Annotated in this window: 50 protein-coding genes, 3 pseudogenes and 1 other annotated feature; of the genes and pseudogenes, 39 read left to right on the top strand and 14 right to left on the bottom strand. The window is 67.6% G+C overall.

The annotated features are described in order from the left end of the window. The first annotated feature begins 171 nt into the window (after positions 1–171). Positions 172–591, top strand: a complete 420-nt coding sequence (locus tag FGL98_RS07810; protein ID WP_146316200.1) for a DUF3040 domain-containing protein — start codon at positions 172–174, stop codon at positions 589–591. An 89-nt stretch (positions 592–680) separates the two neighbouring features. Here FGL98_RS07810 and FGL98_RS07805 read toward each other — a convergent pair whose 3' ends face one another. Next, on the bottom strand, positions 681–887 hold the full coding sequence (locus FGL98_RS07805; protein WP_146316199.1) for a DUF7455 domain-containing protein: 207 nt from the start codon (positions 885–887) through the stop codon (positions 681–683). 431 nt (positions 888–1318) lie between these two features. On the opposite strand from FGL98_RS07805, the gene FGL98_RS07800 reads away from it, so the two are divergent. The 4 genes from FGL98_RS07800 to FGL98_RS07785 all read left to right on the top strand — a co-directional run bounded on the left by FGL98_RS07800 (position 1319) and on the right by FGL98_RS07785 (position 4997). Continuing rightward, positions 1319–3382 carry a DNA gyrase/topoisomerase IV subunit B gene (locus FGL98_RS07800; RefSeq protein ID WP_425460990.1) on the top strand — a complete coding sequence of 688 codons (2064 nt, stop codon included), beginning with the start codon at positions 1319–1321 and terminating at the stop codon, positions 3380–3382. A 24-nt stretch (positions 3383–3406) separates the two neighbouring features. Beyond that, entirely contained in the window at positions 3407–3916 is a 510-nt protein-coding gene (locus tag FGL98_RS07795) for a mycothiol transferase (RefSeq protein WP_146316197.1), read from the top strand. Between the two features lie 43 nt (positions 3917–3959). After that, positions 3960–4538: an HhH-GPD-type base excision DNA repair protein gene (locus FGL98_RS07790; protein WP_146316196.1), complete on the top strand. Its 579-nt coding sequence runs from the start codon at positions 3960–3962 to the stop codon at positions 4536–4538. 75 nt (positions 4539–4613) lie between these two features. Further along, positions 4614–4997 carry a DUF427 domain-containing protein gene (locus tag FGL98_RS07785; protein WP_146316195.1) on the top strand — a complete coding sequence of 128 codons (384 nt, stop codon included), beginning with the start codon at positions 4614–4616 and terminating at the stop codon, positions 4995–4997. Between the two features lie 7 nt (positions 4998–5004). On the opposite strand, the gene FGL98_RS07780 is transcribed toward FGL98_RS07785, so the two are convergent. Next, complete coding sequence (locus FGL98_RS07780; protein WP_146316194.1) at positions 5005–5976, bottom strand: ferredoxin family protein; 972 nt, start codon at positions 5974–5976, stop codon at positions 5005–5007. Continuing rightward, positions 5973–8432, bottom strand: a complete 2460-nt coding sequence (locus tag FGL98_RS07775) for a DNA gyrase/topoisomerase IV subunit A (protein ID WP_146316193.1) — start codon at positions 8430–8432, stop codon at positions 5973–5975. The genes FGL98_RS07780 and FGL98_RS07775 overlap by 4 nt, the downstream gene beginning before the upstream one ends. 209 nt (positions 8433–8641) lie before the next feature. On the opposite strand from FGL98_RS07775, the gene FGL98_RS25330 reads away from it, so the two are divergent. After that, entirely contained in the window at positions 8642–8815 is a 174-nt protein-coding gene (locus FGL98_RS25330) for a hypothetical protein (RefSeq protein WP_186526043.1), read from the top strand. Beyond that, positions 8812–9081 carry an HAD family hydrolase gene (locus FGL98_RS07770; RefSeq protein WP_146316192.1) on the top strand — a complete coding sequence of 90 codons (270 nt, stop codon included), beginning with the start codon at positions 8812–8814 and terminating at the stop codon, positions 9079–9081. The genes FGL98_RS25330 and FGL98_RS07770 overlap by 4 nt, the downstream gene beginning before the upstream one ends. A 30-nt stretch (positions 9082–9111) precedes the next feature. Here the strand turns inward: FGL98_RS07770 and FGL98_RS07765 are convergent, their stop codons facing one another. Beyond that, positions 9112–9735, bottom strand: a complete 624-nt coding sequence (locus FGL98_RS07765; RefSeq protein ID WP_342779955.1) for a nitroreductase family protein — start codon at positions 9733–9735, stop codon at positions 9112–9114. Positions 9736–9902: 167 nt separating this feature from the next. Between FGL98_RS07765 and FGL98_RS07760 the strand changes: the two genes are divergently transcribed. From FGL98_RS07760 to FGL98_RS07730, 7 genes are all read left to right on the top strand, one after another. Beyond that, positions 9903–10409: an RNA polymerase sigma factor gene (locus tag FGL98_RS07760; protein WP_186526042.1), complete on the top strand. Its 507-nt coding sequence runs from the start codon at positions 9903–9905 to the stop codon at positions 10407–10409. Beyond that, a complete protein-coding gene (locus tag FGL98_RS07755) occupies positions 10406–11857 on the top strand; it encodes a beta propeller repeat protein (RefSeq protein WP_146316190.1) in 1452 nt (483 codons plus the stop codon). The genes FGL98_RS07760 and FGL98_RS07755 overlap by 4 nt, the downstream gene beginning before the upstream one ends. A gap of 29 nt (positions 11858–11886) precedes the next feature. Continuing rightward, complete coding sequence (locus FGL98_RS07750) at positions 11887–14559, top strand: bifunctional acetate--CoA ligase family protein/GNAT family N-acetyltransferase (RefSeq protein ID WP_246136429.1); 2673 nt, start codon at positions 11887–11889, stop codon at positions 14557–14559. Between the two features lie 64 nt (positions 14560–14623). After that, positions 14624–15229, top strand: coding sequence for a DUF5998 family protein (locus FGL98_RS07745; RefSeq protein ID WP_146316189.1), 606 nt, complete (start codon positions 14624–14626; stop codon positions 15227–15229). A gap of 6 nt (positions 15230–15235) precedes the next feature. Next, positions 15236–16399 (top strand): alkaline phosphatase family protein, encoded by a 1164-nt coding sequence (locus tag FGL98_RS07740; RefSeq protein WP_146316188.1) that lies wholly within the window; start codon positions 15236–15238, stop codon positions 16397–16399. 11 nt (positions 16400–16410) lie between these two features. Beyond that, complete coding sequence (locus FGL98_RS07735; protein ID WP_146316187.1) at positions 16411–17106, top strand: thymidine kinase; 696 nt, start codon at positions 16411–16413, stop codon at positions 17104–17106. A 46-nt stretch (positions 17107–17152) separates the two neighbouring features. Further along, complete coding sequence (locus FGL98_RS07730) at positions 17153–18820, top strand: MFS transporter (protein WP_246136428.1); 1668 nt, start codon at positions 17153–17155, stop codon at positions 18818–18820. A 212-nt stretch (positions 18821–19032) separates the two neighbouring features. On the opposite strand, the gene FGL98_RS07725 is transcribed toward FGL98_RS07730, so the two are convergent. Beyond that, positions 19033–19374 (bottom strand): hypothetical protein, encoded by a 342-nt coding sequence (locus tag FGL98_RS07725; protein WP_186526041.1) that lies wholly within the window; start codon positions 19372–19374, stop codon positions 19033–19035. 896 nt (positions 19375–20270) lie between these two features. Continuing rightward, complete coding sequence (gene sepH / locus FGL98_RS07715; RefSeq protein WP_146316185.1) at positions 20271–21761, bottom strand: septation protein SepH; 1491 nt, start codon at positions 21759–21761, stop codon at positions 20271–20273. Positions 21762–21860: 99 nt separating this feature from the next. On the opposite strand from sepH, the gene FGL98_RS07710 reads away from it, so the two are divergent. The 7 genes from FGL98_RS07710 (at position 21861) to FGL98_RS07680 (ending at position 26757) form a co-directional block, all read left to right on the top strand. Beyond that, the gene (locus FGL98_RS07710; RefSeq protein WP_146316184.1) at positions 21861–22496 is read left to right on the top strand and encodes a trimeric intracellular cation channel family protein; all 636 of its coding nucleotides are present in this window, start codon (positions 21861–21863) and stop codon (positions 22494–22496) included. After that, positions 22493–23611 carry a ferrochelatase gene (locus FGL98_RS07705; RefSeq protein WP_146316183.1) on the top strand — a complete coding sequence of 373 codons (1119 nt, stop codon included), beginning with the start codon at positions 22493–22495 and terminating at the stop codon, positions 23609–23611. The genes FGL98_RS07710 and FGL98_RS07705 overlap by 4 nt, the downstream gene beginning before the upstream one ends. Before the next feature lie 29 nt (positions 23612–23640). Continuing rightward, on the top strand, positions 23641–24462 hold the full coding sequence (locus FGL98_RS07700; RefSeq protein ID WP_146316182.1) for an inositol monophosphatase family protein: 822 nt from the start codon (positions 23641–23643) through the stop codon (positions 24460–24462). Positions 24463–24646: 184 nt separating this feature from the next. Beyond that, the gene (locus FGL98_RS26250) at positions 24647–24946 is read left to right on the top strand and encodes a DUF4193 domain-containing protein (protein WP_146316181.1); all 300 of its coding nucleotides are present in this window, start codon (positions 24647–24649) and stop codon (positions 24944–24946) included. Between the two features lie 7 nt (positions 24947–24953). Next, on the top strand, positions 24954–25445 hold the full coding sequence (dut, locus tag FGL98_RS07690; protein WP_146316180.1) for a dUTP diphosphatase: 492 nt from the start codon (positions 24954–24956) through the stop codon (positions 25443–25445). 23 nt (positions 25446–25468) lie between these two features. After that, positions 25469–26368, top strand: coding sequence for a DUF3710 domain-containing protein (locus tag FGL98_RS07685; RefSeq protein ID WP_146316179.1), 900 nt, complete (start codon positions 25469–25471; stop codon positions 26366–26368). A gap of 5 nt (positions 26369–26373) precedes the next feature. Further along, a complete protein-coding gene (locus tag FGL98_RS07680) occupies positions 26374–26757 on the top strand; it encodes a single stranded DNA-binding domain-containing protein (RefSeq protein WP_146316178.1) in 384 nt (127 codons plus the stop codon). Positions 26758–26763: 6 nt separating this feature from the next. Here the strand turns inward: FGL98_RS07680 and FGL98_RS07675 are convergent, their stop codons facing one another. Then, positions 26764–27459 carry a potassium channel family protein gene (locus FGL98_RS07675; protein WP_146316177.1) on the bottom strand — a complete coding sequence of 232 codons (696 nt, stop codon included), beginning with the start codon at positions 27457–27459 and terminating at the stop codon, positions 26764–26766. A 23-nt stretch (positions 27460–27482) separates the two neighbouring features. After that, positions 27483–28145: a potassium channel family protein gene (locus FGL98_RS07670; RefSeq protein ID WP_146316176.1), complete on the bottom strand. Its 663-nt coding sequence runs from the start codon at positions 28143–28145 to the stop codon at positions 27483–27485. Positions 28146–28304: 159 nt separating this feature from the next. On the opposite strand from FGL98_RS07670, the gene FGL98_RS07665 reads away from it, so the two are divergent. From FGL98_RS07665 to FGL98_RS07655, 3 genes are all read left to right on the top strand, one after another. Next, positions 28305–30266: an APC family permease gene (locus FGL98_RS07665; RefSeq protein ID WP_146316297.1), complete on the top strand. Its 1962-nt coding sequence runs from the start codon at positions 28305–28307 to the stop codon at positions 30264–30266. Beyond that, positions 30263–31642: a class I SAM-dependent RNA methyltransferase gene (locus FGL98_RS07660; RefSeq protein ID WP_146316175.1), complete on the top strand. Its 1380-nt coding sequence runs from the start codon at positions 30263–30265 to the stop codon at positions 31640–31642. The genes FGL98_RS07665 and FGL98_RS07660 overlap by 4 nt, the downstream gene beginning before the upstream one ends. A 141-nt stretch (positions 31643–31783) precedes the next feature. Next, positions 31784–32185, top strand: coding sequence for a VOC family protein (locus FGL98_RS07655; RefSeq protein ID WP_146316174.1), 402 nt, complete (start codon positions 31784–31786; stop codon positions 32183–32185). Positions 32186–32205: 20 nt separating this feature from the next. Here the strand turns inward: FGL98_RS07655 and FGL98_RS07650 are convergent. Together FGL98_RS07650 and FGL98_RS07645 are read right to left on the bottom strand one after the other, a co-directional pair. Beyond that, positions 32206–32816: pseudogene (locus tag FGL98_RS07650) on the bottom strand (transposase); the annotation flags it as partial. Positions 32817–33171: 355 nt separating this feature from the next. Next, on the bottom strand, positions 33172–33759 hold the full coding sequence (locus FGL98_RS07645; protein WP_146316173.1) for a hypothetical protein: 588 nt from the start codon (positions 33757–33759) through the stop codon (positions 33172–33174). Positions 33760–34551: 792 nt separating this feature from the next. On the opposite strand from FGL98_RS07645, the pseudogene FGL98_RS07640 reads away from it, so the two are divergent. From FGL98_RS07640 to FGL98_RS07630, 4 genes and pseudogenes are all read left to right on the top strand, one after another. Beyond that, positions 34552–34860: pseudogene (locus FGL98_RS07640) on the top strand (IS110 family transposase); the annotation flags it as partial. Positions 34861–34933: 73 nt separating this feature from the next. Then, positions 34934–35485 carry a hypothetical protein gene (locus FGL98_RS07635; RefSeq protein ID WP_186526039.1) on the top strand — a complete coding sequence of 184 codons (552 nt, stop codon included), beginning with the start codon at positions 34934–34936 and terminating at the stop codon, positions 35483–35485. Between the two features lie 112 nt (positions 35486–35597). Then, positions 35598–35723, top strand: a complete 126-nt coding sequence (locus FGL98_RS26700; protein ID WP_281289157.1) for a hypothetical protein — start codon at positions 35598–35600, stop codon at positions 35721–35723. Between the two features lie 170 nt (positions 35724–35893). Beyond that, positions 35894–37119, top strand: a pseudogene (locus FGL98_RS07630) (IS3 family transposase). Next, positions 36163–36294 (top strand) — a sequence feature (AL1L pseudoknot). (Overlaps the previous pseudogene by 132 nt.) A gap of 233 nt (positions 37120–37352) precedes the next feature. Here the strand turns inward: FGL98_RS07630 and FGL98_RS07625 are convergent. Next, entirely contained in the window at positions 37353–37541 is a 189-nt protein-coding gene (locus FGL98_RS07625) for a hypothetical protein (RefSeq protein WP_146316171.1), read from the bottom strand. Between the two features lie 24 nt (positions 37542–37565). After that, entirely contained in the window at positions 37566–37718 is a 153-nt protein-coding gene (locus tag FGL98_RS25325) for a hypothetical protein (protein ID WP_186526038.1), read from the bottom strand. Between the two features lie 894 nt (positions 37719–38612). Between FGL98_RS25325 and FGL98_RS07615 the strand changes: the two genes are divergently transcribed. From FGL98_RS07615 to FGL98_RS07600, 4 genes are read left to right on the top strand one after another with little or no spacing between them, the layout of a single operon-like run. Continuing rightward, positions 38613–39482, top strand: coding sequence for an ABC transporter ATP-binding protein (locus tag FGL98_RS07615; RefSeq protein ID WP_246136426.1), 870 nt, complete (start codon positions 38613–38615; stop codon positions 39480–39482). Next, entirely contained in the window at positions 39482–40312 is an 831-nt protein-coding gene (locus FGL98_RS07610) for an ABC transporter permease (RefSeq protein WP_146316169.1), read from the top strand. Before FGL98_RS07615 ends, FGL98_RS07610 begins: the two co-directional genes overlap by 1 nt. Further along, positions 40309–41475, top strand: a complete 1167-nt coding sequence (locus FGL98_RS07605; RefSeq protein WP_146316168.1) for a sensor histidine kinase — start codon at positions 40309–40311, stop codon at positions 41473–41475. Before FGL98_RS07610 ends, FGL98_RS07605 begins: the two co-directional genes overlap by 4 nt. Then, entirely contained in the window at positions 41472–42134 is a 663-nt protein-coding gene (locus FGL98_RS07600; protein WP_146316167.1) for a response regulator transcription factor, read from the top strand. Before FGL98_RS07605 ends, FGL98_RS07600 begins: the two co-directional genes overlap by 4 nt. A gap of 725 nt (positions 42135–42859) precedes the next feature. Here the strand turns inward: FGL98_RS07600 and FGL98_RS27075 are convergent. Further along, complete coding sequence (locus FGL98_RS27075; protein ID WP_146316166.1) at positions 42860–43855, bottom strand: helix-turn-helix domain-containing protein; 996 nt, start codon at positions 43853–43855, stop codon at positions 42860–42862. A gap of 265 nt (positions 43856–44120) precedes the next feature. On the opposite strand from FGL98_RS27075, the gene FGL98_RS07590 reads away from it, so the two are divergent. The 7 genes from FGL98_RS07590 (at position 44121) to dxs (ending at position 57364) form a co-directional block, all read left to right on the top strand. Beyond that, positions 44121–45806 (top strand): MFS transporter, encoded by a 1686-nt coding sequence (locus FGL98_RS07590; RefSeq protein WP_146316165.1) that lies wholly within the window; start codon positions 44121–44123, stop codon positions 45804–45806. 30 nt (positions 45807–45836) lie between these two features. Then, positions 45837–49343 carry an adenylate/guanylate cyclase domain-containing protein gene (locus FGL98_RS07585; RefSeq protein ID WP_146316164.1) on the top strand — a complete coding sequence of 1169 codons (3507 nt, stop codon included), beginning with the start codon at positions 45837–45839 and terminating at the stop codon, positions 49341–49343. An 85-nt stretch (positions 49344–49428) separates the two neighbouring features. Continuing rightward, the gene (acnA, locus tag FGL98_RS07580; RefSeq protein WP_246136425.1) at positions 49429–52104 is read left to right on the top strand and encodes an aconitate hydratase AcnA; all 2676 of its coding nucleotides are present in this window, start codon (positions 49429–49431) and stop codon (positions 52102–52104) included. A 355-nt stretch (positions 52105–52459) separates the two neighbouring features. Beyond that, positions 52460–53803, top strand: coding sequence for a C39 family peptidase (locus FGL98_RS07575; protein ID WP_146316163.1), 1344 nt, complete (start codon positions 52460–52462; stop codon positions 53801–53803). Between the two features lie 109 nt (positions 53804–53912). Next, positions 53913–54320: a GntR family transcriptional regulator gene (locus tag FGL98_RS07570; RefSeq protein ID WP_146316162.1), complete on the top strand. Its 408-nt coding sequence runs from the start codon at positions 53913–53915 to the stop codon at positions 54318–54320. Continuing rightward, positions 54317–55402, top strand: a complete 1086-nt coding sequence (locus FGL98_RS07565; RefSeq protein ID WP_146316161.1) for a DUF1648 domain-containing protein — start codon at positions 54317–54319, stop codon at positions 55400–55402. Before FGL98_RS07570 ends, FGL98_RS07565 begins: the two co-directional genes overlap by 4 nt. 93 nt (positions 55403–55495) lie before the next feature. Then, entirely contained in the window at positions 55496–57364 is a 1869-nt protein-coding gene (dxs, locus tag FGL98_RS07560; protein ID WP_146316160.1) for a 1-deoxy-D-xylulose-5-phosphate synthase, read from the top strand. Between the two features lie 33 nt (positions 57365–57397). Here dxs and FGL98_RS25320 read toward each other — a convergent pair. Beyond that, positions 57398–57671 (bottom strand): hypothetical protein (locus FGL98_RS25320; protein WP_222432054.1); only part of this gene is annotated, 274 nt, incomplete at its 5' end.

Raw genomic sequence — 57671 nt, 5'->3', positions numbered from 1 at the left:
CACCATAGGGAGTCCGGATGTTCGGCATTGTGCGGAGATGTCCACGGGATAACTACCGCTGCGTACTCATGGGATCTATCCTCGAAGTAGCAGAAGGTCGCGGTGGCACCAGTGGTGCTGTAACCTCACGTCACCGCGCCGAGGACACGCGAGTAGTAGTGGGAGGTTGAAGTGCCGCTCTCCGAACACGAGCAACGCCTGCTCGAACAGATGGAGCAGGCTCTGTATGCCGAGGACCCGAAGTTTGCCTCCCATATGGTTGCCGACCCCGCGCGATCGCGCGCGCGGCGTCGAATTGTCGTCGGTGCCCTCGGTGTCGTCGTCGGGTTGGGTCTGGTGCTGGTCGGCGCGATGAGCCAGCAGGTCTGGCTGGCAGTCGTCGGCTTTGTCGCCATGGTCTCCGGCTGTGCCTACGCACTCATGCCGGCGCGGCACCATCTCGGCACCGTCGAGGACGACGGCAGCGTTCGTCCCGCCCGGACCCCCACGCAACGACCTCATCACGGGGGCGGCCCGTCGCGGTCGCGGTCCAGTGGCGGTTTCATGGAGCGACTCGAGGAGCGCTGGGACCGCCGTCGACATGGCGGCTGATCGAGTCGCAGCACCTGCCGACAGGTCATAGAAGGGTGCCCGTGCCACCGGTCCGGTAGCGCGGGCACCCTTCTATGAGTTGCTGGCTGTCAGCCTTCGGTCGGCACGTCAAGCCGGTCTGTCTCGTCAATCACTTCTTCTGCAATGGTGCGGAGCTTGTCCAGGTGCTCGCGTCCGTGGTGCGCGCAGAAGAGCAGATCTTGGCCGCCTGTCAGGCGGGCCCGGATAAAGGCCTGGGCGCCGCAGCGGTCACAGCGGTCGGCTGTGGTCAAAGTAGGGGCAAGTGCAGTAGTCATGGTCAGCCAACCTTTCGTCGGGACACCCTGGTGGGTGCCATCGGCGGGGCCCCTTTGCTCGGGGGTTCCATCTTAGGACGCTTCTTGAAGGTTATTCGTTGCACCCGTGGGATGGGCTTGGCGCTGGATCCTTCGCGATCCTTCACTGATAACAACAGTGAAGCACGACGGGCGATTCCCGTGTCGGACATTCTCACGGTGTGGCTCACCTCACAGGTTCCTGCCGATGGCGCTCCTCGGTCGTGCCTTCGCGGTGTAGTCGGTGCCGGCGGTTATCCTTCGGTCAGCGCACATTGATCCAAGGAGCTTCCTTCGTGGCCCTCAGCACCACAGCACGCACACCGACCCCGTCCCAGTCGACCTCCAACGGCGGCCCCGCACCCCGTACGAACGGGAAGAAGCCGAACGAGTCGGGCTACACCGCACGACATCTGCAGGTGCTCGAGGGCCTGGAAGCCGTGCGCAAACGGCCCGGCATGTATATCGGGACCACCGACTCGCGCGGGCTCATGCACTGCCTGTGGGAGATCATCGACAACGCGGTCGACGAGGCGCTGGCCGAAGTCTGCGACCACATCGATGTCGTTCTCCTGGCCGACGGATCGGTAGAGGTGCGTGACAACGGCCGCGGTATCCCGGTCGATGCCGAACCTCGCACCGGGTTGAGCGGAGTCGAGGTCGTCTTCACCAAGCTGCACGCCGGCGGAAAGTTCGGTGGCGGCTCCTACACCGCGTCCGGCGGTCTGCACGGCGTCGGCGCGTCCGTGGTCAATGCCCTGTCCAGCAGGCTGGACGTCCAGGTCGACCGCGGCGGCAAGACGTATGCCATGAGCTTCCGGCGGGGCGAACCGGGCACCTTCGCGGACGGCCTCGGCCCGGAGGCCGACTTCACCCCCTTCACCTCGGGCAGTGAGCTGCAGGTGATCGGTAAGGCCAAGCGCGGCGTCACCGGTTCCCGCATCCGCTACTGGGCCGACCCCAGCATCTTCATCAAGACCGCCACGTTCGACTATGACGGGCTGATCGCGCGAGCCCGGCAGACGTCCTTCCTGATCCCCGGTCTGACGATCGTGATCCGGGACGAGCGGGGCGTGCCGGGCACGCCGGGGGAGTCCGGTCCGCACGAGCAGGTCTTCCAGCACGACGGCGGCATCAGCGAGTTTGCCGAGTTCCTCGCACCGGATCCGGGCGTCACCGACACCTGGCGGCTGCAGGGCGAAGGCACGTTCACCGAGACCGTGCCGGTGCTGGACGCCAAGGGGCACATGACCTCCACCGCCGTGGAGCGTGACTGCGCCGTCGATATCGCCCTGCGCTGGGGCACCAGCTACGACACGACGACGGCATCCTTCGTCAACGTCATCTCCACTCCGAAGGGTGGCACGCACACCACGGGTTTCGAGCAGGCCCTGATGAAGGTCTTCAAGAAGCAGCTCGAGGCCAACGCCCGGCGGTTGAAGGTCGGGGGCGACAAGGTCGAGAAGGACGATGTGCTGGCCGGTCTGACTGCCGTTGTCACGGTGCGGCTGGCAGAACCACAGTTCGAGGGCCAGACCAAGGAGGTCCTAGGGACCTCCGCCGTGCGGCAGATCGTCTCCCAGGTCGTCGAGTCCCAGTTGAACGCTCAGCTCTCCTCGACCAAGCGGGACGACAAGACCCAGGCGACCAGACTGCTGGAGAAGGTCGTCGCCGAGATGAAGACGCGCATCAGTGCGCGCCTGCACAAGGAGACGCAGCGTCGCAAGACCGCCCTGGAGTCGTCGTCGCTGCCGGGCAAGCTGAAGGACTGCCGCTCCACCGACAACGAGCGCAGCGAGCTGTTCATCGTCGAGGGTGACAGCGCGCTCGGCACCGGTATGGCCGCCCGGAACTCCGAGTACCAAGCACTACTGCCGATCCGGGGCAAGATCCTCAACGTGCAGAAGGCATCGATCGGCGACATGCTGAAGAACGCCGAGTGCGCCGCCATCATCCAGGTGGTCGGTGCCGGCTCCGGTCGTACCTTCGACCTGGACCTGGCGCGGTACGGCAAAGTCATCCTGATGACCGACGCCGATGTCGACGGCGCGCACATCCGCACCCTGTTGCTCACGCTGTTCTTCCGCTACATGCGGCCACTGGTGGACGCCGGTCGGGTCTTCGCGGCGGTCCCGCCGCTGCATCGCATCGAGACCTCGGCAAGCGGCCGTGCCAAGGGCGAGGTCACCTTCACCTACTCGGAGCAGCAGATGCGGGCGCGGCTGTCGGAGCTGGACAAGAAGGGGCGAAAGGTCAAGTCACTGCAGCGGTACAAGGGCCTCGGAGAGATGGATGCCGACCAGCTCGCGGAGACGACGATGGAGCCGCGGCACCGCACCCTGCGGCGGGTCACGCTGGACGACGCGGAGCACGCCGAGACGGTCTTCGATCTGCTCATGGGCAGTGACGTCGCACCGCGCAAGGACTTCCTCGTCGAGTCTGCGCACCGGCTGGATCAGGACCGCATCGACGCCTAAGAGGTCGGGGCGTAGCGTGGCGGAATGAACACCGCGCAGTTGTTGGAGGACGGTTTCGCACGAGTCCAGGACCTGGTGCACAGCGCAGTCGAGGGGCTGACCGCAGAGCAGCTGACCTACCGAGTCGATCCCGGTGCGAACACCATCGCGTGGCTGGTCTGGCACCTGACGCGCGTCCAGGACGACCACATCGCGGAGGCCGCCGGTCTGGACCAGATCTGGACGGCGCAGGGCTGGGCCAAGCGATTCGATCTCGCCCTGGATGACAAAGCGACCGGTTACGGGCACAGCCGCGAGGATGTTGCCGCCGTGCGGGTGGAGACACCGGCCCTGCTCACCGGATACTACGACGCGGTCTGGGACCAGACGCGTGCCTACCTGGGCACGCTCGATGAGCAGGCGTTGGATCGGGTGGTGGACGACCGCTGGGACCCGCCGGTCACGCTCGGAGTGCGGCTGACCAGCGTCATCGGCGACGACCTGCAGCACGCGGGACAGGCCGCGTTCCTGCGTGGCATCGTCGAGCGTCGCTGACAGTCCCTCGCGCCGCTCGACGATGCCAACTACGCTCGACGGCATGACCACGACGTTGTGCATTGCCCAGGATCCGAGTGCGGACCGGCTGCTCAGCACCGACCCATTCGCATTGCTGACCGGCATGCTGCTGGACCAGCAGTATCCGATGGAGCATGCGTTCCGTGGGCCGGCCAAGATTGTGGAGCGATTCGGCAGCATCGACCCGGTGAAGATCGCCGCGGCCGAACCCGAGGAGTTTGCGGAGCAGTGTGCAACGCCGCCGGCCATCCACCGGTACGGTCGATCGATGGGTGGACGAGTGCATCAGCTCGCCACCGTCATTCGCGACGAGTATGACGGTGATGCGGCCGCGATCTGGACCACGGCGCCCGACACACGCGAGCTGCTCCGGCGGCTGAAGGCCCTGCCCGGCTTCGGCGACCAGAAGGCGCGCATCTTTGCCGCGCTGTTGGGTAAGCAGCTTGCGGTGCAGTCGCCGCAGTGGCGCCAGGTGATCGGTCCCTATGCGGATCCCGGCAGCTTCCGGTCGGTCGCGGACGTGGTCGACGACGTGTCGCTGCAGAAGGTGCGCGACTTCAAGAAGGCCGCGAAGGCCAAGGCGAAGGCCGCGGCAAAGTAGCCCGCGCGCCCTTCCCCTCGCAGGCCTCCGGACGCACGGCGGAATCGGATGGCCGACGCGGTCGTTGAACACCCCATGAGCGACACGCAGCGGCTGCAACCAGGCAAGGACCACCCGATCACCGTGACCCCGGGCGATACGCGGGTCATCGTCACCCGTGCCGGCACGACGATCGCGGACAGCATCGAGGCACTGGTGCTGCGCGAAGCGGCCTACCCGGACGTGATGTACCTGCCGCGCGCGGACGTGCGGATGGACCTGCTCGAGCGCACCGACCACACGACCCACTGCCCCTACAAGGGGGACGCGTCGTACTACTCGATCTCCGGTGCCGGCGACGAGTCCGCGAACGCGGTCTGGACCTACGAGGCGCCGTATGACGCCGTGGCCCCGATTCGGGACCATCTCGCGTTCTACCCGGACGAGGTCGACATCGAGCTGCGGACGGCCGGCGCGTAGCAGCGACCTACTGCACGGTGGTGGCCCAGGTGCTGGTCGGCTTCGGCGCCTTGGCGCAGGAGCTCTTGACCGCCGGCCCCTCGACTCGGGTCATCTGCGCGTGCCACGTGCGCCCGTCACGGTGGGACACGACCCGTCGTGCCGTGCGAGGGTCAGACGCTCGCGGGAGATCCTCGTCGGGCGCCACGAGCAAGGCCGTCAGGTCGAGCTCGCCGATCGACTCGCGAACCGTGACCTCCGCAGCCTGGCCGGCGTCGTCCCAGACGCTGCGGCCCCGGTTGTGCATCATGTTGTTCAACGCCGGTGGCATCTGACCCTGCCGCCCCGAGGTCAGCACCTGCTCGGCGAGCTCCGCCGTCAGCCGGGCATACACCTGCCCGTAGGGCAGCAGGATGCCGGTGGGCGCGAACCGATGCCCGCCGGTGTGTGAGCACTCCCAGACCTGCCCCGGAAACTGGATCGCGGCACTGTGAGCCACCGGGCGGCCACGCACGGCACAGCACACGTCCCGTTTGCCATTGGTGCAGACCAGCAGGTGCACGGTGCGGGTCTCCTCCAGCTCGGGCAGATGCTCGGTCACCGCGTCCGGGTCGTCCTCGCCGAGGCTCTGCCACGGCAGACGCAGCAGGATGGCCGGGTCGTCGATCTCGCCCTCCAGCAGCCAGGGGCGGTCCGGCGGACCACCGGAGACGAGCACCGTGACCGAGGCGTCCGGGTCGTGGTGGTCGGCGTGCTCACCGGGTCGGCGCACCAGCAGCAGTCTGCCGCCGGCACCCTGCGCGGCGCGCTCCAGCGCGCCCCCGATCTCGACCGGCAGGTGGGACTCGGCGATCGCGTCATGACCCCACGGGCCGTTCTGCTCGAGGGCGACCCAGAAGCGGGCGACCGGAGCGGAGCCCGTCGCGGGCAGTCCGCGCTCCTCCCACTGCACCGAACAGGAACCCGGCAGTGGGACCGGCTCGACCTGTGCTGTGGTCACTGCGGGCGCCCGGGGGCGATCGCCGTGATGGGTGAGGAGGCAGGCGTGCCGCTGCCGTCCCGCTTGCCGGTCGCCTCAGGCAGCTCCACCGGCGCACCGGCCGACGTCGCGGCGCGAGCCGGCGAGCGCCCGACCCACCCGAACATCAGCTCGTCCTCGCCCCGCAGGAAACGATGGCATCGCACGCCGCCGGTGGCGCGACCCTTGGCGGGGTACTCGTCATACGGGGTGACCTTGAGCGACCCGGCCTCGGTGCCCGGTAGCGCGCCGGAGGAACCGGACGCCGTGACCACGACGTTGGGGGCGCCGGCGTCGACCACGCCGAACCAGACGGCCCGCTGCCCGGCGCTGACGTTGATGCCGGCCACCCCGCCACCCGATCGACCCTGCGGTCGCACGAGCGATGCGCTGTAGCGCAGCAGGTGGGCGTCGCTGGTGATGAAGACCAGGTCCTCGTCACCGGTGGTCAGCGGGGCGGCGCCGACAAGACGGTCGCCGTCCTTCAGTGAGATCAGCTCGAACGAGTCCTTGCTCGGATAGTCCGGGTTGACCCGTTTGACCACGCCACCGGCGGTGCCGAGGGCAAGGCCGGGGGAGTCGGGCGAGAGCGTCGCGAGGGTGAGCACCTGCTCACCCGCCGGCAGGTCGACGTAGGCCGCGAGGGGCGCGCCGCCCGACACGTTCGGCGCGTCATTCGTCGGGGGCAGGGTCGGCAGGTCGAGCGCGCTGATCCGGACCATCCGGCCGGCGGAGGTGACCGCCGCGAAGTCGCCCCGCGCAGTGGTCTGCACCACCGACGTCACGGCGTCATGCTTGCGGCGGGAACCGTCGTTCGCCAGCGGATCAGTGCCGGTCGTTCGCGCCAGCAGTCCCGTCGACGACAACAGGACGAGGCAGGGGTCGTCGGGAACCTCCAGCGGGGTCGTTGCCGCCGGGGTGCCGGCCGACTCGAGCAGGACGGTGCGGCGGGGTGTCCCGTGGTCCTTTGCGACCTTTGCCAGCTCGTCCGAGACCGTCTTGTGCAGCAGCTTCTCGTCATCCAGGATCGCCCGCAGCTCCTCGATGGCGCGGCGCAGCTCCTCCTGCTCCTTCTCCAGTTCGATGCGCGAGAACTTCGTCAAGCGGCGCAGCTGGAGGTCCAGGATGTAGGTCGCCTGCGGCTCGCTCAGGTCGAAGACGTCCATCAGCCGGGTGCGGGCGGTGCCCGCATCGTCCGAGGTGCGGATGATCTGGATGACCTCGTCGATGTCGACGATGGCGATCAGCAGGCCGTCGACCAGGTGCAGTCGCTCCTGCTTTTTGGCCAGTCGGTGCTCGGTGCGTCGTCGGACGACGTCGATGCGGAAGTCGACGTAGACGCGCAGCAGGTCCTTGAGCCCGAGCGTGCGTGGCTGACCGTCGACCAGCGTCACATTGTTGATGCTGAAGGACTCCTCCATCGGCGTCAACCGGTAGAGGTTCTCGAGCACGGCCTCGGGCTGGAAACCGTTCTTGACCTCGATGACCAGCCGCAGCCCATTGGTGCGGTCGGACAGGTCCTTGACGTCGGAGATGCCTTGCAGCTTCTTGCGCTGCACGAGCTCCTTCATTTTCTCGATGACCTTCTCCGGGCCGACCAGGTAGGGCAGCTCGGTGACGATGATGCCCTTCTTGCGATGGGTGACGTTCTCGATCCGTGCGGTGGCACGAGTGCGGAACGCGCCACGACCGGTGAGATAGGCGTCCCGTATCCCGTCCAGGCCGACGATCTGCCCACCGAGCGGCAGGTCCGGCCCGGGGACGAACTTCATCAGGTCGTCGAGGGACGCGTCGGGGTGCCCGATCAGGTGCCGCGCGGCGCCGATGACCTCCACCAGGTTGTGCGGAGCCATGTTGGTCGCCATACCGACGGCGATGCCGCTGGCGCCATTGACCAGCAGGTTCGGGAACGCGGCGGGCAGCACCGACGGCTGCATGAACTGGTCGTCGTAGTTCGGCACGAAGTCGACGGTGTCCTCGTCAAGACTGGCCGTCATCAGCATCGCCGCCGGTGCCAACCGCGCCTCGGTGTACCGCGCGGCGGCCGGGCCGTCGTCCAGCGAACCGAAGTTGCCGTGACCGTCGATCAGGGGCAGGCGCATGGTGAAGCGCTGCGCCATGCGCACGATCGTGTCGTAGATCGCCTTGTCGCCGTGCGGGTGGTACTTGCCCATCACCTCGCCGACGACTCGGGAGGACTTCACATGCGGCCGTTCCGGGCGCAGTCCGAGCTCGTCCATCGCGTAGAGAATGCGTCGTTGCACCGGCTTGAGACCATCACGCGCGTCGGGCAGGGCTCGCGCGTAGATGACCGAGTAGGCGTACTCGAGGTAGGCGTCCTGCATCTCCTCCTCGACGTCGATGTCGATGACGTTGCCCGCCACGATGTCGAAGTCCTCGCCGCCCTTGCCCTTGTCGCTCTTGCTGCGACGCGCCATATGCCGATCTCCTTGAGCTAATCCAACGTGCGCTGTTCATCCTCTCCTACCGGCCCGGCGACACTCGCGTCGACACGCGCCAACGGATCGCGCGCAGCACCCCACAGGCGGGCCCAGGGTATATGTCGTGCGTGGGTGCGCTCCGTACCTACTGCAACGCGGACTCGAACGGCCTCGCGAACACGACGAGCTCGCCCTACATCACCTAGATGGACCGCATCACCCGATCGGTGACGCCCCTGCTTCGGATGGCGTGTGCCTCCGGTGGGCTCTTCGGCATGAACCCCGCGATTGTGCTCGACGCAGACGACACCACGCTGATGAGCTACGACATGACGGGCGGGGCGATGAAGTTCAACTACAACCCACCCTGCAGGACGTGAGGGTGCACGGTGAGAAGTTCCCGGCGAAGAACTACTACCCGAAGTGGACCGCGGCGGGCGACAGTCAGCAGCCCTTCTACATCCACTGCGCCACCACCAAGTGCACGACGATCGAGTTCAGGTCCCGGACCCGCAAGGATGTGGAGTCCAAGGCCGGCGGCGGCTACACCGTTCTCGCCGGCTTCGGCGCCCAGTTCAGCGACCTGATCGGCGGTCACGCGCTCGCGGGGGTGAAGCTGCCCAACCCGACGTACTACCTGCCCTGACCCGGGCGCCGAACAGCATCCGTCGGTCGCTCAGTCCTGCAGCGGCGTGCCGAACCGGCCGGAGTGAAAGACCTCCCGCACCGGGCGTCGCCGGCGGCTGCGGGTGCTGCCGCTGGGCTGCTGCTGATCGGGATAACCGAGCGCGATCACACCAATGATGGTGCGGTCGGGCGGGATCGCCAGGGCGCCGTGCACGGCGCCCTGGCGATCGGTCTCCACGCCGAAGAACAGGCCGCCGAGCCCTTCGTCGACGGCGACCAGCAGCATCAGCACGGCGGCCATCCCGGTGTCGATGTCCCAGTAGGGCACCGGCCAGTGTGCCTCGTCCTGGTCCTGCCACGGCTTGTCCGGTGCGGCATACCGGCGCAGGTAGGAACCCTTGTCCGAGCAGCAGACGATCAGAGTGGGGGCCGTGCGGACGCCACGCAACCAGGCGTCGGGCGGTCCGTCACCGGTCGTGGCACCCCAGAACGCCTCCCGCTCGGCCGGGTCCCGCAGCACCACGAAGTCCCAGCCCTGGCTGAAACCGGCACTGGGGGCACGCAGCGCCAGCTCGGCGATGCGCGCCACGACCTCGTGCGGGACCTGAGCGTCGGGTTGAAAGCGCCGGATCATCCGCCGCCGACGAATTGCCTGCTCGAGCTCCATCGTCATCCGCCTGTAGGCTCGCACCGGGTCACCAGACCACGGTAGCCGGAGTGAGATCCCACATGGTTCCGGCGGCCAACCGAACGGGCAGGTGCGTCGTCCTCATGGACGTGACTGCTCTCATACGCTGTGCGTCGCCGCCTGCGGCGCTCCCTCGAGAAGGGTGGGCTGGAGTGGCTTCGGGGGAAGCGACGACGCAGCAATCCGTCCGCGAGGTCTATGACGCCCACTTCGGCCGTCTGGCCGGCTGGGCGACGTCGTTGGTGGGAGACCGCGACCTCGCACACGACTTTGCGACGGAGGCGTTCGTCAAGCTGATGCGGCACTGGGGGAAGGTCGACGATCCCCGCGCGTGGCTCTACACCACGGTCGCCAATCAGGTCCGCGACCACTGGCGTCGCCGGGGCCGTGAGTCTGCCGCATACGACCGCTATATCGCCGGCCGGCCGACTGGGACCGATGTCGCCGCACCGGAGCCGGACGTGGCCGACCGACTGTCGGTGCGGGACGCGATCGAGACGTTGCCCGGGCGGCTGCGAATGACGGTCCTGCTGCACTATTACGCGGACCTGTCGGTGGCACAGGTCGCGGCCCAGCTCGGGAAGTCCGACGGTGCCGTCAAACGAGACCTGTTCGATGCACGCAAGTTGTTGGCAACCCGTCTGGAGGGGGTGCGATGAGTCCGGTGGATGGCATCCATGAGCCGGGGAACGCGCATGAACCCGCGCACGAGAACGACCCGGTCGCACGGTTCTTCGCGCAGGCTCGAGAGCAGGTCGAGCCGGCCGCCACCAGCGACCTGGGCTGGCAGGAGGTGCTCCGCGGCAAGCGCACGGCGCGGCGTCCCACCAGCTGGTACACCGCTGTGGCGACGGCCGCGGCGGCGGTCGTGGCGCTGTTTGCGGTGTGGACCTGGCAGCAGCCCATGCAGCAGCACGGCGTCACGACCGGAAGCGTGGTGACGACCGGAGCCGCCAACGGTCTGCGGACCGCGCAGGTGAAGACACCGCCACAGGTTTCCGGTGCGCAGCAGCCGAGCGCGGTGCCGCGCTCGTTCGAGACGTGGTCGCTGACCAACGCAGGCAGCGGCACCCTCTATGACTTCGGGTCTTCGAACTGCGAGCAGGCGGTCTGCGTGACGCTGCTGCGGTCGTCCGACAACGGCAACTCGTGGACTGCGGTGCACCAGTTCTCCAACACCGACACGTCGAGCGCGACGGGTTCGGACATCCCGCAGATCCAGCCGTCGCGGGCGCTCACCCAGGCCCGGTTCGCCTCGCCTCAGGCGGGCTATGTCTTCGGCGGCGACCTCTGGGTGACCCACGACCGAGGTGCCAGCTTCACCCAGATGACTCATCCGGGTCAGTCGGTGCTGGACGTCGAGATCTGGCAGGGCGACGTGGTCGTCGTCTCTGCCGACCAGTGCGCCCAGGGCACCTGTGCCGGGCCCCTGTACGTCAGCAGGATCAAGGCGTCGGCAACGACAATCGTCCGACCCACCGCGACGATGACACTGCCCAGTCCGATCAGCGCGGCGTCGGCCATCGTGCACGGGGGCACGGTGAACGTCCAGCTGACGCCGACCAAGAGCGGCGTCAAGGCTCAGGCGCTACGGCTCCACGGCAGCTCGCTGGTGCCGTTGAAGCCACCCGCAGCCTGCAACGGCACCACCCTGCAGGCCCTGACCGTGGCAGCCCGGGCCAACAACCTGCTGTATGCCGTGTGCAACGCGAAACAGCAGCAGCAGAACATCTCGTACACCGTCGTGCGCAGCACCGACTCCGGCAGTCACTGGAGTGTCCGGTCCATCGGCTCCCTGGTTGTCCCCAGACTGGGTCAGCTGACGCTCGCCGCGGGTGACAAATCTCACCTGGTCGTGTCGATGGGCGGGCCGCGGGACCCGGGCGGCCCGACGGCGGCGACCAGCGTCGGCAGTCTGCAGACCTCCAGCAACGCGGGACAGACGTTCAGTCACGTCCAGTCCTCGCCCCACCTGCCGGCGGGTGGGTTCGACTGGGTCGCCAGCCCCGGCGGCGAGGAGTTCTATGCTCTGTCACACCAGGACCCCACCTACTGGTCCACTGACGACAATGGTGTGCGGTGGAAGGCGGTCGACCCGACCTCCTGACACTGCCGCAGCTTGGGAGCGATGAGCCGGTGCCACACGACTACCCGCACGACTGGGAAGCCGATGTCGTTCTGCGGGATGGCTCGGTGGCCCAGGTGCGTCCGATCCGCCCGGATGACGCCCCGGCCATTCAGGACTTTCACGAGCGGCAGTCGGACGAGTCCATCTACCTACGGTTCTTCGCGCCGCTGAAGCGGCTGTCCGAGAAGGACCTGCACCGGTTCACCCATGTCGACTACGACCGCCGGGTGGCTCTGGTCATGGAGTCGCGGGGCGCACTGGTCGGCGTGGCCCGCTACGACATGCTGGACGACACTCGCGCGGAGTGCGCGTTCAACGTGTCCGACACGTTCCAGGGGCGGGGGATCGGGTCGGTTCTGCTGGAGCACCTCGCCGCGATCGGCCGCGAGAACGGGGTGCAGGAGTTCCTCGCCGACGTCCTCCCGCAGAACCGCAAGATGCTCTCGGTCTTCACCGATGCCGGGTTCGAGGTGAGCCATCACTTCGACGACGGCGTGGTGGCCCTGTCCTTCCGGATCGAGCAGACCCAGCAGAGCCAGGCCGTGCGTACGGCCCGCGAGCAGCGCGCGGAGGCCGTCAGCGTCCGTGCCCTGCTCGCGCCGTCATCGGTGGCGGTCGTCGGTGTCAGCGAGCGCCCGGAGGCCGTGGGGCGCGGAATCTTCGAGCACCTGGTCGCCGGAGGCTTCGCCGGTGACCTGTATGCCGTGAACTCGCACCAGCACAAGGAGCTCGCGGAGCACCGGGTGTACGCCTCGGTCGCCGAGCTGCCCGGGCCGGTCGATCTGGCCGTGCTCGCCGTCCCGGCCGGATCCGTCCACGACGTCGTCCTCGGGTGCGCCGATCTCGGGGTGAAGGCGCTGCTGGTCGTGGCGGCCGGTTTCGCGGAGGCCGGCGAGGAAGGCGCTCGGCTGCAGCGGGAACTGCTCACCACGGTGCGCCGGCATGGGATGCGGATCGTCGGGCCGAACTCCTTCGGACTGATCAATACGCGTCCCGAGGTGCGGCTGAACGCCTCCTTCGCGCCCGAGATGCCCCGGTCCGGCTCGCTCGGTCTCTTCTCGCAAAGCGGCGCGCTGGGGATCGCCGTGCTCGACTCCGCCGCACGGCGAGGCCTGGGGCTGTCCGACTTCGTGTCCGCGGGCAACCGCGTCGACGTCTCCGGCAACGACATCATGCAGTTCTGGATCGACGACGAGTCCACGCGGGCGGTCGGCCTCTACCTCGAGTCGATGGGCAACCCGCGCAAGTTCTCCCGGATCGCGCGCAGGCTCTCCGAGCGGAAGCCGGTCATCGTCGTGAAGTCCGCGGCATCCGCCTACGGGGTGCCACCGGGCCACCGCGTGCGCACCACCCGGGTGGGTTCCGCCGCGTTCGGCTCGATGCTGCGACAGGCCGGTGTCCTGAGGGTCGAGAACGTCCACCAGCTGCTCGACGTGGGGCAGCTGGTCGTGCACCAGCCGATCCCTCGCGGCAATCGGGTCGCGGTCGTCGGCAACTCCGATGCGCTGAACGCGTTGGCCGCCGACGCCGCGATCGGCTCGTCGCTGGAGGTGGTGCACGGGCCGGTCAACCTGCCCCCGGACGTGTCCCCCGACGGGGCGGAGCGGGCCCTGGAGGCCGCGTTCGCCGATCCCGATGTGGACAGTGTGATCACCGGATTCGTGCAGACCGGCATCGGCCAAGGAGTCGCGATTGCCCGGACCCTGTCTCGGGTGGCGGCGCCGCATGACAAGCCCTGCATTACCACGTTCCTGGGGATCAAGGGGCTGTCCGATGAGCTGTCCGGTGGCGCCACGACCGACGGGCGGGCCAAGGTGGTCCCCTCATACGCCATGCCGGAGGACGGTGTGGTCGCGCTCGCGGCGGCCACCCAGTATGGCGCGTGGCGGGCGACCGATCGCGGTGAGCTGGTAATGCCCGACGGGATCGACGCGGTGAGCGCGGAGGCCATGATCGGGCGGGTCCTGAACGGGTCGCCCGGAGGCCGTCCGCTCCAGCCCGACGAGGTCGCCGAGCTCCTGGCGGCGTATGGCGTGACGGTCTGGCCGGTGATCCCGGTGAGCACCGAGGACGAGGCCGTCGAAGCCGCGCAGACCTTGGGCTATCCCGTGGTCGTCAAGTCGGTCTCCCCGCTGGTGCGGCGCTCACCGATCACGGCCGTGCGTGCCGACCTGCGTCACGAGTCGGCGTTGCGGGACGCGTTCACCGCGTTGGACGAGCGGCTGCGGCCGCTGCACGCTAACCGTCTGGTGGTTCAGGGGATGGCCAACCCCGGCATTCCGTGCATCCTGGCGACGGGGGAGGACCCGTTGTTCGGGCCGGTGGTGAGCTTCAGCCTGGCCGGTGCACCGACGGTCATGGGCGATGTAGGCTACCGCATCCCCCCACTGGCGGAGGGCGACGTGCGCGACCTGGTGGACTCCGTTCGGGCGGCGCCGCTCCTGCACGGCCAGGACGGCAGTGCTCCGATCGATCGGGCGGCGCTCGAAGACCTCATCGCGCGCCTCTCGGTGCTCGCCGAGAACCTGCCCGAGGTGGCGTCACTCACGCTGGACGCGGTGAATGTCCATCCGGACGGCCTGGAGGTACTGGGCGCGACGGCAACCGTCGCGCCGTCGGCCCTGCGCGCCGACGCCGGCCGGCGAGCCCTGGGGGTACCGCCCGCTTGCGGGGGAACGTGAGCTCTGCCCACCGAGGTGGGGCATCGACCGGCGGCTGTCCCCCGACAGTGGAAGAATGACCCGCATGGCATCGACTCGACCGCACACCGAAGCCGTCCTGCCGGCGGCGCTGATCGCCGATATCGAGCAGGCCGGATACTTTCCCGAGCTTGTCACCGACGTCGTGACGACCGCTTTGGGGGATGACCCCGTCGACGCACACCTGGTGCACGCGGAGACGACGCTCGACACGGAGACGGTGCGCCGGCACATCACCGTCCTGGTGCTGACCGCGGGACGCCTGCTGATCGCGCACGCCGACGACCACGCGCCGAGTCCCGACTCCCCGACCGAGCACCTCGGACCGATCGCCACGGCAACCTCGGAGACGGTGCCGCTGAGCGCCGTGCGGGGAGTCATGCTCACTCATGTGGTGCCTGCCCCGGAGGAGTATCGTGCCGGATCCCTGGGCCGGGAGATCACGGTGACCATTGGGTGGGGCACGGTCTCCCGGGTGGACCTGCTGCCGGCGACCTGCGGGGACCCGCAGTGCGAGGCCGACCACGGTTACGAGGGCACGATCACCGCCGACGACATTGCACTTCGGGTGAGCGCCGACGCCGATGGACAGTCGGTGTTCGACCGGGCCCGCGAGTTCGCGACCGCGCTGTCCGGCGCGATCGGCCGCTGAGGCGGCATGCCAGGCCCATCCGATGGCCCGGCGTTCCCGGCGTATGACGAGCGCGGCCTGGCCGGCGTGCTGCCCCGGGTCGCCGCCTCGCTCGGCGTTGCACTGGACGGGTATGTCGGGGACCTTCCGCCGGCCCGCCGGGCCGTGGTCGTCCTGGTGGACGGACTCGGTCTGGAGCTACTGCGCGCCCGGTCGGGGCATGCGCCGTTCCTTCGTCGCCTCCTGCGCCGACAGCAGGAGGCGCCCGATCCGATCGCGGAGCGCCTGACGGCAGGTTTTCCCGCAACCACGGCGACAAGCATGGGGTCCTTCGGCACCGGACTGCCGCCGGGATCCCACGGCCTCGTCGGCTATCAGGTGCGGGTGCCCGGCACCGACCGGCTGCTGAACGAGCTCTCCTGGCAGGATGGCCCGGTGCCCGAGCAGTGGCAGCCCGAGGCCACCTGGTTCCAGCGCGCCGATCGCGCGGGGGTGGCGGTCACGATGATCGCCCCGGGCAAGTTCGACGGGTCCGGCCTGACCCGTGCGGCGTTGCGGGGTGCGCGTTTCAAGGGCGCGGAGCCGCTCGGCGAGCGCGTCGATCTCGCGTTGGCGGCGCTGCGCGCGGACCCGCGGGCGCTCGCCTACCTCTACTGGGGTGACGTCGACCGCATCGGGCACCGGTACGGGTGCGGTTCCTGGCAGTGGGGTGACGCCGTCGAAGAGGTCGATCGTGAGCTGCAGCGACTGGCCGACGGCCTTCCCGCGGGGACGTCACTGACCATCACCGCGGATCACGGCATGGTCGACGTGGCCGCCGACGCCCGCGTCGACCTTGCGCACGACCCGGAGCTCGCCGAGGGAGTGCTGCTCGCCGGTGGTGAGATGCGCGCCTTGCAGCTCTACTGCCGGGCGGGCGCAGCGGCCGACGTGCTCACCACCTGGCGACACCGGTTCGGGTCGCAGGCCTGGGTCCTGTCGCGGGACGAGGCGGTGCAGGCCGGTTTGTTCGGGCCGGTGCACGAACGGGTCCTGCCCCGGCTGGGCGACGTGGTGGTGGCGATGCGCGCGCCGATCGGGGTCTACGACAGTAGGGTGATGGCCCGATCCGTGACCACGCTCATCGGCCAGCACGGCTCGCTGACCGACGCGGAGCAGAGCGTGCCCATGCTTCATGTTCCCGTCTCGTAGAGTGCTGCGCTGTGGCTGAACTTGTCTTCTTCTCCGGCACGATGGACTGCGGCAAGTCGACGCTTGCGCTGCAGATGGATCACAACCACCGCGCCCGTGCGCGGCGTGGGATGGTGTTCACCAAGCACGACCGGGCGGGCGAGGCCGTGCTCTCCTCCCGGCTCGGCCTGGAGACCGATGCCCTCGAGGTGGCCGACGACCTCGACTTCTGGGACCTGATTGCCACACAGGCCACCCACGGCAGGGCGATCCACTACCTGATCTGCGACGAGGCCCAGTTCTACACGCCCGACCAGGTCGAACAGCTGGCCCGGCTGGTCGACGAGATGGAGATCGACGTGTTCGCCTTTGGCATCACCGCCGACTTCCGCACCCAGTTGTTTCCCGGGTCCCGGCGACTGATCGAGCTGGCGGACCGGACGCAGGTCCTACAGGTCGAGAGCCTGTGCTGGTGCGGACGCCGCGCGACCCACAACGCGCGGGTCGTCGACGGCCACATGGTCGTCGAGGGTGCCCAGATCGTGGTCGGCGACGTGGCCTCCGGTCAAGACGCCACCGTGGAGTACGAGGTGCTGTGCCGCCGGCATTACATGCGTCGCATGACCTCGCACGCCGCACGGGCTCAGGCGGTCTCACCGGACCTGCTGCCGTTCGATCTCGACCTGTGCCCGTTGCCGCAGCGGCCCGCCCGGCGGGCTGATGACTGAGCGGGAGGCGCCGACCAGGCATGATGGCGAGGTGGACAATAGGGGGATGAAGGAGCCTGGCGGTGAGGCCGAGCCGGACCGGGCCGGCCGCGCAGCCGCCGCAGGCCGCGGGGTGGCCAAGGGCGCCGGCGCCGTGGGGCGGCTGACCGCTACCGCAGGCCGGCTGACCGCCTCCGCCGGCCGCTGGACCTACCGGGGCGCTCGCCGGGCCACGCAGGCCGAGGGTGCAGGCGAGAGCGGACTCTCTCGGCTGATCGAGGTGCACGCGTTCAGCTCGGCGGGTGACGTCGCGGTCACCATCGGCCTGGCGGGCACGGTCTTTTTTGCCGCGTCCTCCGGGTCTGCCGCTCGCAGCTCCGTGCTGCTCTTCCTGCTGCTGACGATGCTGCCGTTCGCGCTCGTGGCCCCGCTGATCGGGCCGCTGCTCGACCGCTTCAGCCGTGGTCGGCGATGGGCGATCGGTGGCACCCTGGCGGCACGGGGGTTTTTGTGCTGGGTGCTGGCCGAGACCGTGGAGGACCACTCGTCGTGGCTGTTCCCCATCGCGCTGTCCATCCTGATCCTGTCCAAGGCCTACCTGGTGACCCGGTCGGCCGCCGCGCCGCGCCTGCTGCCCAAACAGCTGACCTTGGTCAAGGCCAACGGGCGACTGTCGCTGGCCGGTGTCGTGGGGGCTTCCGTTGCCGGCGTCCTGGCCGGTGGCGCTGCCAAGCTCGGTGGCTCCGCGTGGGCTCTGCGTGTCGCCTTTGTGCTGTTCGTGGTCGGAGCGATCCTTGCGGTGCTGTTGCCGGCGCAGGTGGACAACACCACGGGGGAGGACACCTCGCCGGTGGGCCTGACCACGGGTCGGCGAGGTCGTCGTGGCCCCACCATCGCGCCCGACGTGGTGTCGGCGTTGCGAGCCAACAGCGGCTTGCGCTGGCTCTCCGGGTTTCTGACGATCTTCCTGGCGTTCCTGATGCGCATCCACCCGTTCCCCGGGTGGGAGGACCGCAAGACCCTGCTGCTCGCGCTGGTGGTGGGAGCGGCCGGTGTCGGCAACGCTCTCGGCACCGTCATGGGATCGCTGCTGAAGATCGCCTCCCCGCGGGTCGTGGTGCTCGCCACCCTGCTCGCCGATGCCGTGATGGCCGTGGTCGCGGCGATCTTCTTCGGGCTGTGGACCGCGGTGGCGGTCGGCCTGGTTGCCGGAGTCTGTCAGCAGCTCGGCAAGCTGGCGTTGGACTCGCTGATTCAGGACACGGTGCCGGAGGGCAGCCGCACCAGCGTGTTCGGACGCTCGGAGACGCTGCTGCAGCTCTCCTGGGTCATTGGCGGCATCATCGCCGTCACCATCCCGGTCAATGCGACGCTCGGGATGATCCTGGCGGCGGTCCTGCTGGCGCTGTGGGCGACCGTGGTGCTCATCTGGCACACCGGCCACCAGTTGCCGGTGCCGGAGCGGGTCCGGCACGCTGGCCCCCGACCGGGCGCTGCCCGGCGACAGCGTCACTCGGGCGCGGGACCGGGCACGCAAGCGCCTCCCGCAGATCCCCGGTCTGCGAGCCCCCGGCCCGCAGACTCGCAGTGCGGGTCGCAGACTGTGCCCATTGCGTCGGACGAGGAGGAGACGATCGGCATCAGCCGCGCGGAGGTGCATCGCCAACCGGGCCATCATCCGGACGATGATCGCCGCGCCCGCTGGGAGGAGCGGTTCCGCGACGAGGACCGGTGACCTGGCACGCCGACGCAGCGTGCCGATGCAGCGGCCGTGCTAGATGCCGTCGCCGGTCCAAAGATGGCGCGCCAAGGTGACATTGCTGACCTCTGGCAGGTCGCGGCATGGATCAGTGCGACGGTCGCCTTGCACTTTGACGGGGACGAACCGGCGGTGATGTTGTGACCTTCGCCAGGACAACACACACTGCCGAGGAGGTTCCTTCGGCATTAGCCCGTGGTCATGAACAACGCCGCGATGGGCTCGACGAGGTGGGGTGCGCCCACTGGGGCGGTGACGCGAAGGATGGGCTGCCCTCGTTCCTCGGTGACGGTCCAGCAGACGAACGCGCAGCACGCCCGTTCCTCGGCAACCAGGTCCTGCAGCTCGGCCAGTACCTGCGGGCCCGGCTGATAGCGGACCTCGAGCTCGCCACCGATGAGTTCAGCGGTGGGCGCTGCGATCTGGTGCAGGTGCTGCCACCGCTGTAGTCGGCTCGGACCGTCGTCCGCTCCGAGCGTGCAGGCCATCGGAAGCGAAGCGTGATGAGCGGAACCAGAAGGATCAGCCACGTCCCCATTGCAGACCTCGCGCGTTCCGGTGTCAAGATCTGTCGCACAGGGATGGCGCTTACGGTGACGCGATGGCTGGATGACCGGGCGTGTCGGTGCAAGGCACTTGCCCCGCCTGGGCGCTTCTCGTTACCCAAAGGCGAGCTCGTCGGTCGGGTTGCGACGCATGATTGCCCGCGCTGGGATGAAGAGGGCGTGCCGGCGAGTCCGACAACGACGACTACCAGCGCGAGTTCCCGGCGCAGCATGGTCCGCACCTGGCGCGATGTGGCGCCGGTGACCCGAAGCACGGAGAACTCACGCGACTGGTACGACCCGTGATGGCCGCGTGTGCTGCGATGCAGAAGTCGGGCAGCGAGGAACGACGCGCTCCGCCGTTACGGCGGTACTGAAAGAAGCAGCGCCCAGCCAAAAATGCGGCCTCCCACGGCAGATCTTCGCGTTCAATCCTGACGGGCAATGCCTGATCGAGATCCTCGATCCGATCGAGCCCATTGATAGCTCGGCAAAGATCAGTGGGTTGATCGCGACAGGCCCGGCGTCGAAAGCACTCGCGAGATGCTCTGCCGACCACTCACCCCAGCACCGGTCGTTGGTGAACACATCGAGCAGCACGTTGGAGTCCAGCAAAGTCTCGAAGGCCACAGTTCAGGACTCGCCTCGAGTCGGCTCTGCTTCGATCCCCATCACGGCGGCCCGCTCGCCTTCCGCTATCGGAACGGGCCTCAAGCGATTAGCGGCGCATCCGCCACCGGTCAGAGTCAGTCGGACCCACCGATGCACGTCTACCAGATCGCGCAGCTCACCCCGGGGAGTCGGGATCCGGGTCGACGCCGAGGTCGTCGGTTGCGTCCTCGGACTCGCAGCACGGACACCACGTTGGTGTCGGGCGTTCCCTAGCTGCTGGGCCCGCTCCTGGACCCGAACATGATGTCGTCCCAGCTCGGCACCGACGGGCGGCCTTTGCGAGTGGCGGACTGACGCGCCGGGGGCTGGGGATGGCCGTGCTCGATGGCCGGTGCGCCAACCGCCGCATCTACTGCGGGGTCGCTGCCCGTTTCGGCCGGCTTGTCCGTGGCGTCCGACGGCGTCGACGATGCAATCGCCTCTGTGGGGTCCACGGGCGGTGCCTTCTTGCTCGCGCGGCGCGGTGACCCGAGTGACTTGTCGACAGCCGGCTTGCGTTCGGTGCCGTCGCTCTCCGCAGGGTCGGGTGCCGTCAGCGACTGGTCGGCGAACAGGTCGGCAGTGCCCGTCACCGGGTCATGGCCGAGTCCGTCAACGGTCTTGTCGTCGCCTTCGGCGGGCCGCTCCGGGTCCGTCGAGTTGTCCGTCTCGTGGGCCGCGACCTCTTCGGGGGCCGGATGCGAACCGAGCGGCGGCGCCTCGGCGTTCTGCACATCGAGGTGCTCCTGGGGCCGTGCACCGTCGGGGATGTCGGAGTTGTCAGAGTCGACGGCTGAGACCGTCGTGGTGCCGCGCGAGCTACGGCGGCTGCGACGACGCCGACCGGCGCGTTCGCGCATGGCCGACACCAGGTCGAGTGGGTCGTCGGCGCCCGGGTCGTCATCGTCCGCGGTGCCGCGCGGTGCCGGTTCCGACTCGACGGGTCCGGGCACCTGGGTCGGTGCACTGGACCCACGAACGGCGCGTCGCACGGTCACCGGTCCGTCCTCCGCAGCGTCGTCCAGCCCGCCCTCGGCCTCCACGTCGTAGACCGGCGCCTCCCGGCGACGGCGCCCGGCCGCGACGGGCACGGGCCCGGGAGTCTGCTCGTCCTCACCGAGCCACCGAGCCTCGTCATCGGTGGCACTGAGCGTGCGGTCGGTGGGATCGAACAACCAGGTCGCCTGTCGCTGCCGCCCGCCCGCCGGGAATCGGCAGACGACCGTCCAGCGCCCGCTCTCGCCCTTCCAGGAGTCCCACTCCACCTGCTCGGTCTCGACGCCGCGTGCCACCAGCCGAGCGGAGATCCGGTCGTCGAACGTGCTGCCCGCGGTGGCGCCTCGACCGCGAAGCGGCAGCTGCTGCACCAGCGCGGCGACGTGGTCGCGTTCGGCCTGGATGGGCGCGGCATACCGCTCGACCTTCTCCGGGGTCCAGCCGGCGCGGTCGGCGACCTCGGAGATGGTCGCGCCGGCGCGCAGCAGCGCCTGCACCTCCCGGGGTCGCATCTGCGACTCGGGTTCGGGCTGCGCGGTCCGCACCGGGGCCGGGGTCGCCGCGGACGGTGCATCCGCTGCCGGAGAGCCCGATCGTCGGTCGTCCTCGCGGACGGCGCGGCGCAGCTCGGCGGTGAGTTCGACGCGGAACTCGCCGCCTTCGGAGTCGGTGAGCAGCAGGTGCTTCCCGTCGTCGTGAACGCCCACTAGTCGCAGGTCCCGCATGTGGTTTCTCGCTTCCCTTGCCCGGATCCGAGTCAACCTTGCCACGGCCCACGGTCGCGCGGGCACAGGGCACGCCGCAGAGGTAGCGTTTCGGCCATCATGCTCACCCAGAACAGTGACCTTCAGCTGGTCCTCGATCTCGCCGGAGTGTTCATCTTTGCGCTGTCGGGTGGTCTGGTCGCCGTGTCCAAGCGGCTCGACGTGGTTGGGGTCATCGTCCTGGCGTGGGTTGCCGGCCTGGGTGGCGGCGTGATCCGCGACGTCCTGATCGGGGCCGTACCACCCGATGGCGTGACCGACTGGCGGGTCATGAGCGCGGCCTGCGTGGCCGGGGTGCTCACCTTCTTCCTGCACCCGCGGCTCGCCGAGATCTCCCGATTCGTGCGCGTTCTCGACGCGGGCGGCTTGTCATTGTTCGCGGTGGCCGGGGCTCTCAAGGCACTGGCCTTCGCGGCACCGCCCATCGCCTGCGTCGTCGTGGGAGTCATCACCGCCGTCGGTGGCGGCCTGATGCGCGATGTCATCGTCGGGCGCATCCCCGAGGTGCTGCGCCGTGAGCTGTATGCCGTGCCGGCGCTGCTGGGCGCCGTCATCGTCGTCGCGGCTGCCCACTGGCATCATCTGACCCCCCTCGTACTCTGGTTGGCGGTCGCCGTGTGCTTCGTCGTGCGCATGACGGCCGTCATGTTCGACCTCAACGCACCGCGCCCCCTGCGGACAGGAGACCACTCGTGACATCGCCCAGCAGCCCAACGTTCGACCTCGCGCCCTATGACGCGGTCCTGGTGCTGTCCTTCGGCGGTCCGGAGGCGCCGGACGAGGTCATGCCGTTCCTGCGCCGGGTGACGGGCGGTCGCGGGATACCGGACGAGAGGCTGGCCGAGGTGGCGCACCACTACGAGCTCTTCGGTGGAAAGAGCCCCATCAATGACCAGTGCCGCCGACTGTGCACGGCGCTGGCCCAAGAGCTGCAGCGGCTGGGCAGCCAGCTCCCGGTGCTGTGGGGGAACCGCAACGGACCACCGTTCCTCGTCGACACACTGCGCGACGCCTACGAGGCCGGCGCCCGGCGGCTCGTGGTGATCACCACCAGCGCCTACTCCTCCTACAGCTCGTGTCGCCAGTATCGCGAGGACATCGCGGGCGCACTGACGACACTGCGGGAGGAGGGACGACCACTGGTGGTCGACAAGATCCGCCAGTACGCGACCCATCCGAGCTTCGCCCGCGCGAACCTGCGGTTGGTGACCGAGGCCGTGCGCGGGTGCGGCCAGCCCGACGACTCCCTGCTGCGGGTGGCGTTCGTAACCCACTCCATTCCCGAGGGCATGGACGACACGTCGGGACCGGGCGACGGAGAGGGAAGCCTATACGCGCATCAGCACGACGAGATCGCGCACGTGATCCTGGATGAGGCAGGGATCACCCTGGACCGGGACCTGTCCGGCGCGCTGGTCTTCTGCTCGCGGTCCGGCTCACCGAGCCAGCCGTGGCTCGGGCCGGACATCAACGACTACCTGCGCGAGCAGGCCGCGCAGGGCATCACCGACGTGGTTGTCGCACCGATCGGGTTCGTCTCCGACCACATGGAGGTCAAGTTCGACCTGGACACCGAGGCGGCGGAGACGGCCGAGGGGCTCGGGCTGCGGATGACGCGGGTGCCGACGGTGGGGGTGGACCCGGAGTTCGTCGGCGGCCTGGTGGACCTGGTCGGGGAACGCGCCGCGCAGGCGCGGGGTGAGACCCGCGCGATGCAGGCCTGGCCGGGGGAGGCGATGCCGCCGGTATGCCGTGCGGGGTGCTGCCCCAACCTGCGCCAGGCGAGACCGGCCGCGTGCGGATCTGACTGAGCTGTGCGGGTGGTCACTATCGTGTGGCCATGAACCTGAACGCCGCCGAGCTGACCGACCTGGAACACATCGCCTGCACCATCGCCGTCGAGGCCGGACGCCTGGTGGTCGACGAGCGGCCGGACGGGCTCGGAGTCGCCAGGACCAAGTCCACGGACACCGACATCGTGACCGTCATGGACCAGCGCAGCGAGGAGCTGCTGCGTCGTCGGCTCGCTGAGCTGAGGCCGGCCGACGGACTGCTCGGCGAGGAGGGGGCGGCGCACGACAGCCGGTCGGGCATCACGTGGGTCGTCGACCCGATCGACGGGACGGTGAACTACCTCTACCAGCTGCCGACATACGCCGTGTCCGTTGCCGCGTGCGTGGGCGACGTCTCGGTCCCGGGCGAGTGGCACCCGGTGGCGGCGGCGGTCTACAACCCGACCTCCACGGAGCTGTTCCATGCGCACGCCGGTGGCGGCTCGTTCCTACGCAGCCACGGACGCGAGCAGCGGCTGTCCGTCAGCACGCGGAGCGACCTTGCACAGTCCCTGGTCGGCACCGGTTTCGGGTACGACCCGCAGCATCGCCGAGTCCAGGCACGAGTGCTGGCGGGGCTGCTTCCACTGGTCCGTGACATCCGCCGCGCGGGCAGCGCCGCACTGGACCTGTGCTCCGTAGCGGCCGGCCGGCTGGACGCCTACTACGAGTCCGGTCTGCACCCGTGGGACCTGGCCGGCGGGCAGCTGGTGGTCACCGAGGCGGGCGGCGTCGTGCGCGGCCGCCAGGGTGCGCCGCCGGACGAGGACCTGGTGGTGGCGGGACCGACCACGTTGGTGCATGATCTACACGGCCTGATCACCCGCTGAGCCGGTTGTCGGACCCCTCCTGTGGCCATGAGGGACCCCGCGTTCGAGCTTCGTGGCGTGATAGGGCACAATTCCCGCCCGACCGGGCACAAATTTGCGTCCTGCAGCGTTAATGCGGCCAACAGGGTCAGTAAGCCACCTGGCACTACCGGCCCGGCGGAGAAAAGAGACGGAGAGATCACTGATGGCAACCGATTACGACGCCCCACGAAAGACCGATGACGACCTCAGCTCAGACTCGATCGAGGAGCTGAAGTCACGGCGCGTGGACAAGAACGCCGACAGCGTCGATGTGGATGAGACGGAGCAGGCCGAAGGCTTCGAGCTGCCGGGCGCCGACCTGTCCGGCGAGGAGCTCTCGGTGCGGGTGCTGCCGCGACAGGCGGACGAGTTCACCTGCTCCAGGTGCTTCCTGGTGCACCACCGCAGCCAGCTCGCCAAGGAGGTTGGTGGCATGCCGGTATGCAGCGAGTGCGCTGCGTGAGATCGGTATGAGCGTCTCGGTGCAGATCACCTACCTCGACCCCGAGCTGCCTGCTTTGTCCTACGCCCAGCCGGGCGACGCCGGCCTTGACCTGCACGCGCGCGAGAGGCTTGCGCTCGCGCCGGGTGAGCGGGCCCTGGTCCCGACCGGGATAGCCCTGGCCCTGCCCGAGGGGTATGCCGGTTTCGTGCACCCCCGGTCCGGGCTGGCCGCTCGCCACGGGATCTCGATGGTCAATGCGCCGGGCACCATCGACGCCGGCTATCGGGGTGAGGTCCTGGTCAACCTGATCAATCTGGACCCCCGAGAGACCTTCGTGATCGAGCGGGCTGACCGGATTGCCCAGCTCATCGTGCAACAGGTGGCGCACGTCACGCTGGTGCCGTCGAGTTCGCTTCCGGACAGCGTCAGGGGCCACACTGGACATGGAGCCAGTGGTGGGTTCGCCGGACACGAACGACCGGCGGCGTCACCGCTGCAGAGCAAGTCAATTCGCTAACGAGGAACAAGAGGCGCACAGTCGTGGGAATCTTCCGTCGCAAGGCCAAGGACGACGCGGGCAGCGACGCATCGCTCGACACCGATGACGGGGTCGACGAGACGAGCGATGTCGAGACCCCGGATGACGCGAACGCCGACGCGGAGGGTGGCGGCGTCGACGACGAGGCCCCGGAGGTTGACGCCTCGGTGGACGACGATGCCGACGATGCCCACGCCGCGGAGACCGTGGACAGACTGCCGCGGCCGCATCCGATCGAGCGGAGCGATGGCCCGTTCGACAAGGCCGAGGTGGACTCCCTCGAGGAGCACCTGGACTTCGGTGCACTGGCCATCGTGCCCCTGGAGGGCATGGAGCTGCGCCTGGACGTCGACGAGGAGAGCCAACAGATCACCGGTCTGACTGCAGTGCGCGAGGATTCCGCCTGCCAGTTGCAGGCGTTCGCCGCGCCGAAGTCGAGCGGCATCTGGGACGGCATCCGGGATGACATCGCCGATGGGCTGATTGCCGGTGGAGGCACCGCCGAGGAGAAGCTCGGCCCGTTGGGCATCGAGCTGCGGGTGCGGATGCCCGGCCGCGGTCAGGACGGACGCACGACCTACTCACCGGCCCGTTTCATCGGCGTGGACGGCCCGCGGTGGTTCCTGCGCGCAGTGCTCTCGGGCAGCGCAGCGGTCGACGAGGAGGCCGCCGAGCAGCTGCTGGACTACGTGCGCCACACCGTCGTCGTGCGCGGCGGAGAGGCGCGTGCACCGCGAGAGCTGCTGCCGCTGAAGATGCCTGACGCCGTGGTGGCCGCGGGCGAGGAGGCCGTCGCCGTGGAGACCCAGTCGCAGAGTGAGGACTCCTCCGCAGGCGCGCCGGTGTCGGCCGAGGACCTCAAGCCCTTTGAGCGCGGGCCCGAGATCACGGAGGTGAGGTGACGGGTATGGGGCACAAGCGAGGTCTCGCCAAGGTGGCGGCACGCCTGGTGCGGTCGCCCGGCGCGATCGAGCGCGAAGAGCTGCAGGAGACGTGCGCCCGGATCGGCGGAACGCCGATCGACAAGGCACCGGACGGCTGCGTCAGCGAGTGCACGGGCACCGTCCAGTGCCTGAGCCTGCGACCCCGCGGCAACGACGCGCCCGCGCTCGTGGTCGACCTCGATGACGGCAGCCGCACGATGAACCTGATCTGGCTCGGCCGTCGCAAGATCGCCGGCATCGAACCGGGAGTCTTCCTGACGGTGCGCGGGCGGGTGCTCTACCGCCACGGAGTGCCGACGATCTTCAACCCGATCTACGAGATCAAGCCGTCGACGCCGGCCTCCTGACCGGCCTCAGAGGTCGTGGCTGATGGTGCGGATCGACTCCGGGTCACGACCCGTCAGCAGCGCACCGAGCGGTGCTTCGGCCTCGGGTGTCGTGAGGAAGAGCAGCTCGTCCAGGGCCTCGACCGAGTCGTCGCGGCTGGGAGCGATCGGGACCTCGTCGCGGATGATGCCGACCAGGACGCAGTCCGCAGGCAGGCGCAGCTGACCGACGGCACGTCCGATGCTCGGGCTGTCGCTGGGCACCGTGATCTCAACCATCGTGGCGCGGCCCTGCTGGAACTGGAACAACCGCACCAGGTCGCCGACGCTCACCGCCTCCTCGACGAGCGCGGTCATCAGGCGCGGCGTCGACACCGCGACGTCGACCCCCCACGCCTCGTCGAACATCCACTCGTTCTTCGGGTTGTTGACCCGCGCAACCGTGCGGGGCACGCCGAACTCGGTCTTTGCCAGCAGCGACACCACGAGGTTCACCTTGTCATCGCCGGTGGCGCAGACCACGACGTCGCACTCCTCGAGACCGGCCTCGCGCAGCGTTGAGGTCTCACAGGCATCCGCGAGCAGCCACGACGCCTCGGGCACGGTGCGGGTGCGTGCCTCATCGAGCAGGTTGTCGATCAGCAGCACCTGGTGCCCGTTGTAGATCAGCTCGTGGGCGATCGAACGGCCGACACTGCCGGCCCCGACGACGACAACGCGCATGGGAAATCTCCTCGTTGGAGTGACTAGTCGGCGGTCTTGGGGGCGGCGAGGTGAGCCTCGATCTCGTCCAGCCGGGCGTGCGGGACGAGCAGGTGGAGCAGATCACCCTCTTGAAATACCGTGTCCGGGGCGGGCAGCGACGCGGTTCCGAGCCGGGTGACGTAGGCCACCCGTGCGCCGGTGCGGGCCTCGATCTGCTGCAAGCGGGTCCCGACCCAGCTCACGTGTGGCGGGATCTCCGCGAGGGTGACCTGGCCGCTCGGGTCGGTGTGCACGGGCACCGACCCGAGCGGCACCAGCCGTCGCAGCACCTGGTCACTGGTCCAGCGGACCGTGGCTACGGTGGGGATGCCCAGCCGCTGGTAGATCTCGGCGCGGCCGGGGTCGTAGATCCGGGCGACCACGTGAGCGACGTCGAAGGTCTCCCGGGCGACGCGAGCGGCCAGAATGTTGGAGTTGTCTCCGCTGCTGACAGCCGCAAAGGCGTACGCCTGATCGATGCCGGCTTCGATCAGGGTGTCGCGGTCGAACCCGATGCCCTTGATGCGCTGCCCGCCGAAGGCAGTGCCCAGGCGACGAAACGCGGTCTCGTCGCGGTCGATGATGGCGACGCTGTGGCCCTGCTGCTCGAGACTCAACGCGAGCATCGAGCCCACGCGGCCGCAGCCCATGATGACGAAGTGCACGTCCCGACCGTACCTGAGACCGCGGCCCGGAGAGGGCCGACCCGGTCCGTCGAGAACGGCATACTGCCGTGCCCGAACCCGCGCCGTCCAGAGGTCATAGACTCATCGCTTGTGTCAGTGACTGGACGGACTCTGAAGCGCCTGGTGGTCGGCCGGGCGATGCGAAGCGACAGGTTGGGTGAGACCCTCCTGCCCAAAAAGCTCGCCCTGCCGGTCTTCGCCAGCGACGCCCTGTCCTCCGTCGCCTACGCGCCCGATGAGATCCTCATCACCCTCGGTGCCGCGGGCGGATCGTTCGCGGCTCTGCACTCGTGGCAGATCACTCTGGGCGTGGTCTTCGTCATGGCCGTGGTGGTTGCCTCCTACCGCCAGAATGTGCACGCCTACCCCTCCGGTGGCGGCGACTACGAGGTCGCGACCGTCAACCTCGGCCCCAAGGCTGGCCTGACGGTCGGCTCGGCGCTGCTGGTCGACTACACGCTGACGGTGGCGGTGTCGGTGTCCTCGGGCGTGCAGAACGCGACCGCGGCCCTGCCGATCATCCAGGGGCACCAGGTCGTGATCGCCGTGGCGTTGGTGATCCTGCTGACCGCCATGAACCTGCGCGGCGTGCGCGAGTCCGGCAAGGTCTTTGCCGTCCCGGTCTACGGCTTCATCTTCGGGATCGCGATGCTCGCCATTGTCGGCTTCATCCGCAAGTCGGTCGGTGACCTGCCGCTCTCCGCCAGCGGCCACTACACCCTGGCGCCGCAGGACCACCTGAGCGACCTGGGGCAGCTCGCGATGATCTTCCTGCTGTTGCGTGCCTTCTCCAGCGGTTGCGCGGCACTGACCGGTGTCGAGGCCATCTCCAACGGAGTGCCTGCCTTCAAGAAGCCGAAGAGCAAGAACGCCGCGACCACGTTGCTGCTGATGGGCAGCATCGCCGTGGTGATGATGGTCTCGATCATCACGCTGGCGGCCTGGACGAAGATCCACATGCAGGACCCGGACGCCCCAGGACGCCTTCTGCTCAACGGCCATCCGGTGCCCGGATACCAGGAGGACACCGTCCTGGGGCAGCTGGCCCACGCGGTGTTCGCGGGATTCACGCCGGGTGTCGTCTACGTGTCCATCGTGACCGGGGTCATCCTGGTCCTCGCGGCGAACACCGCGTTCAACGGCTTCCCGGTCCTTGCGTCGATCCTCGCGCGGGATGGTTTCCTGCCGCGGCAGTTGCACACCCGAGGCGACCGTCTGGCCTACTCCAACGGCATCCTCTTCCTCGCCGGCGCCGCGATCTTCCTGATCATCATGTACGACGCTCAGACGACGCGGCTGATCCAGCTGTACATCGTCGGGGTGTTCGTGTCGTTCACGACCAGCCAGACGGGCATGATCCGGCACTGGAACAGGTTGCTGGGCAAGGGCGACGTCTCGCTCTCCGAACGACGCCGGATGCACCGCTCCCGGGCGATCAACGCAGTGGGCGCGGTGATGGCCGGCGTGGTCCTGGTGGTCGTGCTGCTCACCAAGTTCACCCACGGTGCCGGGTATGCCGTGGGTGCGATGGTCGTGCTCTTCGTCATGATGATGGCGATCCAGCGGCACTACGACCACGTCAAGGAGGAGCTGGAGGTCCTGGACGACGGTGAGGAGCAGCTGCTGCCGTCACGGGTGCATGCGATCGTCCTGGTGTCCAAGATCCACAAGCCGACGATGCGCGCGCTTGCCTACGCACGGGCCACTCGACCTTCGGTGCTCGAGGCGCTCACCGTCGACGTCGACCCCGACGAGACGAAGGTGTTGCAGAGCGAGTGGGAGCGACGGGACATCCCGATCACGTTGAAGGTGGTGGCGTCTCCCTACCGTGAAATCACCCGACCGGTCCTGCGGTATGTGAAGTCGGTGCGGCGGGACAGCCCCCGTGATGTGGTGATGGTCTACATCCCCGAGTACGTGGTCGGCAAGTGGTACGAGCAGCTGCTGCACAACCAGTCCGCGCTCCGCCTCAAGAGCCGACTGCTGTTCACCCCGGGGGTCATGGTCGCCAGCGTTCCCTGGCAGCTGCGTTCCTCGCAGGGGCAGGAGCAGCGGTTCGACGGGCCTGCACCAGGATCGGTGCGGCGGGGACGACGATGAGTGGTAGGCAGAAATCGCGCGGGCGGGGCCCGCGCCGCCCGCGGGGTCGGCCCGCGAGCGCCCCGACCCGCGTCGGGGAGAGTCTGACGCTCGACGTCGGCAAGGTCGCGCACGGCGGCCTCTGTGTGGCACGTCACGAGGGGCAGGTCGTCTTCGTCCGGCATGCCCTGCCCGGGGAACGGGTCATCGCCGAGGTCACCGACGGGACCACGAAGTCGCGGTTCCTGCGCGCCGACGCCGTGCAGATCCTGCGGGCCGCGCCGCAGCGCGTCACCCCAGCGTGCCCGTGGTCGGGCCCGGGCCAGTGCGGCGGGTGCGATTGGCAGCACACGAGCGTCGACTACTCCCGAGAGCTGAAGGCCCAGGTCGTGCGGGAGCAGCTGCAGCGGCTGGCCGGCATCGACCGGCAGGTCGAGGTCGAGGCGCTGCCGGGGGAGTCCGACGGCCTGCACTGGCGCACCCGGGTCGAGCTGGCCATCGACCCGGCCGGGCGATCCGGCCTACGAGCCCACCGGTCTCATCGGGTCGTCCCGGTCGAAGAGTGCGCGATCGCGGTGCCCCAGGTCGCCAAGACCGGAGCCTTCTCCGGACAGTGGCCACCCGGCGTCACCGGGGTGGATGTCGTGGTGCCCGGCGTGGGGGAGCCGGTCATGGTCACTCTTCCCGAGCTGCAACCGACGCCCAGCGTCCGGGAACGGGTGGTAACGGCATCGCACGGCACCCATGACCTGGACGTCTCGGCGCGCGGGTTCTGGCAGGTGCACCCGGCCGCGGCGAGCACGTTCGTCGAGCACGTTCTGCAGGAGCTGGAGCCACGCCCGGATGAGCGAGTGCTCGACCTCTACTGCGGGGTGGGCGTTTTCGCTACGTTCCTGGCAGATCGAGTCGGCCCTGACGGTGTCGTGGTCGGTGTCGAAGGTGATGAACGTGCGACGGAGGAAGCCGACACCAATCTCGCCTCGGCTCGAGCCGACGTGCACCTGGTGTGCGGGGACGTCGGGGAGGTTCTCGCCTCGCCGGTCATCGCGGAGGAGCTGGGCCAGCACGGGCACCAGCCGCATGCCGACCTGGTGGTGCTCGATCCACCGCGCACCGGTGCGGGGCGTCAGGTCCTGGAGGCGGTGGCAGCGCTCACTCCGCGAGCCATGGCCTACGTCTCCTGCGACCCGGCGGCGCTGGCGCGGGATCTGTCGTATGCAGCGGAGCTGGGGTACGAGTTGCACTCACTGCGCGCGTTCGACGCCTTCCCGATGACCCACCATGTCGAGTGCATTGCCGTCCTGCGGCCGCATGCCGGTGAGCCGATGGAGCACTCCATACTGCCGTTTGAGGATCGGCGTGAATCGGGACGCTGCCGCGGTGACGGTCCTGTATAGGGCGCGGTGTGGGACGGTCCCGGAGATCTGAGAGGGGAGCTCCGATCCGCCGCCTGTCCTCGCCGGTGATCGTTCTCAATTGGGACCGCGGTGGCGGACCGATAGGCTGGGTTGCCCGCGAGGGAATCGAGGTGACGCACCGTGGCTGGTGCTAAACAGCTCAAGGTGGGGTTACGGGTGCGCGACCTCGACGCGTCGTGCGCCCTGTACTTGAAGTTCGGATTCAAGCAGATCCCTCGTCCAGACCAGCCGAAACTTCGATACCTGACCTTCGGACACACGTGGCTGATCTTGTCCGACAGGTTCGCGCACGGCTACCACAACGCCGAACGAGCCGAAGCGGCAAAGTCCGGTCCGCTTGGCAGGGGATTCGTCTTGGCAGTGCCGACTGCTGACCTCGACGCCACGTACGACCTTTGGCGAGAAGAAGGCATGCGAGTCACCCTCGAACCGCAGGACGTTTTCTACGCCCGCATCTTCTACGGTCTCGACGCCGACGGCTACGAGTTGATGTTCGAACAGCAGCACGCCGAGCCCGGATAGGGAGCGTCCGTCAAGTACGGTCCGTCCCCGGTCGGCGTTAGGTCGATGACCACGTACTTGTCCCCCTTGCGGGTGTGCCGCCAGACACTGGGAGTCCCTCCCGTTTGGAGCGCAGCGCGCGGGGGAATCGTCGACGCCGATCACCGCGACGCCGTCGAACCGGTGCGGGTCATCGATCAGGGCGCGCTTGCCTTCGGCCAGGACCGCGTCGTTGGCCGTATTCCACGTGACGGCAAGACCTTCACCGATCCGGACTACGGTCAGGTGCTGGCACACGATCGCCTTCAGCGCCCGCCGCAACCCGCGGCGTGACAGCTTCGCTCGCGGCTGCGCGGCCTTGCTGGTGTCTTGACGCCAGACGTGCCCGCAGCCGGTGCACCGGTAGCGGCGGACCGTGAGCACCAATGTCGTCGGGCGCCAGCCCAGCGGTTCGTGGGCGAGGCGCCGGGTCACGGTGTCGCGTGGTGTGCCCTCGCACCCGCAGCGGCGGCACCAACCATCTGGTTCAATGACGCGGCACACCAGAACTGCTCGATCACGCTCGAGCCGCCACCCGGGTCACGACCAGCCCGAGCTCGTCCAGGCGGCAGAAAGTGGTCAGATCGGGGCAGGTGAAGGTAGCGTCAGGCACGTTGAGGTCTTCAAGATGGACTGTGTGAAAACTTCCATCATCGGGAGGCCTCGACCTCTATCCCGTGAGCGACGCGCCGACCGGTTCTACACCCTGACACGAAGCCAAGATGGTGCTGCGCCAGTCGGCAACGCATCCCGAGCCGGTCGTGGCCACGATCAATGACACCGACCGGAACGGGACCGCCCACGCGCGAGCGTTTCCCCAGCTGCACCCCAAGCTCGAGTCCCGCGGCGGCTGCGCGACCGCGGCCCATCCCGCCAAACCGCCGAATAGACTAGACCGACCAAAAAGTGACTGTTGCACTGTAGGGCGCGGGGTCCCCACCTGAACCGAAGCAGTGCCGACGAGGACGTCAGACGGTTGGTGTCGCGCTCGAGCGGGAACCCCAGACGTACTTGGCGTCGTACGCGACAGCGCGGTATTTCAGGTGAGTTCCGGTGTGGTAGGCGTAGGTATACGTCCCACCGGAGACAGTCAAGACATCCTTCAGAGGACGCCAGGTGACACCGTCGGTGCTCGACTGGATACTGCCGACGGCGGCGCCGTACGAGCCGATCTTGCCGGTCGAGGTCCACAGTCGACTCGCGCGCACAGTCAGCGTCACCAATCGGCCTGAGCGCTTAGCAGTCATCGCTGCCGTGGATACTAACCGGGCGTCGGTGCTCGGAGAATTCATCGCGACCCGGTAGGCCTCGCCACATTCTGGATAGTCGGTTCCGACAAATTTCAGCACGCCGAGCGCAGGCGGCGTACCGAAGCTGAGGAAGTTATCAACCGTTAGGTAGTTCCCGCAGTTTTCGGTGCCGGTCTCGCTTGCGGCTTTACCGCCCCAACCGGTCGCGGTCCAGGACAGGACCTGGTACCGGTTGAAATCAACGCATGACCCGGTGTAAGTGACACCACCCCCGCCGGCCAACTGTTGATCGTTCTGGGTGATCACGACCCGTGCGGGCAGGCTCAGGTTTGCCGTGCAGGGTTGATCCGCAGCGCCCGCCGACGTCGTTCTGGTCCACGCCCAACCGGTGAGGGTGAGCGCGGCTGCAGTCGCGACCGCGAGTGATCTTCGCATCATTGTCCCCATCTCCCGCCCCGATGGGCGCTCACATCTGCTGGCCATTACCTAGTGCAGATCTCCGTGCGGCGCCGGTGGCGACGGTCACCGGCGTTCGTAGCGATCCTAACGCGAGTTTTTCAAATTCGGACCCTCAATGGCTATCTGGTGAGTCCTAGATTCTTCCACTACATATTCGGTCTGTGGCGCTCGTGTCAGCTCCTGTAATGACGTATTTGTGGCGCGGACCTGACCAACTACATCGCCAGATGCCCTGCTAGACAGTGGCAGATTCAGACCCCAATTCCACCCTTGTTCGTGAAGATCCTCAGTCGATCGCCGTTCTTCGTAAGCGACATCTGGACTGTCCATTTGAGAGGACTAAACTGGCTCTTCAGATTTGAGCATGATGGCGCCGCCTTCAGGTGCACTGTGGTGCGCGAAGATTCGGTCGGGGTTGGCTGGGCGTTGCGCACGGGCGTCTGGCGGGCGGATGCTGGTGGGGTTCGTCGTGGTCGAACCCGAACACCCTGTGGTGCCTGTGAGCCTGTATTTGAGCATGGGTCGGAGGGCTTCCACGGGAACCGTGGATTGGTGCCAGCGAGCCCGTGTGTCAGACTTCCGATCTTTCCTGCCCTCCCCGCGACGGACGCTGCCGTGTCAACAGAATAGGGGCAGAATATGGACGTGGTGCACCCCCGCTACGCGGGTATGGATGTCTCAAAGAAGGACGCGAAGGTCCGTATCCGGGTTGCCGGGACTGGGCGACGCAAGGCGGTAGAGACCGTGAGCACATGGTCGTCAATGACGACCTCGATCCTCGCGCTGCGCGAGCATCTCGTTGCCGAGGGCGTCACCTGCGTGGTGATGGAGGCCACCAGCGACTACTGGAAGCCTTTCTACTACCTGTTGGAAGACCTCGAGGGCGTCGAGATCCTGCTCGCTAACGCCAGACACGTCGAGAACCTGCCTGGACGCAAAACGGACCTGTTGACCGAACTACCGACTCAGTCTTTGCGGGAATGTTCGCGGCGAGTCTGGGGATTGGCTAGGTTCGCTGCTCGTGATCAGCGACGAGGATGTGCCGCGGAACCTGACGCTGCTGGTGGTGCCACTGCTGGGCTCGCTTGAGGCGACCGGAGACCTGTTCGTGCCGTATCGGCTGGTCGATGGTGGGGGCGTTGCGGTCGAGCCCGTCGCGGTGTTCCTCGCCGAGCTCGCGGCGTGCGGGCGACCCGCGACGACGCAGCGGTCGTACGGGATGGACCTGCTGCGCTGGTTCCGGTTCTTGTGGGCGCTCGGGGTGGGGTGGGACCAGGCGACGCGGGTCGAGGCGCGGGACTTCTGTCGTTGGCTTGCTGTCGTGGCCAAGCCGAAGCGCCCGCACTGGCGTTATCCGGCCGGTGATGCTCCCGGAGCACGCAAGGAGCATGTCTCAGCGGTGGTCAACGAGGTGACCGGTAACGATCGCGGGGGGACGGGTACGAGGCGTCGACGGCGGCTCACTGCGAGCGTGTTGCGCGGCTTCTACGACTTCCATCTGGAGGCAGGGACCGGGCCGATGGTCAATCCGTTCCCGTTGCCTAGATTGTCACCACTTGAACAAGACGATTGACGATCCTCCGCGAAACGATCTCGCCGGCCTGCTCGGGGAGCCGCAGCGGCACCGGTCATGGCTTCGGCTTACGGATTGATCAGGATCGGTCATCGCACCGATCCGCCCAACAATGAAACCCTCGTACCCGCTCACGCCGATCGAGATCTTCACCAGTTGGCTACGCCCGCTCTACATCGATCACGAGGCAGATGTCGGCACGTACACCGCACCCAACATTTGGGTCCAGCACCGGTAACTGACCCGCGGAGCGTGCCGCTCGCCATCCTCTTGTGGACGGCGTGGAGGCCCCTCGCGGTGTCGGAGCACGTGCTCTGAGGTCAACGTGCTCGTTGCCGACACACCGTTGTGACTCGTCCTTGGTTTGATTGAGGGAAAGCCAGATTTCCTGGAAGGAACCCATCGATCATGGCGAATGTGAAGTACCCGCAGGAACTGCGGGAGCGTGCGACGAGGCTGGCCGTGGAGGCCCGCCGCGACCCTGAGACCCGCACCGGAGCGATCGCGAGGATCGCGACCCAGCTGGGCGTGCACATGGAAGCACTGCGTAACTGGGTCCGTCAAGCCGAGACGGCTGGCCTGCCCGTCGAACGGGAGGACACCGAGGAGCGGATCCGGTCGCTGGAGAAGCAGAACCGAGAACTGCGTCGCAGCAACGAGATCCTGAAGTCCGCGGCGGCTTTCTTCGCGGCGGAGTTCGACCGCCCATCCAGGTAGTCGTCGCGTTCATCGACGAGTACCGCCACCGCTGGGGAGTCGAACCGATCTGCCGTGTCCTGTCCGACGAGCTCGACGTGAAGATCGCCCCCGGCACGTACTACGCCCACAAGAAGCGTCCACCCTCGCCGCGCGCCCGGCGCGACGCGTACCTGAAGGAGGAGATCATGCGCATCCACGCCCACAAGCGGATGCGGGTCTACGGGATCCGCAAGATCCACGCGCAGCTGAACCGGGACGGGATCGACGTAGCCCGGTGCACCGTCGAGCGGCTGTGCAAACAGTTGGGGATTCGCGGTACCGTGCGCGGCAGGTTCCCGCGCACCACGCGCCCGGCACCGGAGACTGGCCGGCCGAAGGATCTGGTCGATCGGCAGTTCGTCGCGGACGCCCCAAATACGCTCTGGGTGGCCGACATTACCTACGTGCGAACCGAGGCCGGGTGGGTGTATGTCGCGTTCGTGCTGGATGTGTTCTCCCGCAAGATCGTCGGCTGGCAGGCCTCCACCCGCATGTACACCGACCTCGCGCTGGACGCGCTGAAGATGGGCTTGTACGCTCGTCAGCGTGACGGGCAGGATGTGAAAGGCCTTGTGCACCATAGTGATCGGGGCGTGCAGTATCGCGCGCTGCGGTACGCTGCTCGGCTCGAGGAAGCCGAGGCTGTGGCCTCCGTCGGGTCTCGCGGGGACTCCTACGACAATGCGATGGCCGAGGCGCTGAACTCGCTGTACAAGGCCGAACTGATCCACCTGGACGGGCCCTGGGACGGCATCGACGACGTCGAGGTCGCCACCGCCGACTGGGTCGCCTGGTTCAACAACGAACGACTCCACTCCATGCTCAACTATCAACCTCCGATCGAGGTCGAAGACGCCTACTGGGCCCAGCAGCAAACCACCGATACCGCAGCATAGAAATTCAACACACGCTGACCCTCAACAAAATCCGGGACTTGACATTGCGCTCAAGACGAGAGTCAGACTGCCATCCACCGCTTCTACCTTGTACGCACGCCAGTCACCGACCGCCCATCCTCCGCCGATCACAGGAAGCGGCAGACCCCGCGCCAGCCGCACGGCCAGGGGCTCCAGCGCCGGTAGACCCCCGGCGATCACGCCCAACCGCCGCGCGGCAAGCCTCGTGCCGATCACCGCCGACAGCCCCCGCAAAACGGGCCACTCAGCAGCCCGGCCGCAAACCAGACCCGGTTCGCGACCACAACCTCACGCAGCAACCCAAGAAGGCGGAGGTCGATGCCAGAACGGCCGGACATGAACAGCGCCATCGCGACGTAGAAGCCGGCCAGCGCTGCCAGTGTTGCCGCCGCCCCGGTCACCGCTCCGCGCCGCGATGAGCCCACTCACCAGGCCGGCGTAACCGCCACCAGCAACCACGGGCTACTGAGGTTGCCCAGCCCATCGCGCAGTCCCGCTCCGTCGCCTTTGAGCACGCCAGCAAACAGACCGAAGCAGACCGCCGCAGGAAGGATGATCGCCAGGCGACATAGACGCACGCCAATGGTTCTAGCACAGGAACCATCGCCGCTCACTCATCCTGTCCGGAGGGAAGGCACTCCATCAATCACCGCTGGACGAACCATCACCGGCGACGATCCGAGGATCTGGGAGGCCGAGCTGCAGAGGAGGCGATCCGTTCCGCAAGGGTCGGTCATGCGGGACGCCCGCCGCGCCAACCGTGTCCGTACACCGATCGATCTCCGGGACTGCCACTTTCGCCGCAAGCTGTTTGCGGAAGAACTCCCGTACTCCCAGCAGAACAGTTGTCGCGCCGGCGGTAGCTGTGTTGTCTCCAGGTCCAGGAACTGCTCATGCGGCTCTTCAACCGCCGCTGCACCGGCGATCGGCGCCGGCCGACGCGGCATCCGCGCCCGGACCGTCGCGCCCCCGCCGCGGCTGGATACACGTACAGGCCACGGACCGGGTCGGGTACCGCGTCGAGAGCGGCCTGCACGCCGGGTAGAGACCGGAACGCCTCACGGGCGCTCTCGTCGGCGAACTCGATCTCGAAGATCTCACCCCAGGTGGCGGTGTGCCACGTCCAGTCCTTCGCGCCGTGGGTGACGGCGGCCTCAGTCAGTGCCTCACCGCGCCCGGACCGCCATCGGCGAGCTGCGGGACGCCATCGCTCACAGGCGCCGACACGCAGCAGATCAGCACTCCGAGCTCACATCTCCGGGACCGTCCCACACGGGGTCCTATTAGTACAGTCCACTCATGGAGGGGCTGTGCCAGGAGGTGCCCGGCGTAGCCCGAAAAATACACCGGTTGCGGTAGGCGGGTACCGCGCTCGGATGACGACAGAGGTATTCCACGCGAGTGACCATCGGGTCATGGCGAAAACACAGAATTGCCCAATCTCGCGTTCAGGGTCGATCAGCCTGCGGCGGGTGGCGAAGAGTTACGCGGGTCGAGCGGCGGTGTATCCGCTGGATCTCGACTTTCGTCGGGGTGAAGCGGTCGCTTTGCTCGGCCCGAATGGCGCGGGGAAGTCCACGGCGATCGGGATGATGCTCGGTCTTGTGACCCCTGATTGCGGTGATGTGCGGGTGGCCGGTCGGTCGCCGCGTGAGGCTATCGCCGGTGGGTACATCGCCGCGATGCTTCAAGACTCTGGCATGATGCCCGGCGTTCGAGTCGCCGAACTGGTGCGACTGGGCGAACGGCTGTATCCGCATCCAATTCCAACGAACGAGGCCTTGGATCTCGCCGGGCTCAGCGACGAACGCAAGCGCCGCGTCGACCGGCTGTCTGGAGGTCAGGCGCAACGCCTGCGATTCGCTCTGGCGATCGTCGCGAACCCCGAGGTGCTGGTTCTCGACGAACCGACCAGGGCGTTGGACGTGCAGGGTCGAGCCGGGTTCTGGGACTCGATGCGCACCTTCGCTGCGGCGGGCCGGACGGTGCTGTTCGCAACGCACTATCTGGACGAGGTGGACGAGAACGCCGAACGTGTCGTCGTGATCGCTCGTGGCCGGATCGTCGCGGACGGCAGTCCAGCCGAAATCCGCAAACGCACCGGTGTAAGCGTCGTGCGCGTCACCGTCCCGGACGGCCATACGGGGCTCGACTGCATCGATGGCTCTGTCTGCGTCGATGTTCGCGGCGAACGTGTCACGATCAAGACAACGGACCCGGATGCGACAGTCCGCGCGATCGTCACAGGGCCGCGGCCCTGGCATGACCTCGAGGTTGGCCAGCAAAGCCTCGACGATTCATTCCTCGCCCTTACTCAGGCACCCGATACCCAGGATTCGTGATGACCACATACTTTCTGCGCCTTGAAATCGTTCGAATGCTGCGCGATCCGAAGTATCTTGCCCTTGCTGTCGGTGCGCCTAGCGGCTTCTATCTCCTGTTCGCCGGCCTATTCGGTGGTGGCTCTACCCGGCCTGGCCAGTTACCGGGCGCTGTCGAGATCATGGTCGCGATGGCCGCTTATGGTGCGATCTGGGCTGTGCTGTCTACGACGGGCTCGCGGATCGCGGAGGAACGCCAGATCGGCTGGCTTGAACAGGTGCGGGCGATGCCGCTGTCACCGATGGTGGCACTGGGCTCGAAGGTTGTAGCAGCTCTGGCGACGGCGCTGCCCGCGATCGTGTTGGTGTGCGTGACCGCGGCAGTGGTGAAAGGAGTGCAGCTTTCTGCCGCCCAATGGATCGGGATTGTTGTCGCGATCTGGTTGGGAAGCGTCCCTTTCGCGGCGCTCGGGATCGCTATTGGATTCTGCGTCGGCTCGGATGCCGCGTACCCGCTGAGTTACGGCTTGTACATGGCGTTGTCTGCACTGGGAGGTCTGTGGGTGCCGCCGGCAATTCTGCCCGCCACGATGAAAAACGTTGCGGACTGGCTGCCCACCTATCACCAGGCGAAGCTGGGTTGGGACATTGCCGGTGGGGCCATCCCAAACTTGGTGAGTGTGCTCAACCTGATCGCCTGGACAGTGGTCCTGTCACTGCTCGCATTCGCCGCATATCGTCGTCCGCGCCTATTGGGCGGCAAAAGAAGCACCGCGAGAATCTCCGCCGCAACTGCGGCCCGAGAATCCGCGACTCTCGCCTCATCCCCCACGGATAGGCTTCACTTGTGAATACCGCGGCACCCGCACTGCGCGCGCATCACACCGCACGGCTCCTCCATGCCGAGCTCACCCTGGCCGGCGCAGTGACCGCCGTCACGGTCACGGGTATCTGGTTCGAGATCGCAGGAGCGAGCAGACCTGTTGCCATACCGGCGGGTGCGTATGTGATCGGCGTCGTGGCAGCTGCGGCGCTTCTCCTCCGCCGCAGGTGGCCGGTATGGGCAGGAGTCGCCGTTCTGGTCCTTGTCGCGGTGTATCACTTCAGCGGGTATCCGGGCGGGGCGCCGGCGATTGCGCTGTTTGTCGCACTTTATTTCATCGGCGCCTGCGACCCACCGGTCCGGAGTTTCTTGATCGGTCTCGTCGTGATAGCAGGATGGCTGGTAATCCCGTCGCTTCCTCCGTCGGCGTTGCCGTGGTACTCGTGGGCGACGCTCGGCCCCGCGATAGGCATGGTCCAGTTCGTGGTACTCGGCGCGGTCGCCGGTCAGGTGCGTCGTGGACACGAGCGCACACTGGAAACCGAGCAGGCGCGGATGCGCGAACGGATCACCCAGGAGCGCCTCGGAATGGCACGCGAATTGCACGACGTGATCGCGCACACAGTATCCGCAATCTCAGTCCAAAGCGGTTTGGCACTGGACGTGTTCGAGGATGATCCGCAGAAAGCTCACCAAGCGATCGTGCGGATACGCGCACTGGCGAAGCAAGCGATGCCCGAACTGCGCAGAACACTACAGCTGCTGCGTGACGACACGCAGACGGCGCCGGCCCTGGCCCCACAACCCGGGCTCGCCCAGCTGGACGAACTGCTCAACCAGGCAAGGGACGCCGACTTGCACGTCGAGACCGATATCACGTTGCCGGCCACCGAACTGTCGTCGTTCGTGCAGCTGACCGCGTACCGCATCGTGCAGGAAGCACTGACCAACGTCATCCGTCACGCCGAGGCGACCACGGTCACCGTCGCCATCCGCGCCAACGAGGAGTGGCTGACCGTCAGCGTTGCAGACAACGGCCACGGTCCTGACCAGGCAGACGAGAGCGGGGTGGGGCTCGGGCTCATCGGCATGCGCGAACGCGCACAATCCGCGGGCGGCACCATGTCGACGGGCGTGCGACGTGGTGGTGGGTTCGTCATCACCGCAGAACTACCGGCGACGGCCCAATGACAATCCGCGTCGTCATCGCCGACGATCAGCCACTGATACGCGAAGGATTCCGTGCCATCCTCGAGCGAGCAGAGGATGTCTGCGTCGTCGCCGAAGCCGCCAACGGACGGGAAGCAGTCGAGCTCGTTCGACAGTTCCAGCCCGATGTTGTCATCATGGACGTTCGGATGCCCCAACTCGACGGGATCGCCGCCACACGGCAAATCACGACGAATCCGGCACTGGCCGGCACGAACGTGCTCGTGATCACCGCGTATGAGGTCGACGCGAACGTCTTCGAAGCACTGCGCGCCGGAGCGAGCGGATTCCTCCTCAAAGACCTCGAACCTGATGACCTGCGCCGGGCCGTCTCCGTGGTCGCCTCCGGGGAATCCCTGCTCGCACCCAGTGCCACCAAGCGACTGATCGCCCATTTCGTCGCGACGCCGCAACATCCCACGGGTCAGGAGGAGAAACTGACTTTGCTTACGGAGCGCGAGCGTGAGGTACTCACCCTCGTGGGACAGGGACTAACCAATTCTGAGATAGCGTCCCGGCTGTTCATCAGCCCGGCGACCGCGAAGACGCATGTCTCACGATCGATGCTCAAACTCGATGCTCACGACCGAGCACAGCTCGTCGTATTCGCATACGAAGCCGGTATCGTCGGCGCCGGCTGACGGTCATCGCGGCACGGGAAGTCACTCCCGCGATCTGCTCGCCGGTCTGGGTGCCAATAGAGGCCCTCCCAGTCAGTACTCGACCAGGCGGCCGGTATGTAGGTTCCAGTCCCGGACCTCTCGTCGGCCGAACCGGCACTGCCGGCCTCGATCCCTAGCTCGCCCGGCGCGGTGCGAACCTTCGGGCCACCCCATTCCTGGAAAGGGCCTGACAAGACGCTGCCGTCTGTAACGCCGCCAGTTCGATCCGCAACACTCCATGCACATCCCGGCTGTCCTGATCGCACTGCCACGGCTTTGTCCCATAGCACGACCCCCTCTATCGGCTTTCGTGGTCTGTGCCACAGCAGGCCAATCCGCAGGGCACCACCTCGGCGCCGGAGCCGAAGGCGAGGGCCGGTCGATGGACTGTCCCCGCTGAGGTCGACCACCGCCCCGCGGGCACCGGCGTAGGTCAAACCGAGCACCGCATCCCGGGCGGAGGGCTCCAGCCCGCCCGCCGCGATGGCGCCCTGGCCCGAGACAATGATCTGGTGCACCCGCTGGTGGCCGAGCCCCAGTGCCTCGCCGATCTCCCGCATCGTCCCATCCGCCGAGCGGAGCCGCCGGATCAGCAGATGGTAGTCGACACGTGACGTCCACCGTGTGCTCAGCCTCGAGCAGGCGATCACGGCAAGACTTCGCGTCAGCCAGGAGCGACTCATCCAGCGCCATGCTGTCTGGTGTCATAGACACGCTCGATTTTGGCAAGTCCAATCGGTGCACCACGTTCCTCGCGCCGACTGCTCAGCGGTGAAGAGGTGGGCATGGTGGTTGGGGGCTCGGGTGTGTCTGCGTGTGATGAGTGCCTGCTGTTGGCTTAGGAGATCGTGGATCAGGAGGGCCCCCCCGGATGGCTTGGATTCAGGCTGATTACGCGTCGAGTGGGGTGTCTGCACCGCCTGCGCGTGGCCCGTAGCGCACGAAGATGATTGCGCCCAGGAGGACGAGGCCGATGCCCCATGTCCACGACACGCCCGAGTTGGCAGGCTGTAGCGGCCAGGCCCAGCTGGAGTGGAACGCGGGTGAGTCTGGCGGCGAAGAGGGCGACCTGGATCGCGTAGGCGATGGGCAGGATCCAGCTGAGCGACGCGCCGATGATGGGCGCGGTGAACAGGGCCAGTCCGAGGTAGCCGAGCAGGTTCCGAAGGGCTGCCGCGGACCCGTAATCCGGCGTGGCGGCCACCATTGCGGGTGTCAGCGCGATCGGCACGCTCCGCCAGAGCGCGATGATAAAGCCACTCCAGATGCCCATGGCGAATAAGCAGGGCGCGTTCAAACGCAGGGATCAGGTCATCCGGCGGGATGCTAACTCCGCGCTCGTAGTCACACACATTGCTGTGGGCAGACAACCCGACCAGCCGAGCCAACTCCCGTTGCGATAGACCTTGGCTCATCCGTAATCTATGAATCTCGCGTCCCAGGCCACGGGCGGTAGACGACAGGTTCTCATCGGGCAGGTCGGTGGCCAGCGGGTGGTTCGCGCGAGTAAGCAGGTCGGTCCAGAAGCCTGCCGCGGCGGGTGCGCTGCGGTCACCCCGACTGCCCCGCGCCACCACTTCGTCGAGCACCCGAGCAACTGTTCGTGGGTATGCAGTCGCATGAGCACCATCTTGCACCCACGCGACGAGAAGTCCGCAGGTCACCCGCCGCAAAGTGCCCGGCGGCCATTGGACGATCATTCAACGGCGACGAGTTGGTTCACCACGGTTCGCAGCATCACGGGCCCTCAACTCAGTCCGGCGGCCTGGCGCAACAATCTGGCCTCATAACGTTATGAAGCGAAGTACCCGACATCAGTAACAATCGAGAATGACTAACGACGTCTGGCTAATTTTGGCTACATCTCGACACCGCCGCCTCCACCAGGTCCAGCCGCAATATAGGCGCCAAGAGCCCACCATGCGGACTATGTTGCGTATGAGGGGACCCTAGAGGGGGGCGCGCATGGCTGCCGGTCCGAGAGTCAAGGACTCGCTGGCGTCGGTCCGCAAGGTGCTTCGCAACCGCAACCTCCGCAGGGTGCAGCTGGCGTTCTTCGGCTCCGGCATCGGCGACTGGTCCTACGCGACGGCGTTGGCGGTCTACGCCTACCAGCATGGTGGTGTCACCGCGGTCGGGATCTTCCAGGCGGTCCGATTCCTGGTCAGGACGATGGCCGGTCCGCTCGGTGCCGTGATCGCGGACAGAGTGCCGCGGCGGGCGTTCATGATGGGCAGCGACGCGACCCGTGCCGTGCTCGTTGCCGTGGCCGCGGTCGGCGTGGGGCTGGGCACCCCGTCCTTCGTCGTCTACGCCCTGACTCTGCTGGCGGTCGTCGCCGGCTCATCGTTCCGGGCGGCCCAGGCTGGACTGATCCCCCAGCTGGTCGACCATCCTGAGGAACTGATCGCGACAAACGCGGTCAGTGGCATCCTGGAGAACACCTACGTCGTCACCGGAGCTGCGCTCGGCGGGGTGTTCGTCGGCGTGTTCGGGGTCGAGGCGACCTTCTGGCTGAACGTCGCGACGTTCGCCTGGTCGTTCCTGCTCGTGCTGGGCGTGCGGGTGGCCAAGGATCGGCGGGCCGAGCCGGTCGTGAGCCCCCCCGAGGCCGATCGGCCGCCGGAACAGGCCCAGCTCGAGCAGAAGTCGGGTTTCGTCGCAGAGGCAGGCGCCGGCTTTCGGGTCGTCGCCAAGGACGGCGACCTGCGCTCCACGGCTCTGCTCGCCGCCTCGCAGACGTTCGTCTGGGGCATCCTCAGCGTGATCACCCTGCTGATCGCGATCCAGATGCTGGGCACCGGACCCAGCGGGATCGGCTACATGGACACGTGCATGGGTATCGGCAGCGTGATCGGGGGCGCCCTGGTGCTCACTCGCCTGGCGCGGGGAACCCTGGGCCGCGACATGGTGTCAGGAGTGTTGGGATACTGCCTGCCGCTGCTCCTGCTTGCGGCGCTGCCCGGTCGTCTGACCGCGATCATGGTACTGATGATCGTTGGCCTGGCCGAGCCGTTCGTGAACGTCGGCTTCGACACGATCCCGCAGCGGATCGTCCCCGACGAGGTGCTGTCGCGAGGCTACGGCGCGATGGAGTCCATGTCGATGGCTTCGATGACTGCAGGCGCATTCATGGCACCGGTCCTGGTGCATCTGCTCGGGCTACGGGCAACGCTGGCCGTGCCCAGCATCATCGTGATCATCTTGGCCTTCTCCCGGTTCGCCCGGATGAGGGGGCTCGACGCTCGGCTGCGGGAGCCGCCCGAGCTCGCACTGCTGCGCACGATCCCGCTGTTCGAGCCGCTCGATCCGCCGATGCTGGAGTCGTTGGCACGCCAGGTCGTCACGGTCGAGGTGCCGGCTGGCAACGTGGTGATCTCAGCGGGCGAGGCCTCGGACCGGTTCTACCTGATCGACTCGGGCGTGGTCGAGGTCACCCAGGACGACCGGGTGCTGCGGCGCGAGGGACCCGGCGAGTTCTTCGGTGAGATAGGCCTACTGCGCGACGTGCCGCGCACTGCGACGATCACGGCGGTCGGCGACACCAAGCTGCTGGCTCTTGAGCGTGCCGACTTCCTGGGGGTGCTTGCTGGGACAGCTGAGGGGCGAAGCAGGGCCGAAGACGTGGTCGCACGTCGACTTGCGGTTTAACATGTGGCTGGGCCACAGGCTGGAGGCGGTATGACGGCGTGCCCGGCGTGCGGTGCGGCGGGGCAACCCGACGCGGCGCGCTTCTGCTTCGCGTGCGGCGCCATCCTGGCCGCAGCGACGTGCGGGGCCTGCCACGCCGAGGTCGTCCCTGGTGCCCGGTTCTGCAGTGGCTGCGGTGCGCGTCAAGCCTCCGGCACCGCCGCGCCGACGACCGCGACTACACAGGTGGCCTCACGCCGGATGACCAGTGTCCTGTTCGGTGACCTGGTTGGTTTTACCGGCCTGTCCGAGTCCCGGGACGCCGAGGAGGTCCGCGAGCTGCTCTCGCGCTATTTCGAGGGGTGCCAGCGCGTTATCGCGCGTTATGGCGGGGTGGTCGAGAAATTCATCGGCGATGCGGTGATGGCCGTCTGGGGAGTGCCCATTGCCCACGAGGACGACGCCGAACGTGCTGTGCGGGCCGGCTTGGAGCTGGTCAACGCGCTGGTCGTGATGGGCGTCGAGGTCGGTGTGCCCGAGCTGGAGATGCGGGTAGGCATCGTCACGGGCGAGGTTGCTGTCACGATCGGGGCGCAGCAGCAAGGCATGGTTGCCGGTGACGCCGTCAACACCGCCTCTCGCGTGCAGTCGGTCGCCGTGCCCGGTCAGGTCTGGGTCGACGAGACCACTCGCCTGCTCACCTCGTCGGCGATCAGTTACGTCGATGTGGGCAGTCATCGGCTCAAGGGCAAGGTCGATCCGGTCCCGCTGTGGTCGGTGCGCACCGTCGTCGCCGGGGTAGGGGGAGTGCAGCGGGCCGATGGGCTCGAGGCGCCGCTGGTCGGACGAGACCGGGAGCTGCGCATGATCAAGGAGCTGTTTCACGGCGCGGAGGAGTCAGAGCAACCGGCCCTGCTCATCGTGTCCGGTGAGCCTGGCGTGGGCAAGTCCCGGCTGGCTTGGGAGTTCGAGAAGTATGTCGACGGTCTGTCGACCAGCGTGCGATGGCACAGCGGGCGTTGCGTGGCCTATGGGGAAGGTGTCGCCTTCTTCGCGCTGGCCGAGGCGATCCGTGCGCGGTTGTCCACGCTGCGCCCCGACGATGCCGACGAGGACCCGGCGACGATGTTGGGCGCCGGCCTTGACCGCTACGTCACCGATTCGGAGGAGCGATCCTGGCTGGAGCCGCGGCTCGGGGTGCTGCTCGGCATCGGCTCGGCGGGCACGTTCCCGCGTGAGGACCTGTTCGCGTCCTGGACTGCGTTTTTGCGCAGGGTGGGCGAGGATGCGCACGCCGTGGTCCTCGTCATCGACGATGCCCAGCATGCCGACGACGGCCTGGTCGCCTTCCTCGAGCACCTGCTTGCAGCGGCGAGCTTCCCCTGCCTGGTGGTGCTGCTTGCCCGACCCAGTCTGTTGGAGGGGTATCCCGGGCTGGCCACGAACCACCGCGCCACGGTCGTGCACGTCGAGCCGCTTGGTGATCGCGACATGTCCGGACTCCTCGACGGGTTGGTCGCGGGGCTACCGCCCGCGGTTCGTGCGGCGCTGGTGGAACGGGCGGATGGTATTCCGTTGTACGCCGTGGAGACGGTCCGCTCGCTGATCGACCGAGGGCTGGTGATGCTCCGGGACGGGGAGTACGTGCTGGCAGATCCCGAATCGCTGGACCTGGCCAGTGTGGGCGCCCCGGCCTCGCTGCAGGCATTGATCGCGGCCCGTCTGGACACGCTGTCCACCGACGAGCGGCGGGTGGTCGACCAGGCCAGTGTCGTCGGGAGCAGCTTCGCCTTGGAGGAGTTGGCAGACCTTTGCGTCGACGTTCCCGACCTGGACGGCGTGGTGGCCGGTCTGGTGCGGTTACAGGTCTTTCGGCAGGAGCTGAACCGGTTCTCCAACGAGCATGGGCAGTTTCAGTTCGTCCAGTCGGCCGTGCGGCAGGTCGCCTACGGGTCGCTCTCCCGACGCGACCGCAAGGCCAGCCACCTGGCGGTCGCCGACCAGGTGGGGTCGGTCGACGATGCGGTGGGTGAGCTGGCTCCGATCATCGCCCAGCACTACCTCGCGGCGCTGGACGCCGTGCCCGAGGATGCCGACCACGACGAGCTCACCGAGCGCGCGATCCGGCAGCTCACCCGGGCGGCCTCTCGGGCCCGCAGCCTTGGCGCGCCTGCCGAGGCCGCTGCCCACCTCGGCGTCGCACTCGAGCGCGCCGCGGACGCGCACCAGCACGCCACCATCGGCAGGGACCTGGCTCTCGCGCTGGTGGACTCCGGCAGATACGGCGAGGCGCGGCCTTACGCCGAGTCCGCCCTGGCGGACTTTGAGCGACTCGGCGACGACGTGGCCGCGGGGTCGGCCGCGGCGGTGCTTGCCGCTGTCGTCTCTCTGGGTGCGGGCGACAACGAGGAAGCAGTGCGGATCGCGGAGCCGCACTATGAGCGGCTCAAGGGCCGCGAGGACGCCTTGCGGGTGCTGCTGGACCTGTCGGGGGTGATGGCCTCATCGATGATCCGTATCTCGATGGATATCCGCGAGATCGTCGATGAGCGCGTGCTGCTCGCCGAGCAGGCCGGCGACGAGGCCGCTATTGCGGAGAGCTGCAACAGCCTCGCAACGCAGTACATGCACGTCGGGTCCCGGGCGATGGGCCGCATGCTCCAGGAGGATGCTGCCGCGATCTCTCGGCGCCACCACGACACACCCAGCCTCGCCCGGTCGCTGTCCAACCTCACCGCGGACTGGAACGGCGACGACGCAGTCAAGGCGACCGAGCTCGGCCGGGAAGCGGTGGACGTCGCGAAGTCGACCGGCGTGCAACTGTGGATGAGCGTCTCTCAGGCGAACCTGATCCTCGCGCTGCTGGCCACCGGTGAGTGGACCGACGCGATCGACTTGATGGACAGCCAAGCGCTCGTCGAGGAGGTGAGCGTAGTCGCGGTGGAGTATGGTCGGGCGCTGGTCGCGCGGGCTCGGGGCGAGGCGCACCTGCTCTCCTGGGACTCGAATGCGCCACCGCGGCAGGATGACGCGGCGTACCTGGCCTGGCGGGCAATGGCGGAGTCGGTGTGCGCTCTGGACCGGGGCGACGCGCCCACTGCGGTCCAGCGAGCGATTGACGGGCTGGAGCACGCGCACACGCAGTCTGGGGTCTACGACGACTTCCACGTCTTCTGGCCGCGGGCGGTCGAAGCCGCGTTGGTCGCGGGCGATGACACGGCGCTCGACCGGATGACCGAGCTTGTCGACGGGAACCTGTTCGCCACCCTGCCCACGTCGCTGCAGGGCCACCGCCGCCACCTGGCTGCGCAGGTCGGCATCCGCCAGGAATCGGACCCCGCTGAGATCGAAAAAGCCTTCCGGGACGCTCTGACGGCGTACGACGCCTGGCACGGTGTGGTCGAAGGGGCCCGCTGCCGGGCCGATTTCGGCGGCTGGCTCAACGCCCAGGGGCGCAGCGAAGAAGCCCGACCCCTGCTGCAGTCGGCCCGAGAGGTGTACGCCTCGATCGGCGCGACGAAGTGGCTGGCCGACCTGGAGCCGGCCACGGCAGGTTAGGTGCACCTATAGTGCGACGGGAACGCAGGTATGACATCATTATCTTGACGTCAAGATAAATTGGATGATGGACGAAGGAGTCGGCGTGAGCGCCAGCATAGATAGCTTCGGAGCCAAGGGCACCCTCAAGGTGGGGGACACCTCATACGAGATCTACCGGTTGAATGCGTTGAAGGGCACCGAGTCGCTGCCCTACAGCCTGAAGGTGCTGCTCGAGAACCTCCTGCGCACGCAGGACGGCAAGAACACGACCACCGAGCACATCAATGCGCTCGCCGCGTGGGACGAGAACGCCGACCCGAGCGTCGAGATCCAGTTCACGCCCGCCCGGGTGATCATGCAGGACTTCACCGGGGTGCCGTGTGTCGTCGACCTGGCCACCATGCGTGAGGCCGTTGCCGACCTGGGCGGCGACCCGACGAAGATCAACCCGCTGGCGCCCGCCGAGATGGTCATCGACCACTCGGTGATCATCGACGTGTTCGGCCGCCCGGACGCCTTTGAGAAGAACGTCGAGATCGAGTACACCCGCAACAAGGAGCGCTACCAGTTCCTGCGCTGGGGCCAGACCGCGTTCGAGGACTTCAAGGTCGTCCCGCCGGGCACCGGCATCGTGCACCAGGTCAACATCGAGCACCTGGCCCGTTCGGTCATGGTCCGCGACGGTCAGGCCTACCCCGACTCGCTGGTCGGCACCGACTCGCACACCACGATGGTCAACGGCCTCGGTGTGCTCGGCTGGGGCGTCGGTGGCATCGAGGCCGAGGCCGCGATGCTCGGCCAGCCCGTCTCCATGCTCATCCCACGCGTCGTCGGCTTCAAGCTGACCGGCGAGATTCCCTCTGGTGCAACGGCAACGGACGTCGTGCTGACGATCACGCAGATGCTGCGTGAGCACGGCGTGGTCGGCAAGTTCGTCGAGTTCTACGGGCAGGGCGTTGCCGCCGTGCCGCTGGCCAACCGCGCCACGATCGGCAACATGAGCCCCGAGTTCGGCTCCACCTGCGCGATCTTCCCGATCGACGACGTCACGCTGGACTACCTGCGCCTGACCGGCCGCCCGGACGAGCAGGTCGCGCTCGTCGAGGCGTATGCCAAGGAGCAGGGGATGTGGCACAGCCCTGACCAGGAGCCGCGCTTCAGTGAGCGCCTCGAGCTCGACCTGGGCACCGTGGTGCCCTCGATCGCCGGCCCGAAGCGCCCGCAGGACCGCATCATCGTGTCTGAGGCGAAGGACAAATTCTCGCTGGACATCAAGAACTACGGTGTCGAGGGCGACTTCCGGGAGGTCCAGGTCACCGACTCCGATGGGAAGGCGTTCGGGCTGAAGGACGGCGCCGTCGTGATCGCCTCGATCACCAGCTGCACCAACACGTCCAACCCGTCGGTCATGCTTGCCGCCGCGCTGCTCGCCAAGAAGGCCGTCGAGAAGGGCCTCACGGTCCCGGCGTGGGTCAAGACGTCGATGGCCCCCGGCTCGAAGGTCGTCACCGACTACTACGAGGCCGCGGGCCTGTGGCCCTACCTGGAGAAGCTCGGCTTCTACCTGGTCGGCTACGGCTGCACAACCTGCATCGGCAACTCCGGCCCGCTGAACGAGGAGATCTCGCGGGCGATCCAGGAGCACGACCTGACAGCCGTCTCAGTGCTCTCGGGCAACCGCAACTTCGAGGGCCGCATCAACCCCGATGTGAAGATGAACTACCTCGCATCGCCTCCGCTGGTGATCGCCTACGCGCTGGCCGGCACGATGTCGTTCGACTTCGAGACCGACGCGCTGGGTCAGGATGCCGTCGGCAACGATGTCTTCCTCAAGGACATCTGGCCGGCGCCGGAGGAGGTCGAGGCGACGATCGCAAGCTCGATGAACAAGTCGATGTTCATCAAGGACTACGCCGATGTCTTCGCGGGCGACGAGCGCTGGCAGTCGCTGCCGACGCCGGAGGGCGACCGCTTCGAGTGGTCCGACGACTCCACCTATGTGCGCAAGGCGCCGTACTTCGACGGGATGAGCAAGGACCCACAGCCGGTGAAGGACATCTCCGGTGCACGGGTGCTCGCCAAGCTGGGCGACTCGGTGACCACCGACCACATCAGCCCCGCGGGCGCCATCAAGGGCGACAGCCCGGCCGGGAAGTACCTCAAGGAGCACGGCATCGAGCGGAAGAACTTCAACTCCTACGGCTCGCGTCGCGGCAACCACGAGGTGATGGTGCGCGGCACCTTCGCCAACATCCGGCTGCGCAACCAGCTGCTGGACAACGTCGAGGGCGGATTCACCCGCAACTTCCTCGCCGGTGGCGAGCAGGCCACGATCTTTGACGCCGCCGAGGCCTACCAGAAGGCCGGCATCCCGCTGGTCGTGCTGGGCGGCAAGGAGTACGGCTCCGGCTCGTCGCGCGACTGGGCGGCCAAGGGCACCCTGCTGCTCGGCGTCCGCGCCGTGATCTGCGAGTCGTTCGAGCGGATCCACCGCTCGAACCTGATCGGCATGGGAGTGCTGCCGCTGCAGTTCCCGAAGGGCCAGAATGCGGATTCGCTCGGCCTGGACGGCACCGAGACCTTCGGCATCACCGGCATCACCGCGCTCAATGATGGGGGGATCCCGCGCACGGTGCACGTGACGGCGGCCAAGGAGGGCGGCGACGCCGTCGAGTTCGACGCCGACGTCCGCATCGACACCCCCGGAGAGGCCGACTACTACCGGCACGACGGGATCTTGCAGTACGTCCTGCGGTCGCTGGTCAAGCAGAACGCCTGACCCGCAAGCTGATCCGGATGCCCCGCCCTACCGCACCGGTAGGCCGGGGCATTCGCGATCTGCTGGTCTGCTCCGTACCCAGTCAGCCGGCGCCGGCGGGCGCCGAAAGACACCAGGTCGACGTCGCCGATCACCGCCCGCGCCTGTGTCGGCGTTCCTCACGCTCGGCATCAAGCAGCTGCTGGTTGGTTGGCTCGCCGGCAGGGATCCGCACGGGCCGGGATGAACGAAGCCGCCCCGACGGACTGTCCGAGCATCGGCGCCCGTGCAAACGCGCCACCTCGTTTCGCACCACGTCGGAGGCGGGCGTAGTTGACTGGTGATGAGGAATTACCTCGGAGCTATGGAGATGAAAATGTCTGACACCTCTCGCTTGTCCGCCCACCTGCCCGAGCTGACCCGGCGGCAGCTGATCGGGGGCGGCCTTGCTGCCGGTGGTGCCCTCGCGCTCGGCGCACCGCACGCAGTCGCGGCGCCGGCCCGGGCATGGACCACAGCCGCACCCCGGCACATCGAATATCACACCTTTCGCGGGCCGAGCGGCTTCGCGCACGGGCACCGGAGCGGCACGCGGACGGGATCCGGCGGCTTGGTGCTGCACCACCCCACGGCCCAGCGCACCTACACCGACCCCTTCGCCGCGGGTGCACAACCGGTGACCTATGACGTGGGCACCTGGACCTCTCCGGTGCTGCGTAACTCGTTCCGGCTCACCGAGCTGATCAGCTCGTGGGACGTGGACACGCCGAAGGGCACCTGGATCGAGGTCAATGTGCGCGGGTGGGACGAGTCGGGCACGCAGACCGGGTGGTTCATCCTTGGCCGCTGGGCACGGGACGACGTGCAGGCGGGCGGCGCCATCAACCGCACCTCGGTCGATGGGCAGGGCACCGAGATCGCGACCGTCTGGACGGACACCCTGCATCTGGAGGGCGCCCATACGCTGAACGACCTCGAGCTGCGGATTCAGCTGATGCGTCCGGCCGGCAGTGACCTCACGCCGACCGTCCGCTTCCTCGGTGCAGTTTCGTCGGCGCTGCCGGGCGACCCGACCGTGCCGGTGAGCGCGCCGGGCCTGCGCCGGGCCATCACCCTCGACGTCCCCACCTACTCCCAGGAGCTGCACCAGGGGCAGTACCCGCAGTACGACAACGGCGGAGAGGCCTGGTGCTCGCCGACCTCCACCTCGATGGTGGTCGCCTACTGGCATCGCGGGCCGTCCAGAAGCCAGCTGTCCTGGGTCGAGCCGATGACCGACCCGCAGGTCGCCTACGCCGCCCGCAACACCTACGACTACACCTATGAAGGATGCGGCAACTGGCCCTTCAACGCGGCGTATGCCGCCAGCTTCGGGCTGGAGGGCTTCGTCACCCGCCTGCGCAGCCTGCGGGAGGCCGAAGCGTTCATTGCCAGCGGGATTCCGCTGGTGACCTCGGTGTCGTTCAAGTCTTCCGAGCTGGATGGCGCGGGTTACAGCACCGACGGTCACCTGATGGTCCTGGTCGGCTTCACCAAGGACGGCGACGTCGTCATGAACGACCCGGCCAGTCACCTGATCGCCTCGGACGATCAGGTGCGCACCGTCTACAAGCGGGAGCAGTTCGAGAACGTGTGGGTCCCGCGCAGCGGCGGCACCGTCTATGTGATCCACCCATCGGGGATGCGTCTGCCCCGGCCGCCACGCGAGGCGAACTGGTGATCCAGAGCCCGCGCTGAGTCGGCGCACCGCGCGGGGCAACGCCCTTGACACCCTCCGCAACTGTATTACTATTACTAACACAGGTGATACAGTTGCGGAGGGTGTTGTCATGGACATCGAGCTGGACCCGCTGTCGCCGGTGCCGATCTATCAACAGATCCGTGACCGGATCGTCGAAGGCATCGCTCGCGGGCAGCTCCGCGACGGCTCGTTGCTCGCCTCTGTGCGAGAGCTGAGCGCAGCCTTCGCCATCAATCCGGCCACGGTCGTCAAGGCATACGACCTGCTGCGCCGGGACGGATTCGTGCGGACGAGTCGCCGGTCGGGCTCGGTCATCGCCCGCGACGGCGGGTCCGAGGTCCGAGAGGAGACCTTCACGGACTGGCAGGGGCGCATGCTGACGCTGCTCGCGGAGGCGCGCGCGAATGGGTTCGACGCGGATCGGATCCTCAGCGAATGTCGCGGTCTTCTTGATGGATTCGCGGCACATCAGCCGAAGGTAGAGGGGGAGTCATGAAGTGGTTCGCGGTTGGACTGGTCCTGGTGCTTGGTGGGTGCCTCTGGCTCACGCCGGTCATGTCGAGGCGCACCGTCCCACTGGGAGTCGCGGTGCCCTCGGACAAGGTCGACGACCCGGTGGTGCGCCGCGCGATCGGCCGCTTCCGCAAGCTCGTGGTCGCCGCGAGCGTGCTGGTAGCTGGCCTCGTGGTGGCGCTGGGTGCGGACTCCACCATGGCGATCGCCCCGCTGGCGGTCGTGCTGCTGGCGGCGGCAGCCTTCGTCTGGGCGCGACAGCCGATTCTGCGAGCCAAGGCTCGACAGGGCTGGTACGACCAGGTGCCGGTGCGGTTGCGAGGCGCGGTGACGTCGGACACGGAGCCGAAGCGGTGGACGTCCAGGGTGGAGATCGGCTGGTATGCCGCATCGCTCGTGCTGCTGTTGGGCAGCGCTGCGGCCGGTGCAGTGCGTTACGACAGCCTGCCGGCCCGCATACCGACCCACTTCACCTTCGCCGGAACGCCGGATCAGTACGCCGATAAGTCGATGATCAGCGTCTTCGGCCCGCTGATCGGGGGTGTCGGTGTGATCGTGCTCCTCCTCGGGCTGATGGGAGTCACTTTCGTCGCTCCCGAGCGGCAGTACCCCGACGGTGACCCGGACCACGCCGGGGAGCGGGCACGCCGCAAACGCGCCTTCGTGACGCGTGCCCTGGGGGTGATCGCCCTGGTGGGCTGCGCCACGATCTGCGGCGCGTGCCTGGCGATCTACTTCCGCGTGACGTCGTGGGCGCTCACGCCGGTGCTCGTCAGCGGAATGGTGCTCATCCTCGCCGTGGTCGGGTGGGCCGTCCTCCGCGCCATCGGCTTGCAGCGCCCAGGTGCGGGCTCGTCCGGCCGGTCGGCGGAGTCGCCCGATGACGACCGCTACTGGAAGGCCGGCCTGATCTACGTCAACAGAGAGGATCCCGCCCTCTTTGTGCCGAAGCGCCAGGGGATCGGCTACACGATCAACCTGGGCCACCGGGCGGGGCAGATCGTCACCGGGCTCGTCCTGCTCATCGTCGTGGTCACGGTGGTGAGCTCGGTAGTTGGCCACTAGGTCGTCAGGAGGGCGCTACGGCAACCTGTGGGCGGTGCCAGACGTCTAGGTCCTAGACTCAGGGAGTTAACCGACGAAAGGCATGGCGGCATTGTGGGACTGCTCGACGGCATCAGGGGACCGGCGGACCTCAAGAAGATTCCTGTTGATCGGCTCGATGAGCTCGCCACGCAGATCCGGACCTTCCTCGTGGAATCGGTCTCCAAGACCGGCGGTCACCTCGGTCCGAACCTGGGGGTCGTCGAGCTGACCATCGCGCTGCACCGAGTCTTCGACTCGCCACACGACACCATCGTCTTCGACACCGGCCACCAGGCGTATGTGCACAAGATGCTGACCGGTCGGCACGACTTCAGCAAGCTCAAGAAACAGGGTGGGCTGTCCGGCTATCCGAGCCGCGCCGAGTCCGTGCATGACGTCGTCGAGAACTCGCACGCCTCGACGGCGCTGTCCTGGGCCGAGGGGATCGCCCAGGCGCGCGTGCTCAGTGGCGAGCCGGGCCGGCATACCGTGGCCATCATCGGTGACGGCGCACTGACCGGCGGGATGGCGTGGGAGGCGCTGAACAACATCGCGGTGGAGCGCGACCTGCCCCTGACCATCGTCGTCAACGACAACGAGCGATCGTATGCGCCCACGATCGGCGGGCTGGCCGACCACCTGGCCACCCTGCGCACCACACGCAACTACGAGCGGATGCTGGACTGGGGTAAGACCGCGCTGAAGCGCACTCCGGTGGTCGGCGGCATGGTCTACGACACGTTGCACGGGGTGAAGAAGGGCGTCAAGGACATCGTCGCGCCGCAGGGGATGTTCGAGGACCTGGGCATCAAGTATCTCGGTCCGGTCGACGGGCACGACGAGCAGGCGGTGGAGGGTGCGCTGATGCGGGCGCGGGCCTACGGGTCGCCGTGCATCGTGCATGTGATCACCCAGAAGGGCCGCGGATATTACCCGGCGGTCTCCGACGTCGACGGCGACCAGTGGCACGGCATCGGCAAGTTCAACCCGGAGACCGGGCTCCCGTTCGAGGTCTCCGGCCGGATCTGGACCGATGAGTTCAGCGACGAGATGGTGCGCATCGGCGCGGAACGGCCCGATGTCGTGGCGATCACCGCCGCGATGATGATCCCGGTCGGACTCGATGCCTTCGCGAAGGCGTATCCACGGCGGGTCTTCGACGTCGGCATCGCGGAGCAGCACGCGGTCACGATGGCCTCGGGTTTGGCGTTCGGCGGGATGCACCCGGTAGTGGCGGTCTATGCAACGTTCTTGAACCGGGCGTTCGACCAGCTGCTCATGGACTGCGCGCTGCACCGCCAGGGCGTCACCTTCGTGCTCGACCGGGCCGGCGTCACCGGCTCGGACGGCGCGTCGCACAACGGCATGTGGGACATGGCGATCACCTCGATCGTGCCCGGCCTGCGGCTGGCCGCTCCCCGCGACGGCGAGCAGGTCAAGGCCCAGCTGCGTGAGGCGCTCGACGTGGGCGATGCACCCACCGTGATCCGCTTCCCGAAGGGCGACGTCGCGGAGCCGCTCGCGGCGGTGCGCCAAGAAGGCGTGCTCGACGTGCTGCACGACACCGAGGACGGCCCGGAGGTCGTGATCGTCGGCGTCGGATCCATGTGCCCGACTGCCCTAGGTGTCGCGGAGAAGCTTGAGGCGCAGGGTCATTCGACCATGGTGGTGGACCCGCGATGGGCGCTGCCCATCAGTGCGGACCTGGTCGCTCTGGCTTCGCAAGCGCGACATCTGGTGGTCATCGAGGACAACCTGGTGACCAATGGTGTCGGAGCGGCCACCGCGGAGGCGCTGCGCACCGCCGGCGTGCAGATGCCGGTGCACACCTTCGGCATACCGAAGCAGTTCCTGCAGCACGCATCGCGGGCTCAGGTGCTGGAGGAGATCGGACTGACTCCGGACGTCGTGGCTACCGAGCTGATCGGTCGACTTGGCTGACCTGGGCAGCCGCCGGCCGGGATGCGTCCTGGGTCAGTGGTAGTAGCCGAAGCAGTCGGCGATCAGGTGGACCGAGCCTGTTGATCCGTTGTAGAGGTCGATGTATCCGGTGGACGAGACGGGCACGAGCACCAGGTTGGGTGCGGTGAGTGATTTGGTGAAGTTGAGGTTGGATGCTGTGGGCCGGGTGATGCCGTCCGGGTAGACGGTCACGTAGCCCGCCTGGGTCGGTGCGGTCTCGGTGACGTTGAGCACGATGGCCTTGATCCCGGTCGGGATCCCGCCGACGCCGGAGACCTTCACCTTG

Source organism: Leekyejoonella antrihumi (genome assembly GCF_007845645.1).
Classification (GTDB): domain Bacteria; phylum Actinomycetota; class Actinomycetes; order Actinomycetales; family Dermatophilaceae; genus Leekyejoonella; species Leekyejoonella antrihumi.
This window is presented reverse-complemented; position numbering and strand designations above follow the sequence as displayed.

Excerpts from the sequence above, each read along its gene's own strand:
- FGL98_RS07795 (WP_146316197.1), top strand. The coding sequence starts at position 3,407 with ATGAACACCGCGCAGTTGTTGGAGGACGGTTTCGCACGAGTCCAGGAC.
- FGL98_RS07565 (WP_146316161.1), top strand. The coding sequence starts at position 54,317 with ATGAAGTGGTTCGCGGTTGGACTGGTCCTGGTGCTTGGTGGGTGCCTC.
- FGL98_RS07600 (WP_146316167.1), top strand. The coding sequence starts at position 41,472 with ATGACAATCCGCGTCGTCATCGCCGACGATCAGCCACTGATACGCGAA.
- FGL98_RS07570 (WP_146316162.1), top strand. The coding sequence starts at position 53,913 with ATGGACATCGAGCTGGACCCGCTGTCGCCGGTGCCGATCTATCAACAG.
- FGL98_RS07675 (WP_146316177.1), bottom strand. The coding sequence starts at position 27,459 with ATGCGCGTTGTCGTCGTCGGGGCCGGCAGTGTCGGCCGTTCGATCGCC.
- FGL98_RS07665 (WP_146316297.1), top strand. The coding sequence starts at position 28,305 with ATGCGAAGCGACAGGTTGGGTGAGACCCTCCTGCCCAAAAAGCTCGCC.
- FGL98_RS07710 (WP_146316184.1), top strand. The coding sequence starts at position 21,861 with ATGCTCACCCAGAACAGTGACCTTCAGCTGGTCCTCGATCTCGCCGGA.
- dut (WP_146316180.1), top strand. The coding sequence starts at position 24,954 with ATGAGCGTCTCGGTGCAGATCACCTACCTCGACCCCGAGCTGCCTGCT.
- FGL98_RS07745 (WP_146316189.1), top strand. The coding sequence starts at position 14,624 with ATGGCATCGACTCGACCGCACACCGAAGCCGTCCTGCCGGCGGCGCTG.
- FGL98_RS07785 (WP_146316195.1), top strand. The coding sequence starts at position 4,614 with ATGAGCGACACGCAGCGGCTGCAACCAGGCAAGGACCACCCGATCACC.
- FGL98_RS07730 (WP_246136428.1), top strand. The coding sequence starts at position 17,153 with ATGAAGGAGCCTGGCGGTGAGGCCGAGCCGGACCGGGCCGGCCGCGCA.
- FGL98_RS07700 (WP_146316182.1), top strand. The coding sequence starts at position 23,641 with ATGAACCTGAACGCCGCCGAGCTGACCGACCTGGAACACATCGCCTGC.
- FGL98_RS26700 (WP_281289157.1), top strand. The coding sequence starts at position 35,598 with ATGAAACCCTCGTACCCGCTCACGCCGATCGAGATCTTCACCAGTTGG.
- FGL98_RS07585 (WP_146316164.1), top strand. The coding sequence starts at position 45,837 with ATGACGGCGTGCCCGGCGTGCGGTGCGGCGGGGCAACCCGACGCGGCG.
- FGL98_RS07740 (WP_146316188.1), top strand. The coding sequence starts at position 15,236 with ATGCCAGGCCCATCCGATGGCCCGGCGTTCCCGGCGTATGACGAGCGC.
- FGL98_RS07590 (WP_146316165.1), top strand. The coding sequence starts at position 44,121 with ATGGCTGCCGGTCCGAGAGTCAAGGACTCGCTGGCGTCGGTCCGCAAG.
- FGL98_RS07755 (WP_146316190.1), top strand. The coding sequence starts at position 10,406 with ATGAGTCCGGTGGATGGCATCCATGAGCCGGGGAACGCGCATGAACCC.
- FGL98_RS07680 (WP_146316178.1), top strand. The coding sequence starts at position 26,374 with ATGGGGCACAAGCGAGGTCTCGCCAAGGTGGCGGCACGCCTGGTGCGG.
- FGL98_RS26250 (WP_146316181.1), top strand. The coding sequence starts at position 24,647 with ATGGCAACCGATTACGACGCCCCACGAAAGACCGATGACGACCTCAGC.
- FGL98_RS07765 (WP_342779955.1), bottom strand. The coding sequence starts at position 9,735 with ATGACGATGGAGCTCGAGCAGGCAATTCGTCGGCGGCGGATGATCCGG.
- FGL98_RS07805 (WP_146316199.1), bottom strand. The coding sequence starts at position 887 with ATGACTACTGCACTTGCCCCTACTTTGACCACAGCCGACCGCTGTGAC.
- sepH (WP_146316185.1), bottom strand. The coding sequence starts at position 21,761 with ATGCGGGACCTGCGACTAGTGGGCGTTCACGACGACGGGAAGCACCTG.
- FGL98_RS07610 (WP_146316169.1), top strand. The coding sequence starts at position 39,482 with ATGACCACATACTTTCTGCGCCTTGAAATCGTTCGAATGCTGCGCGAT.
- FGL98_RS25330 (WP_186526043.1), top strand. The coding sequence starts at position 8,642 with ATGGACCGCATCACCCGATCGGTGACGCCCCTGCTTCGGATGGCGTGT.
- FGL98_RS07790 (WP_146316196.1), top strand. The coding sequence starts at position 3,960 with ATGACCACGACGTTGTGCATTGCCCAGGATCCGAGTGCGGACCGGCTG.
- FGL98_RS07775 (WP_146316193.1), bottom strand. The coding sequence starts at position 8,432 with ATGGCGCGTCGCAGCAAGAGCGACAAGGGCAAGGGCGGCGAGGACTTC.
- FGL98_RS07660 (WP_146316175.1), top strand. The coding sequence starts at position 30,263 with ATGAGTGGTAGGCAGAAATCGCGCGGGCGGGGCCCGCGCCGCCCGCGG.
- FGL98_RS07575 (WP_146316163.1), top strand. The coding sequence starts at position 52,460 with ATGTCTGACACCTCTCGCTTGTCCGCCCACCTGCCCGAGCTGACCCGG.
- FGL98_RS27075 (WP_146316166.1), bottom strand. The coding sequence starts at position 43,855 with ATGATCGTCCAATGGCCGCCGGGCACTTTGCGGCGGGTGACCTGCGGA.